The sequence below is a fragment of the Salmonella sp. A29-2 genome (genome assembly GCF_020150755.1).
GTDB lineage: Bacteria > Pseudomonadota > Gammaproteobacteria > Enterobacterales > Enterobacteriaceae > Salmonella > Salmonella enterica.
This window is the reverse complement of the sequence record NZ_CP083731.1, coordinates 2,880,172-2,937,842: the sequence shown is the minus strand read 5'-3', so window position 1 is coordinate 2,937,842 and position 57,671 is coordinate 2,880,172. Positions and strand designations below refer to the sequence as shown.

The 57,671-nt window shown below is 52.1% G+C and carries 44 protein-coding genes (2 of these 44 only partly in view); 33 read left to right on the top strand and 11 right to left on the bottom strand.

Annotated elements, in window-relative coordinates; all coding sequences use genetic code 11:
- Positions 1-232, top strand: the end of a protein-coding gene (gene sopD2, locus K8W53_RS14405) for a type III secretion system effector SopD2 (protein ID WP_001647549.1). The gene continues 722 nt to the left of window position 1, outside the view; only the last 232 of its 954 coding nucleotides appear in the window; the start codon falls outside the window, past its left edge; its stop codon occupies positions 230-232.
- Positions 233-303: 71 nt separating this feature from the next.
- Here sopD2 and pflB read toward each other — a convergent pair whose 3' ends face one another.
- The 3 genes from pflB to ycaO form a co-directional block, all read right to left on the bottom strand.
- Positions 304-2,586 carry a formate C-acetyltransferase gene (gene pflB, locus K8W53_RS14400; RefSeq protein ID WP_001292799.1) on the bottom strand — a complete coding sequence of 761 codons (2,283 nt, stop codon included), beginning with the start codon at positions 2,584-2,586 and terminating at the stop codon, positions 304-306.
- 59 nt (positions 2,587-2,645) lie between these two features.
- Entirely contained in the window at positions 2,646-3,503 is an 858-nt protein-coding gene (gene focA, locus K8W53_RS14395) for a formate transporter FocA (protein ID WP_000642539.1), read from the bottom strand.
- Positions 3,504-3,907: 404 nt separating this feature from the next.
- Positions 3,908-5,668, bottom strand: a complete 1,761-nt coding sequence (gene ycaO / locus K8W53_RS14390; protein WP_052939443.1) for a 30S ribosomal protein S12 methylthiotransferase accessory factor YcaO — start codon at positions 5,666-5,668, stop codon at positions 3,908-3,910.
- Positions 5,669-5,804: 136 nt separating this feature from the next.
- Between ycaO and K8W53_RS14385 the strand changes: the two genes are divergently transcribed.
- The 14 genes from K8W53_RS14385 (at position 5,805) to K8W53_RS14320 (ending at position 21,723) form a co-directional block, all read left to right on the top strand.
- Complete coding sequence (locus K8W53_RS14385) at positions 5,805-6,497, top strand: DUF421 domain-containing protein (protein ID WP_000642868.1); 693 nt, start codon at positions 5,805-5,807, stop codon at positions 6,495-6,497.
- Between the two features lie 185 nt (positions 6,498-6,682).
- Positions 6,683-7,771 (top strand): 3-phosphoserine/phosphohydroxythreonine transaminase, encoded by a 1,089-nt coding sequence (serC, locus tag K8W53_RS14380; RefSeq protein ID WP_000079590.1) that lies wholly within the window; start codon positions 6,683-6,685, stop codon positions 7,769-7,771.
- Between the two features lie 70 nt (positions 7,772-7,841).
- Positions 7,842-9,125 (top strand): 3-phosphoshikimate 1-carboxyvinyltransferase, encoded by a 1,284-nt coding sequence (gene aroA / locus K8W53_RS14375; RefSeq protein WP_023203924.1) that lies wholly within the window; start codon positions 7,842-7,844, stop codon positions 9,123-9,125.
- A gap of 143 nt (positions 9,126-9,268) precedes the next feature.
- Positions 9,269-10,030 (top strand): M48 family metallopeptidase, encoded by a 762-nt coding sequence (locus K8W53_RS14370; protein WP_000792301.1) that lies wholly within the window; start codon positions 9,269-9,271, stop codon positions 10,028-10,030.
- 172 nt (positions 10,031-10,202) lie between these two features.
- The gene (gene cmk, locus K8W53_RS14365; RefSeq protein ID WP_000125007.1) at positions 10,203-10,886 is read left to right on the top strand and encodes a (d)CMP kinase; all 684 of its coding nucleotides are present in this window, start codon (positions 10,203-10,205) and stop codon (positions 10,884-10,886) included.
- A gap of 113 nt (positions 10,887-10,999) precedes the next feature.
- Positions 11,000-12,673: a 30S ribosomal protein S1 gene (rpsA, locus tag K8W53_RS14360; protein WP_000140324.1), complete on the top strand. Its 1,674-nt coding sequence runs from the start codon at positions 11,000-11,002 to the stop codon at positions 12,671-12,673.
- Positions 12,674-12,828: 155 nt separating this feature from the next.
- Positions 12,829-13,113 carry an integration host factor subunit beta gene (ihfB, locus tag K8W53_RS14355; protein ID WP_000167332.1) on the top strand — a complete coding sequence of 95 codons (285 nt, stop codon included), beginning with the start codon at positions 12,829-12,831 and terminating at the stop codon, positions 13,111-13,113.
- 229 nt (positions 13,114-13,342) lie between these two features.
- A complete protein-coding gene (locus K8W53_RS14350; RefSeq protein WP_023223969.1) occupies positions 13,343-15,607 on the top strand; it encodes a ComEC family protein in 2,265 nt (754 codons plus the stop codon).
- Between the two features lie 36 nt (positions 15,608-15,643).
- Positions 15,644-17,392: a lipid A ABC transporter ATP-binding protein/permease MsbA gene (gene msbA / locus K8W53_RS14345; protein ID WP_000551246.1), complete on the top strand. Its 1,749-nt coding sequence runs from the start codon at positions 15,644-15,646 to the stop codon at positions 17,390-17,392.
- Complete coding sequence (lpxK, locus tag K8W53_RS14340; protein WP_000561681.1) at positions 17,389-18,366, top strand: tetraacyldisaccharide 4'-kinase; 978 nt, start codon at positions 17,389-17,391, stop codon at positions 18,364-18,366. Before msbA ends, lpxK begins: the two co-directional genes overlap by 4 nt.
- 43 nt (positions 18,367-18,409) lie before the next feature.
- Positions 18,410-19,642 carry a winged helix-turn-helix domain-containing protein gene (locus K8W53_RS14335; RefSeq protein WP_023223970.1) on the top strand — a complete coding sequence of 411 codons (1,233 nt, stop codon included), beginning with the start codon at positions 18,410-18,412 and terminating at the stop codon, positions 19,640-19,642.
- A 51-nt stretch (positions 19,643-19,693) separates the two neighbouring features.
- Entirely contained in the window at positions 19,694-19,876 is a 183-nt protein-coding gene (gene ycaR / locus K8W53_RS14330) for a protein YcaR (RefSeq protein WP_000350061.1), read from the top strand.
- Positions 19,873-20,619, top strand: coding sequence for a 3-deoxy-manno-octulosonate cytidylyltransferase (kdsB, locus tag K8W53_RS14325; protein ID WP_000011576.1), 747 nt, complete (start codon positions 19,873-19,875; stop codon positions 20,617-20,619). The genes ycaR and kdsB overlap by 4 nt, the downstream gene beginning before the upstream one ends.
- Before the next feature lie 210 nt (positions 20,620-20,829).
- Complete coding sequence (locus K8W53_RS14320; RefSeq protein ID WP_000436889.1) at positions 20,830-21,723, top strand: YcbJ family phosphotransferase; 894 nt, start codon at positions 20,830-20,832, stop codon at positions 21,721-21,723.
- On the opposite strand, the gene elyC is transcribed toward K8W53_RS14320, so the two are convergent.
- Positions 21,703-22,479 carry an envelope biogenesis factor ElyC gene (gene elyC / locus K8W53_RS14315; RefSeq protein ID WP_000899562.1) on the bottom strand — a complete coding sequence of 259 codons (777 nt, stop codon included), beginning with the start codon at positions 22,477-22,479 and terminating at the stop codon, positions 21,703-21,705. The two genes, K8W53_RS14320 and elyC, sit on opposite strands and share 21 nt — an antisense overlap.
- A 135-nt stretch (positions 22,480-22,614) precedes the next feature.
- On the opposite strand from elyC, the gene cmoM reads away from it, so the two are divergent.
- The 7 genes from cmoM (at position 22,615) to K8W53_RS14280 (ending at position 33,559) form a co-directional block, all read left to right on the top strand.
- Entirely contained in the window at positions 22,615-23,418 is an 804-nt protein-coding gene (gene cmoM / locus K8W53_RS14310) for a tRNA uridine 5-oxyacetic acid(34) methyltransferase CmoM (RefSeq protein ID WP_001154025.1), read from the top strand.
- Positions 23,411-24,733, top strand: a complete 1,323-nt coding sequence (gene mukF / locus K8W53_RS14305) for a chromosome partition protein MukF (RefSeq protein ID WP_001288828.1) — start codon at positions 23,411-23,413, stop codon at positions 24,731-24,733. The genes cmoM and mukF overlap by 8 nt, the downstream gene beginning before the upstream one ends.
- A complete protein-coding gene (gene mukE, locus K8W53_RS14300; protein ID WP_000060025.1) occupies positions 24,714-25,418 on the top strand; it encodes a chromosome partition protein MukE in 705 nt (234 codons plus the stop codon). Before mukF ends, mukE begins: the two co-directional genes overlap by 20 nt.
- Positions 25,418-29,884, top strand: coding sequence for a chromosome partition protein MukB (gene mukB / locus K8W53_RS14295; RefSeq protein WP_052939322.1), 4,467 nt, complete (start codon positions 25,418-25,420; stop codon positions 29,882-29,884). The genes mukE and mukB overlap by 1 nt, the downstream gene beginning before the upstream one ends.
- A 344-nt stretch (positions 29,885-30,228) precedes the next feature.
- Positions 30,229-32,076 (top strand): L,D-transpeptidase, encoded by a 1,848-nt coding sequence (ldtD, locus tag K8W53_RS14290; RefSeq protein WP_052939323.1) that lies wholly within the window; start codon positions 30,229-30,231, stop codon positions 32,074-32,076.
- A 259-nt stretch (positions 32,077-32,335) separates the two neighbouring features.
- Positions 32,336-32,884: a YcbK family protein gene (locus K8W53_RS14285; protein WP_000357052.1), complete on the top strand. Its 549-nt coding sequence runs from the start codon at positions 32,336-32,338 to the stop codon at positions 32,882-32,884.
- Positions 32,885-32,911: 27 nt separating this feature from the next.
- The gene (locus tag K8W53_RS14280; protein WP_001109471.1) at positions 32,912-33,559 is read left to right on the top strand and encodes an MBL fold metallo-hydrolase; all 648 of its coding nucleotides are present in this window, start codon (positions 32,912-32,914) and stop codon (positions 33,557-33,559) included.
- A 61-nt stretch (positions 33,560-33,620) separates the two neighbouring features.
- On the opposite strand, the gene aspC is transcribed toward K8W53_RS14280, so the two are convergent.
- From aspC to K8W53_RS14260, 4 genes are all read right to left on the bottom strand, one after another.
- Positions 33,621-34,811, bottom strand: a complete 1,191-nt coding sequence (gene aspC, locus K8W53_RS14275; protein WP_000462653.1) for an aspartate transaminase — start codon at positions 34,809-34,811, stop codon at positions 33,621-33,623.
- Positions 34,812-34,995: 184 nt separating this feature from the next.
- Positions 34,996-36,087, bottom strand: coding sequence for a porin OmpF (gene ompF / locus K8W53_RS14270; protein WP_000977709.1), 1,092 nt, complete (start codon positions 36,085-36,087; stop codon positions 34,996-34,998).
- Between the two features lie 606 nt (positions 36,088-36,693).
- Complete coding sequence (gene asnS, locus K8W53_RS14265; protein WP_000117870.1) at positions 36,694-38,094, bottom strand: asparagine--tRNA ligase; 1,401 nt, start codon at positions 38,092-38,094, stop codon at positions 36,694-36,696.
- A 200-nt stretch (positions 38,095-38,294) separates the two neighbouring features.
- A complete protein-coding gene (locus tag K8W53_RS14260) occupies positions 38,295-38,756 on the bottom strand; it encodes an Lrp/AsnC family transcriptional regulator (protein WP_000762342.1) in 462 nt (153 codons plus the stop codon).
- Positions 38,757-39,073: 317 nt separating this feature from the next.
- Here K8W53_RS14260 and dpaL point away from each other — a divergent pair, with 317 nt between their 5' ends.
- Both dpaL and K8W53_RS14250 read left to right on the top strand, forming a co-directional pair.
- Entirely contained in the window at positions 39,074-40,288 is a 1,215-nt protein-coding gene (dpaL, locus tag K8W53_RS14255) for a diaminopropionate ammonia-lyase (protein WP_000544858.1), read from the top strand.
- Positions 40,289-40,533: 245 nt separating this feature from the next.
- Positions 40,534-41,967 (top strand): alanine/glycine:cation symporter family protein, encoded by a 1,434-nt coding sequence (locus tag K8W53_RS14250; RefSeq protein ID WP_023223695.1) that lies wholly within the window; start codon positions 40,534-40,536, stop codon positions 41,965-41,967.
- A gap of 80 nt (positions 41,968-42,047) precedes the next feature.
- Here the strand turns inward: K8W53_RS14250 and pncB are convergent, their stop codons facing one another.
- Positions 42,048-43,250: a nicotinate phosphoribosyltransferase gene (pncB, locus tag K8W53_RS14245; protein ID WP_000191406.1), complete on the bottom strand. Its 1,203-nt coding sequence runs from the start codon at positions 43,248-43,250 to the stop codon at positions 42,048-42,050.
- A gap of 266 nt (positions 43,251-43,516) precedes the next feature.
- Here pncB and pepN point away from each other — a divergent pair, with 266 nt between their 5' ends.
- From pepN to zapC, 3 genes are all read left to right on the top strand, one after another.
- The gene (gene pepN / locus K8W53_RS14240; protein WP_000193775.1) at positions 43,517-46,129 is read left to right on the top strand and encodes an aminopeptidase N; all 2,613 of its coding nucleotides are present in this window, start codon (positions 43,517-43,519) and stop codon (positions 46,127-46,129) included.
- Between the two features lie 207 nt (positions 46,130-46,336).
- A complete protein-coding gene (gene pyrD, locus K8W53_RS14235) occupies positions 46,337-47,347 on the top strand; it encodes a quinone-dependent dihydroorotate dehydrogenase (RefSeq protein ID WP_000291723.1) in 1,011 nt (336 codons plus the stop codon).
- Positions 47,348-47,512: 165 nt separating this feature from the next.
- Positions 47,513-48,055, top strand: a complete 543-nt coding sequence (gene zapC, locus K8W53_RS14230; RefSeq protein ID WP_001220671.1) for a cell division protein ZapC — start codon at positions 47,513-47,515, stop codon at positions 48,053-48,055.
- Here zapC and K8W53_RS14225 read toward each other — a convergent pair.
- Positions 48,052-49,161, bottom strand: coding sequence for a YcbX family protein (locus tag K8W53_RS14225; RefSeq protein WP_023223694.1), 1,110 nt, complete (start codon positions 49,159-49,161; stop codon positions 48,052-48,054). The genes zapC and K8W53_RS14225 overlap by 4 nt on opposite strands.
- Positions 49,162-49,259: 98 nt before the next feature.
- Here K8W53_RS14225 and rlmKL point away from each other — a divergent pair, with 98 nt between their 5' ends.
- The 6 genes from rlmKL (at position 49,260) to rmf (ending at position 57,184) form a co-directional block, all read left to right on the top strand.
- A complete protein-coding gene (rlmKL, locus tag K8W53_RS14220) occupies positions 49,260-51,368 on the top strand; it encodes a bifunctional 23S rRNA (guanine(2069)-N(7))-methyltransferase RlmK/23S rRNA (guanine(2445)-N(2))-methyltransferase RlmL (RefSeq protein ID WP_052939324.1) in 2,109 nt (702 codons plus the stop codon).
- Positions 51,369-51,380: 12 nt separating this feature from the next.
- Complete coding sequence (locus tag K8W53_RS14215; RefSeq protein ID WP_052939325.1) at positions 51,381-53,288, top strand: ABC transporter ATP-binding protein; 1,908 nt, start codon at positions 51,381-51,383, stop codon at positions 53,286-53,288.
- A 14-nt stretch (positions 53,289-53,302) separates the two neighbouring features.
- The gene (gene pqiA, locus K8W53_RS14210) at positions 53,303-54,556 is read left to right on the top strand and encodes a membrane integrity-associated transporter subunit PqiA (RefSeq protein WP_000333153.1); all 1,254 of its coding nucleotides are present in this window, start codon (positions 53,303-53,305) and stop codon (positions 54,554-54,556) included.
- Positions 54,557-54,560: 4 nt separating this feature from the next.
- A complete protein-coding gene (gene pqiB / locus K8W53_RS14205; protein ID WP_000433412.1) occupies positions 54,561-56,201 on the top strand; it encodes an intermembrane transport protein PqiB in 1,641 nt (546 codons plus the stop codon).
- The gene (gene pqiC, locus K8W53_RS14200) at positions 56,198-56,761 is read left to right on the top strand and encodes a membrane integrity-associated transporter subunit PqiC (protein WP_000759136.1); all 564 of its coding nucleotides are present in this window, start codon (positions 56,198-56,200) and stop codon (positions 56,759-56,761) included. The genes pqiB and pqiC overlap by 4 nt, the downstream gene beginning before the upstream one ends.
- Positions 56,762-57,016: 255 nt before the next feature.
- The gene (gene rmf, locus K8W53_RS14195) at positions 57,017-57,184 is read left to right on the top strand and encodes a ribosome modulation factor (protein ID WP_001537784.1); all 168 of its coding nucleotides are present in this window, start codon (positions 57,017-57,019) and stop codon (positions 57,182-57,184) included.
- Positions 57,185-57,283: 99 nt separating this feature from the next.
- On the opposite strand, the gene fabA is transcribed toward rmf, so the two are convergent.
- Positions 57,284-57,671: the 3' portion of a bifunctional 3-hydroxydecanoyl-ACP dehydratase/trans-2-decenoyl-ACP isomerase gene (gene fabA, locus K8W53_RS14190; protein WP_000227928.1), read on the bottom strand. 131 nt of this gene lie beyond the right edge of the window; 388 of the gene's 519 nt are visible here — the last part of the coding sequence; its start codon lies beyond the right edge, outside the window; the stop codon is at positions 57,284-57,286.

Here is a 57,671-nt window from a genome sequence, read left to right as displayed (position 1 = left end):
CATATTTGAAATGGTTCATCCAACGCTTCTTTATCTGCTACGAGGGTATACGCCGTCATTAACCTTTACAGAAAGTAACACCGAACTGTTAACAGGAGTATTAAACAGAGATTATGACGACTATTATAATGATAAAGAAGAGATTGATTGCATTTTGGATAGAATATATAAGTCACATAATGGCACTTTATTTATAGGTAGCGGTACTATTAGCCGCAATATGCTTTTATAAAAATTAAAAAGGCCCCACTGACATGGAGCCTTTTTTGTACGCTTTTTATAGCGTAATTTCAGTCAAACCCATTACATGGTCTGCGTGAAGGTACGAGTAATAACGTCCTGCTGCTGTTCTTTCGTCAGGGAGTTAAAACGTACTGCGTAACCAGATACACGGATGGTCAGCTGCGGATATTTTTCCGGATGTTCCATCGCGTCCAGCAGCATTTCACGGTTCATGACGTTGACGTTCAGGTGCTGACCGCCTTCGATGGACGCTTCGTGGTGGAAGTAACCATCCATCAGACCTGCCAGGTTAGTCTTACGAACTTCGTCGTCTTTACCCAGTGCGTTCGGAACGATAGAGAAGGTATAAGAAATACCATCTTTCGCGTAAGCAAACGGCAGTTTAGCAACGGAGGTCAGAGAAGCGACAGCGCCTTTCTGGTCACGACCGTGCATCGGGTTAGCACCTGGTCCGAACGGCGCGCCAGCGCGACGACCATCCGGGGTGTTACCGGTTTTCTTACCATACACAACGTTAGAAGTGATGGTCAGAACAGACTGCGTCGGGATAGCGCCACGGTAGGTGGTCAGTTTCTGAATTTTCTTCATGAAACGTTCTACCAGGTCAACCGCCATGTCATCTACACGAGCGTCGTTGTTACCAAACTGCGGGTATTCGCCTTCGATTTCGAAGTCGATAGCCAGACCATCTTCGTCACGAATCGGTTTAACTTTCGCATATTTGATAGCAGACAGGGAGTCAGCCGCAACGGACAGACCAGCGATACCACACGCCATGGTGCGGATAACGTCACGGTCGTGCAGCGCCATCAGAGAGGCTTCGTAGCTGTACTTGTCGTGCATGTAGTGGATAACGTTCAGCGCGGTGACATACTGTTTAGCCAGCCAGTCCATGAAGTGATCCATGCGATCCATCACTTCGTCGAAGTTCAGAACATCGCCTTTGATCGGTTCGGATTTCGGACCAACCTGCATTTTCAGTTTTTCATCAACGCCGCCGTTGATTGCGTACAGCATGGTTTTCGCCAGGTTTGCACGCGCGCCGAAGAACTGCATTTGTTTACCAACGATCATCGGGCTTACGCAGCATGCGATAGCGTAGTCATCGTTGTTGAAGTCCGGACGCATCAGGTCATCGTTCTCGTACTGCAGAGAAGAGGTGTCGATGGAGACTTTAGCGGCGAATTTCTTGAAGTTCAGCGGCAGTTTTTCAGACCACAGAACGGTGATGTTCGGCTCCGGAGACGGCCCCATGGTGTACAGGGTGTTCAGGAAGCGGAAGCTGTTTTTGGTAACCAGAGTACGGCCATCAACGCCCATACCACCGATAGATTCGGTTGCCCAAATCGGGTCGCCGGAGAACAGTTCATCATATTCAGGAGTACGCAGGAAGCGAACCATACGCAGTTTCATGACCAGGTGGTCAATCATTTCCTGTGCGTCTTGCTCGGTGATTTTGCCTGCTTTCAGGTCACGTTCGATGTACGCATCCAGGAAGGTGGATACACGACCGAAGGACATTGCTGCGCCGTTCTGAGATTTAACCGCAGCCAGGTAACCGAAGTAAGTCCACTGGATTGCTTCCTGAGCGTTAGTCGCCGGACCAGAGATATCGCAGCCGTATTTAGCCGCCATTTCTTTGATCTGACCCAGAGCGCGGTGCTGTTCAGCGATTTCTTCACGCAGACGGATAGTCGCTTCCAGATTTACGCCGTTTTCCAGATCGGATTGCAGAGACGTAAACTGCGCGAATTTGTCTTTCATCAGGTAGTCGATACCGTACAGCGCTACGCGACGGTAGTCACCGATGATACGGCCACGGCCATACGCATCCGGCAGACCGGTCAGAACGCCGGATTTACGGCAACGCAGGATGTCCGGAGTATAAACGTCGAACACGCCCTGGTTGTGGGTCTTACGGTATTCGGTGAAGATTTTTTTGATCATTGGGTCCAGCTCGCGATTGTACGCTTTGCAGGAACCTTCAACCATTTTGATGCCGCCGAACGGGATAATCGCACGCTTCAGCGGAGCTTCAGTCTGCAGACCAACAATTTTCTCAAGCGCTTTGTTGATGTAGCCAGCGTCGTGAGAAGTGATGGTGGAAGCAACGGAGGTGTCAAAGTCAACAGGCGCGTGAGTGCGGTTTTCCTGTTTAACGCCTTCCATTACGCTGTCCCACAGCTTGGTGGTCGCGTCAGTAGCGCCAGCCAGGAAGGACTCGTCACCCTCATACGGAGTGTAGTTTTTCTGAATGAAGTCACGGACGTTTACTTCATTCTGCCAGTCACCTTTGGTAAAACCTTCCCAGGCTGTGGCTAACTTTTCATTAAGCTCGGACATGTAACACCTACCTTCTTAAGTGGATTTTTTATTTACTGCGTGTAATGGGCATCAACAGATTAATGATGCTCGTTACCACGCAGGTAAATGACCCAGTATGTCAACCCGACCAACAAACCGCCGCCGATAATATTACCGATCGTGACCGGAATCAGGTTATCAGTGATGAAGCTCATCACGGTCAGGTGAGAAAAACTTTCCGGAGACGAACCGACCGCGGTCCAAAACTCCGGTGTAGCGAAATCGCGTATTACAATACCCATAGGAATCATAAACATGTTTGCGATACTGTGCTCAAAACCGCTGGCGACAAACATGGCGACGGGCAGTACCATGATGAACGCTTTGTCCATCAGGCTACGACCTGAGTAGCTCATCCACACGGCCAGACAAACCATCAGGTTCGCCAGAATACCGAGGCAGACAGCTTCAATAAAAGTGTGGTGCATTTTGTGGTCGGCGGTTTGCAGGACGTTAAGTCCCCATTGACCGTTGGCAGTCATATACTCGCCGGAAAGCCACATCAGTAACACGAAAAGCAGAGCGCCAATCAGGTTACCAAAATAGACGTTTAACCAGTTTTTAGCCAGTTGTCCCCAGGTGATGCGACCGCTAGCTTTAGCTACAACGATCAGAACAGTAGAGGTGAAAAGATCAGCGCCGCAAATAACACAGAGAATCAGTCCCAAAGAGAAACAGATACCCCCGATAAGTTTCGCCATGCCATAAGGCATCGCGCCAGTACCGGTTGTCGCAGTAATATAAAAAACAAAGGCAATTGAAATGAATACGCCGGCGGTAATCGCCAGATAGAAAGTCTTAAGCGGATGTTTCGTTGCTTTATAGACGCCTGCTTCTTCAGCCACTTTGGCCATTGCTGCAGGGAGTAAAAGGTCAAAAGGGTTGTCAGCTTTCACACTAACTCTCTCTTTATTAAGTCGGCGACGAGATACTAACAAAGCATTATAGATGAGAATTTGATATAGATCATATCTCGCCTGGCTTATAGGCCCGTAAGTCGCATGGCTTTTATGCAATTACGGTGTAACTTTTTGATTATCCTAATAAAAATAAATTTTAAAAATTATAAATAGAGTTGAATTTTTTCCTGACTCCTCCTGCTGCACGGTTAATTAATATGGAGTAATCAACAAATAAAGTAACATCACTATGTCAATTAATTTAATATCAACAACCAATATTTAACCTTGTTATTACATTTTTCGCCGTTTAGTGAAAATAAATAAAACGGGGCCGCAAAGGCGCCCCGTAATATAACGCAGCCGAGAGGGTAAACCTACCCTAAGTCACTCATATGGACTTATTTTGACCAGTATGCCGCTTTCGCGCGCTGTAATTTATCATACGCTTTTAACAAGGACTGATGCGCCGGGAACGCTTGTAGATCGTGGTCGACAGCCGGTAGTCCGTAAAAAGCCGCTTCACCGCTAAGCGCGGCGCTGGCGGCTTCTACAGCCTCCGCGCCATACATTTTTATAAAAGCATTGAGATATTGCAGCGGCTGACGCGCATCTTCTTGCGACAGGAGCAGCAGCGTTTGCAGGCAACGGTAATAGTTTGCGCGTGCCGGACTAAAGACCGACGAATTGAACTCCATCGTCCATTCTGTCCAGATTAGCGCCTGCTCCAAATCGCCGCCCGCTAACGCTAGCATTGCTTTTAATTCGCCAACGCGCAGTGTATACCAACCATTGTCCGCTCCGGTCGCCAGACCCAACAGTTCACGCACGCGGGTGAAATCGTCAAAACCTTCTTCATCCAATTGTTCAATCAGATTGAGATAGTCTTCTTTATTCCAGGCGCTACCGGGCAGTGAAAGCAGAGTCTCACGAAGATGGCTACCCATATTGTTGTTGGCCAGCCACAGATCTTCGGCAGGATAAATATCAGACATTCCCGGTACGATAATACGACAGGCGTATACGCCGAGATGCTCGTAATCGGCAATGTAAACTTCTTTATCTTCAGCAGCAAAGATGGCCATCAGCGTGGCGAATTCTTCTTCGGTAGTGCCGGAAAAACTCCAGTCCGTGAACGGGTAATCGGTGTCCTGTTTGAACAGATCCCAGGAAATCAGGCCGCTGGAGTCGATGAAGTGGGTCTCCAGATTAGTGTGCTCCGCGACTTCTTCATCATCGAACGTTGGTGGGGTGAAGACATCAAGATCTTTCAGACTGCGTCCCTGAAGTAGCTCGGTCACTGTACGTTCCAGCGCAACGCCAAAGTCAGGATGGGCGCCAAAAGAAGCAAAGCAGGTACCGTTAGCCGGGTTGAACAGCACGACGCAGATAACCGGATACTTACCGCCCAGCGAGCCGTCATAGGCGAAAATCGGGAAACCCTCGGCTTCCAGCGTGGCGATTGACTCCATTACCGCCGGATAACGCGCCATCACCTCTGCGGGAATCTCCGGCAGACTGATACTTTCCGCAATGATGCGATTTTTCACATAACGCTCGAAGACTTCCGACAGTCCCTGAACGCGGGCTTCATTACGCGTATTGCCGGCGGACATTCCGTTAGAGACGTACAGGTTGCCGATGATATTCATCGGAATATACACGGTCTGGTTATCGGACTGACGGGTAAATGGCAGGCCGCAGACGCCGCGTGCTTCATTGCCGGACTGAAGATCAATTAACTGGCTTCCGGTGAGTTCATTTTCCGGATCGTAAAACGCGCGCAGACGGGCATCAAGCAAGCCTTCCGGTACGTCGTCATTTTCAGTCAGCGGGAACCACTTTTCATTCGGGTAATGCACGAATGGCCCATTGGCGACCGTTTCTCCAAGCCAGAAATCAGCAAAAAAGTAGTTGGTTGACAGACGCTCGAAGTACTCGCCCAGCGCCGAGGCCAGCGCCGCTTTTTTGGTCGCGCCTTTTCCGTTGGTAAAGCATAACGCGCACTCTTTATCGCGAATATGCACTGACCAGACGTTTGGCACCGGGTTCAGCCAGGAGGCCTCTTCGATGTGAAAGCCGAGGTCGAGTAACTTTTGCTGGAAGCGGGCGATGGAGTCTTCCAGCGCGGCGTCTTTGCCGGGAATAAATGTTTGCGTCATGAAAATCACTTTTGTCGTACGGAAAGCGCGCAATGATACGGGTTTTATGTGACGGGCGCTATCTCGCCGGGACATCGGCGGAAATAAAAGTATTGGCTATGCTTTTACACTGGAATTCACAGGAAGAGCATAAAAAATGAAAGCATTTGATTTGCAACGAATGGCGCTGGATAACGTGCCGGTAGCGTTTTTGGGGGAAGTGGCGCTACGTAGTTTTTACACCTTTGTGCTGGTGTTTCTTTTCTTAAAGGTGACAGGACGACGCGGCGTACGGCAAATGTCGCTTTTTGAAGTGCTGATCATTTTGACATTGGGGTCGGCGGCAGGCGACGTCGCGTTTTATGATGACGTTCCGATGCTCCCTGTTCTGGTGGTATTCATCACCCTGGCGCTGCTCTATCGCCTGGTCATGTGGCTGATGGCGCATAGTGAAAAGTTGGAAGATCTGCTGGAAGGCAAGTCGGTGGTCATTGTTGAAGACGGCGAACTGGCGTGGGAAAAACTGCAGCGCTCGAACATGACGGAGTTTGAGTTTTTTATGGAGCTTCGCTTGAATGGCGTTGAGCAACTGGGGCAGGTCAGACTGGCCATCCTGGAGACAAACGGACAAATCAGCGTCTATTTCTTTGAAAATAAAGACGTTAAGCCGGGGTTAAGCATTCTTCCTGAGCACTGTACGCCACGCTTTATCGTGGCGCCGGAGGCTGGCGACTATGCCTGCGTACGTTGCAGTGAAGTGATACGCATGAATGTCGGGGAGAAGCAATTATGTCCGCGCTGCGCAAATCCAGAATGGACGAAGGCAAGCCGGGCTAAACGCGTTGTTTAACAGCGAAAATATCGGATTTATACGGTTAATCCGGAAGATTCTGTTGTGTGACGCATGCCGCATTTTCTCCTCGCATTGTTTTACCCATTGCGGCGCGTGTCACTGAATGATAAAACCGATATTCACATGAATAACGTTTGCCTGATGTCTGTCAGGCAGGAAACAATGCAGCGTGGTGAGGGGAAATGGCTCAGGTCTTTAATTTTAGTTCAGGTCCGGCGATGCTACCGGCGGAAGTACTTAAACTGGCGCAACAGGAACTGCGTGACTGGCACGGTCTTGGTACGTCGGTAATGGAAATTAGCCATCGAGGCAAAGAGTTTATCCAGGTCGCTGAAGAGGCGGAGCAGGATTTTCGCGATCTCCTTAATATCCCCTCCAACTATAAAGTTTTATTTTGTCACGGCGGCGGTCGCGGGCAGTTTGCTGGCGTGCCGCTCAATCTGCTGGGCGATAAAACCACGGCGGATTATGTCGATGCTGGTTACTGGGCGGCGAGCGCCATCAAAGAAGCCAAAAAATACTGTGCGCCGCAGATTATCGACGCCAAAATCACCGTTGACGGCAAACGTGCCGTAAAACCGATGCGCGAGTGGCAGCTTTCCGATAACGCCGCTTATTTACACTATTGCCCGAATGAGACCATTGACGGCATCGCCATCGATGAAACGCCGGATTTTGGCCCGGAGGTGGTCGTCACGGCGGACTTTTCTTCTACCATCCTGTCTGCGCCGCTGGATGTCTCTCGCTATGGCGTAATTTATGCTGGCGCGCAGAAGAATATCGGTCCGGCAGGACTGACGCTGGTTATCGTCCGGGAGGATCTGTTAGGCAAGGCGCATGAGAGCTGCCCGTCCATCCTCGACTACACCGTCCTGAATGATAACGACTCGATGTTTAATACGCCGCCGACTTTCGCCTGGTATCTTTCCGGTCTGGTGTTCAAATGGTTGAAAGCGCAGGGCGGCGTGGCGGCGATGCACAAAATCAATCAGCAAAAAGCGGAGTTGCTGTACGGTGTGATTGATAACAGCGATTTCTACCGTAACGATGTCGCACAGGCCAACCGTTCGCGGATGAATGTTCCGTTCCAGTTAGCGGACAATGCGCTGGACAAGGTCTTTCTGGAAGAGTCTTTCGCCGCCGGTCTGCACGCCTTAAAAGGGCACCGTGTTGTTGGCGGGATGCGCGCCTCTATCTATAACGCCATGCCGATTGAAGGGGTAAAAGCGCTAACCGATTTCATGATCGATTTTGAGCGTCGCCACGGCTAATACGTTTCTTTTTTCATCCCCACGGCCAGTCTGTGGGGTTTTTATTTCTGTTTTTTGAGAGTTGAGTTTCATGGAATCCCTGACGTTACAACCCATCGCGCGGGTCGATGGCGCCATTAATTTACCTGGCTCCAAAAGTGTTTCAAACCGTGCTTTGCTCCTGGCGGCTTTAGCTTGTGGTAAAACCGTTCTGACGAATCTGCTGGATAGCGATGACGTCCGCCATATGCTCAATGCCCTGAGCGCGTTGGGGATCAATTACACCCTTTCTGCCGATCGCACCCGCTGTGATATCACGGGTAATGGCGGCCCATTACGCGCGTCAGGCGCTCTGGAACTGTTTCTCGGTAATGCCGGAACCGCGATGCGTCCGTTAGCGGCAGCGCTATGTCTAGGGCAAAATGAGATAGTGTTAACCGGCGAACCGCGTATGAAAGAGCGTCCGATAGGCCATCTGGTTGATTCGCTGCGTCAGGGCGGGGCGAATATTGATTACCTGGAGCAGGAAAACTATCCGCCCCTGCGTCTGCGCGGCGGTTTTATCGGCGGCGACATTGAGGTTGATGGTAGCGTTTCCAGCCAGTTCCTGACCGCTCTGCTGATGACGGCGCCGCTGGCGCCTGAAGACACAATTATTCGCGTTAAAGGCGAACTGGTATCAAAACCTTACATCGATATCACGCTAAATTTAATGAAAACCTTTGGCGTGGAGATAGCGAACCACCACTACCAACAATTTGTCGTGAAGGGCGGTCAACAGTATCACTCTCCGGGTCGCTATCTGGTCGAGGGTGATGCCTCGTCAGCGTCCTATTTTCTCGCCGCCGGGGCGATAAAAGGCGGCACGGTAAAAGTGACCGGAATTGGCCGCAAAAGTATGCAGGGCGATATTCGTTTTGCCGATGTGCTGGAGAAAATGGGCGCGACTATTACCTGGGGCGATGATTTTATTGCCTGCACGCGCGGCGAATTGCACGCCATAGATATGGATATGAACCATATTCCGGATGCGGCGATGACGATTGCCACCACGGCGCTGTTTGCGAAAGGAACCACGACGTTGCGCAATATTTATAACTGGCGAGTGAAAGAAACCGATCGCCTGTTCGCGATGGCGACCGAGCTACGTAAAGTAGGCGCTGAAGTCGAAGAAGGGCACGACTATATTCGTATCACGCCGCCGGCGAAGCTCCAACACGCGGATATTGGCACGTACAACGACCACCGTATGGCGATGTGTTTCTCACTGGTCGCACTGTCCGATACGCCAGTCACGATCCTGGACCCTAAATGTACCGCAAAAACGTTCCCTGATTATTTCGAACAACTGGCGCGAATGAGTACGCCTGCCTAATCCTTCTGTTGCGCCAGTCGACAGGCTGGCGCATCAAGGTCCGCATTCGCACTATTTTTACAATTATGACTAATGCTAATTTGTTGATGATTTAACACATTGATTTATGTGTTTTTTATAATAGTTATCAACGGAAGATTAGTATGAAAAATAAATCATTATTACTGGCGGTGGCGATTTCCGCTACGCTACTGGCAGGATGTAAAAATGGCGTGAATGGCAATTTAATCGCCAGTTCCGGCATGTCAGCCTACAAAGCCGCCACACTGTCCGATGCGGATGTTAAGGCATTATCTAATAATGCCTGTAAACAAATGGACAGCGAGAATCAACTGGCAGGTTCGAAAAGCAAATACACCAAACGTCTGAGCAAAATCGCTAAAGCGCTGGGTAACAACATTGACGGTACGCCGGTTAGCTATAAAGTCTATATGACCAGCGATATCAACGCATGGGCGATGGCGAACGGTTGCGTTCGCGTATACTCCGGCCTGATGGATCTGATGACCGATAATGAAATTGAAGGCGTACTGGGCCATGAACTGGGCCATGTCTCTTTAGGGCACTCCCGCAAGGCAATGCAAACCGCCTATGCCACGCTGGCGGCTCGCGATGCGATTTCCGCCACCAGCGGCGTCGCAGCGCAGCTTTCCCAGTCTCAATTGGGCGATCTGGCGGAAGGCGTCATCAATTCGGCGTTTTCTCGCAGTCAGGAGTCGGATGCGGATGACTTCTCTTACGATCTGCTGAAAAAACGCGGGATTAACACCCAGGGCTTAGTCACGGCATTCGATAAATTCGCCACAATGGACGCAGGTCATGCAAAATCATTGATGGACTCCCACCCGGCCTCAGCCGATCGCGCGCAGCATATGCGCGACAGAATTGCCGAAGATAAAAAGTAAATCATTGTCATCTTTCGGGCTGGTTTCTCGCCGGCCCGCTATAATTGCGCAATTATTCCGCATCTGATTACAGACAAAACTGGTTTTTGCACGCAACGTTAACGGTCGCGAGCGTTGGCGCGTATAATGCGCGGCGTTTACGTTAACGGTACGCCTGTTTAAGGAGATAAAGATGACGGCAATTGCCCCGGTAATAACCATTGATGGCCCAAGCGGTGCAGGTAAAGGCACCTTGTGCAAAGCAATGGCGGAAGCATTGCAATGGCATCTGCTGGATTCCGGCGCGATATACCGCGTACTGGCGCTGGCGGCATTGCATCACCATGTCGATCTCGCCTCTGAAGATGCGCTGGTGCCGCTGGCGTCCCATCTGGACGTGCGTTTCGTCTCAACGGACGGCAACCTGGAAGTTATCCTGGAAGGCGAGGACGTTAGCGGCGAAATTCGTACGCAGGAAGTCGCGAACGCGGCATCCCAGGTGGCGGCATTCCCACGCGTGCGTGAAGCGCTTCTTCGCCGCCAACGCGCATTCCGCGAAGCGCCTGGTTTAATCGCCGATGGACGCGATATGGGGACCGTGGTCTTCCCGGATGCGCCGGTAAAAATTTTCCTTGACGCCTCCTCGGAGGAACGTGCGCATCGACGTATGCTACAGTTGCAGGAGAATGGCTTTAGTGTTAACTTTGAACGCCTTTTGGCCGAGATCAAGGAACGCGACGATCGCGATCGTAATCGCGCTGTAGCGCCGTTAGTTCCTGCTGCTGATGCATTAGTTTTGGATTCTACCCGATTAAGCATTGAGCAAGTGATTGAAAAAGCGTTACAATATGCGCGCCAAAAATTGGCTCTCGCTTAAATGCGACCGAATTTGTAGTACCCCCGTTGCAAAGGATTGACAGCGGGTATGTTAAACAACCCCATCCGGCACGGAGCCAGGTGGACGTTAAATATGAAACCTGAAGATTAAACATGACTGAATCTTTTGCTCAACTCTTTGAAGAATCCTTAAAAGAAATCGAAACCCGCCCGGGTTCCATCGTTCGTGGTGTTGTTGTTGCTATCGACAAAGACGTAGTACTGGTTGACGCCGGTCTGAAATCTGAGTCTGCCATTCCGGCTGAGCAGTTCAAAAACGCCCAGGGCGAACTGGAAATCCAGGTTGGTGACGAAGTTGACGTTGCTCTGGATGCAGTAGAAGACGGCTTCGGTGAAACTCTGCTCTCTCGTGAGAAAGCTAAACGTCACGAAGCATGGATCACGCTGGAAAAAGCTTACGAAGATGCTGAAACTGTTACCGGTGTTATCAACGGCAAAGTTAAGGGTGGCTTCACTGTTGAGCTGAACGGTATTCGCGCGTTCCTGCCGGGTTCTCTGGTAGACGTTCGTCCGGTGCGTGACACTCTGCACCTGGAAGGCAAAGAGCTTGAATTCAAAGTAATCAAGCTGGACCAGAAACGTAACAACGTTGTGGTTTCTCGTCGTGCCGTTATCGAATCCGAAAACAGCGCAGAACGCGATCAGCTGCTGGAAAACCTGCAGGAAGGCATGGAAGTTAAAGGTATCGTTAAGAACCTCACTGACTACGGTGCATTCGTTGATCTGGGCGGCGTTGACGGCCTGCTGCACATCACTGATATGGCCTGGAAACGCGTTAAGCATCCGAGCGAAATCGTGAACGTTGGCGACGAAATCAACGTGAAAGTGCTGAAATTCGACCGCGAGCGTACCCGTGTATCCCTGGGCCTGAAACAGCTGGGCGAAGATCCGTGGGTTGCTATCGCTAAACGTTATCCGGAAGGTACCAAACTGACCGGTCGCGTGACCAACCTGACCGACTACGGCTGCTTCGTTGAAATCGAAGAAGGCGTTGAAGGCCTGGTTCACGTTTCCGAAATGGACTGGACCAACAAAAACATCCACCCGTCCAAAGTGGTTAACGTTGGTGACGTAGTGGAAGTGATGGTTCTGGATATCGACGAAGAACGTCGTCGTATCTCCTTAGGGTTGAAGCAGTGCAAATCTAACCCGTGGCAGCAGTTCGCAGAAACCCACAACAAGGGCGACCGCGTTGAAGGTAAAATCAAGTCTATCACTGACTTCGGTATCTTCATCGGCCTGGACGGCGGCATCGACGGCCTGGTTCACCTGTCTGACATCTCCTGGAACGTTGCAGGCGAAGAAGCAGTTCGTGAATACAAAAAAGGCGACGAAATCGCTGCAGTTGTTCTGCAGGTTGACGCAGAACGTGAACGTATCTCCTTGGGCGTTAAACAGCTCGCCGAAGATCCGTTCAACAACTGGGTTGCTCTGAACAAGAAAGGCGCTATCGTAACCGGTAAAGTCACTGCAGTTGACGCTAAAGGCGCAACCGTAGAACTGGCTGACGGCGTTGAAGGTTACCTGCGTGCTTCTGAAGCATCCCGTGACCGCGTTGAAGATGCGACTCTGGTTCTGAGCGTTGGCGACGACGTTGAAGCTAAATTCACCGGCGTTGATCGTAAAAACCGCGCAATCAGCCTGTCTGTTCGTGCGAAAGACGAAGCTGACGAGAAAGATGCCATCGCAACTGTTAACAAACAGGAAGATGCAAACTTCTCTAACAACGCAATGGCTGAAGCATTCAAAGCAGCTAAAGGCGAGTAATCCTCTGAAACTTCGGGCCTTTTAGTCCGAAGTATAACGAGATTACTTGACAGATTGCAGGTTTCGGCCTGTAATCAAGCACTAAGGGCGGCTACGGCCGCCCTTAATCAATCTCACGGCTGCAGCCAATTTGCCTTTAAGGAACCGGAGGAATCATGACCAAGTCAGAATTGATTGAAAGACTTGCAACCCAGCAATCTCACATTCCCGCTAAGGCGGTTGAAGACGCGGTAAAAGAGATGCTGGAGCATATGGCCTCGACTCTTGCGCAGGGCGAGCGTATTGAAATCCGCGGTTTCGGCAGTTTTTCTTTGCATTACCGCGCGCCTCGTACCGGACGTAACCCCAAGACCGGCGATAAAGTGGAACTGGAAGGAAAATACGTTCCTCACTTTAAACCGGGTAAAGAACTGCGCGATCGCGCCAATATTTACGGTTAAGTTTTAACGCAAAACTTGAACCCGAAAAAAGCACCGTCAGGGTGCTTTTTTCATTTATACGCCGTCAGGCGCAAACGCTATTCGACCGAAAACTGGAAAACGTTTCGCATTTTTTGCTGCGTCTTACATTTATCAGGTAAAAAACCTGGAATCCGCGCCGTATAGCACAAAATCCCCTCCAGACAATGGCGTCCTGAACCTGCACACTTTCCCGCACAGGGAGGTGTCTATGAAGATAACGACGGTCAGCGTATGCGTAGTATGCGGCATACTTCCGCTCATGATATTGCCAGTATTACCTGATACGCGGATTCTCGCGGTGCTGTTTTGTCTGGCATGTTTGCTTTGCCTCATACCCCATCACTATGCGCGCTACGCGGCATTAACCTTGCTCTTTTTCATGTGGGGGATATTTGCCGCCAGGCAGGCCATCTGGGCGGGAAACGTCCTGCCCGCCGCGACGCAGGAGGCGACAGTCGTCATTACTGCCACCGATCATATGACCACTCATTATGGGCGAATCACCCATTTGCGCGGAAAGCCGCTCTTTCCTGCTGTAGGGATTGTCCTGCATGGCCAGTACTTACCCACGGAAGTGTGTGCCGGACAACAGTGGGCGATGACGCTGAAGGTCAGAGCGGTACACGGACAGCTTAACGAAGGCGCTTTTGATAGCCAACGTTACGCGCTGGCGCAGCATCAACCGTTGACCGGGCGTTTTCTACAGGCTAAAGCGATTAACCCTGAGTGTAGCTTGCGTGCGCGCTATCTTGCTTCGCTTCGCGCTACGCTTGCGCCTTATCCGTGGCAGCAGGTTATTCTGGCGTTGGGAATGGGGGAGCGGGGAGCGGTGTCGCAGGAGGTGAAGGCCGTTATGCGCGATACGGGGACGGCCCATTTGATGGCGATTTCCGGCCTGCATATCGCTTTTGCCGCGTTATTGGCTGCCGGATTAATCCGTGGCGGACAATTCTTTTTGCCGGTCAGATGGATTCGTTGGCAGACGCCATTGCTGGGCGGCATTCTTTGCGCGATATGTTATGCCTGGCTTACCGGCTTACAACCGCCTGCGCTGCGCACGGTGGCGGCACTGAGCGTCTGGGGAGGATTAAAATTAAGCGGACGACAGTGGAGCGGCTGGCAAGTCTGGTGCTGCTGTCTGGCCGCGATTATTTTCGCCGATCCTGTGGCGGTTATATCACAAAGTCTTTGGCTGTCAGCATTTGCGGTTGCCGGCCTGTTATTCTGGTATCAGTGGTTTCCTGCGCCAAACGGAAATTTTCCACGGGGCTTACGCTGGTTGCTTAACCTGCTTCACCTACAGGCAGGCATTACACTTCTGCTTTTGCCTCTCCAGGTGGCGCTTTTTCATGGCATAAGCGTTACCGCAATGCTGGCGAATCTTTTTGCCGTACCCTGGGTCACATTTGTGACGGTTCCGCTCATCCTGGCGGGAATGATTCTGCATTTAACCGGGCCGTTTTTTCTTGAAGAGTGGGTATGGTACCTGACCGATCGCGCGTTAGCCGCGCTATTTTACCTGTTGAATGCTTTACCGCAGGGCTGGGTGAATATTGATAACCGTTGGCAGTGGCTGACGCTTTTACCCTGGCTAACGCTTATCGCGTGGCGATTAAACGTCTGGCGTACTTGGCCGGCGGTCTGTTTATGCGGGTTATTGTTGATGAGCTGGCCACTCTGGCGGCCGATAAACGCCAGCGGATGGCAGGTGCATATGCTGGATGTCGGTCAGGGGCTGGCGATAGCGATCGTCAGGGGCGATAAAGTAATACTCTACGATACCGGTCGGGCATGGCCGGAGGGCGACAGCGGGCAACAGGTTATTATTCCCTGGTTGCGCTGGCATAATCTGACGCCGGAGGGCGTTATTTTGAGTCATGAGCATCTGGATCATCGGGGCGGGCTGCGTTCGCTACAGCAGGTCTGGCCGTCAATGTGGATTCGCAGCCCGTTAGGCTGGCAGGGACATTTGCCCTGTTTTCGCGGCGAGCAGTGGCAATGGCAGGGGCTAACGTTTCAGGCGCACTGGCCGTTACGCGAAAGTGCCGATCGAGGAAATAACCGTTCTTGTGTGGTCAAAGTGGATGACGGTGTACATAGCATCCTGCTCACGGGCGATATCGAAGCGGGCGCTGAACAAAAAATGCTAAGTCGTTACTGGCGACATCTTGCGGCGACGTTTATCCAGGTGCCGCATCATGGTAGTAATACGTCGTCGTCGCTACCATTTATTCAGCGCGTACATGGTGAAGCGGCGCTGGCGTCCGCATCGCGCTATAACGCATGGCGGCTGCCGTCCCGCAAGGTAAAACAGCGCTACCGACAGCAGGCGTATCAGTGGTTTGATACACCCCACCAGGGGCAAATTTCGCTGCTGTTTTCTCCGCAGGGCTGGCGCATACAAGGCTTACGGGATCAAATTTTACCTCGCTGGTATCATCAGTGGTTTGGCGTGTCCGAGGATAACGGGTAGAATATGCGGCTATTTCAACAAATGCTGGTTTTTTGAATGCATAACGATAAAGATCTCTCTACGTGGCAGACCTTCCGCCGACTGTGGCCAACCATAGCGCCTTTTAAAGCAGGTCTGATCGTGGCGGGCATAGCGTTAATTCTCAACGCAGCCAGCGATACCTTCATGCTATCGCTCCTCAAGCCATTACTGGATGATGGTTTCGGTAAAACGGATCGCTCAGTGTTGCTGTGGATGCCGCTGGTGGTTATTGGGCTGATGATATTACGAGGCATCACTAGCTATATCTCCAGCTACTGTATTTCATGGGTGTCAGGCAAGGTGGTAATGACCATGCGCCGTCGCCTGTTTGGCCATATGATGGGAATGCCCGTCGCCTTCTTTGATAAACAGTCTACCGGTACGCTGCTGTCGCGTATTACTTACGATTCAGAACAGGTTGCCTCTTCTTCATCTGGCGCGCTGATTACCGTGGTGCGTGAAGGGGCATCGATCATCGGATTGTTTATCATGATGTTCTATTACAGCTGGCAGCTGTCAATCATCCTGGTTGTTTTAGCGCCGATTGTGTCGATTGCGATTCGCGTTGTCTCAAAGCGGTTCCGCAGCATCAGTAAAAATATGCAGAACACGATGGGACAAGTGACTACCAGCGCTGAACAAATGCTGAAAGGACACAAAGAGGTACTGATTTTTGGCGGTCAGGAAGTCGAAACTAAACGCTTTGATAAAGTCAGCAATAAGATGCGACTGCAAGGCATGAAAATGGTCTCTGCCTCGTCAATTTCCGATCCTATCATTCAGCTCATTGCCTCGCTGGCGCTGGCGTTTGTCCTCTATGCTGCGAGCTTCCCAAGCGTAATGGATAGCCTGACGGCAGGGACCATCACCGTGGTGTTCTCCTCCATGATCGCGCTGATGCGTCCATTAAAATCACTGACAAACGTTAACGCGCAGTTCCAGCGTGGGATGGCGGCTTGTCAAACGTTGTTTGCGATTCTGGATAGCGAACAGGAGAAAGATGAAGGTAAACGTGTCATTGACCGCGCGACCGGCGATCTCGAATTCCGCAATGTGACGTTTACTTACCCGGGCCGTGAAGTGCCGGCATTGCGTAACATCAATTTGAAAATTCCTGCCGGGAAAACCGTGGCGCTGGTGGGGCGTTCCGGATCGGGTAAATCAACTATCGCCAGTCTGATCACCCGTTTCTACGATATTGATGAAGGGCACATCCTGATGGATGGTCACGATCTACGCGAATACACTCTGGCCTCTCTACGTAATCAGGTGGCGCTAGTTTCGCAAAACGTGCATCTGTTTAACGACACGGTCGCCAATAACATTGCTTATGCCCGGACGGAAGAATATAGCCGCGAGCAGATTGAAGAGGCGGCGCGCATGGCCTATGCCATGGACTTTATCAATAAGATGGATAATGGCCTGGATACCATCATCGGCGAAAACGGCGTACTGCTTTCCGGCGGTCAACGCCAGCGTATCGCGATTGCCCGCGCCTTACTGCGCGACAGCCCGATTCTGATCCTTGATGAAGCTACGTCTGCGCTGGATACCGAGTCTGAACGTGCGATTCAGGCAGCGTTGGATGAGCTGCAGAAAAACCGTACCTCTCTGGTGATTGCGCACCGTCTCTCCACCATCGAACAGGCGGATGAGATCGTTGTAGTCGAAGACGGTATTATCGTTGAGCGCGGCACTCATAGCGAGCTGCTGGCGCAACACGGCGTTTACGCCCAGCTACATAAGATGCAATTTGGCCAATGATTGCGCGTATCTGGTCGGGTGAATCCCCGCTATGGCGGTTACTGTTGCCGCTCTCCTGGCTGTATGGCCTGGTGAGCGGGGCGATTCGTCTGAGCTATAAGCTTGGTTTTAAACGCGCCTGGCGAGCGCCGGTACCGGTGGTTGTGGTAGGGAATCTTACGGCTGGCGGTAACGGTAAAACCCCGGTAGTCATTTGGCTGGTGGAAAAGCTGCAACAGCGTGGCGTGCGCGTGGGGGTCGTTTCCCGCGGCTACGGCGGCAAAGCTGCCGCTTATCCGCTGCTCCTGACGCCAGAGACGACAACCGCAGAAGCGGGAGATGAACCGGTATTGATTTATCAACGGACCGGCGCGCCTGTCGCGGTGGCGCCTGAACGCGCCGCGGCGGTGAAAGCGATTCTGGCGGCGCATAATGTGCAGATTATTATCACCGACGATGGGTTGCAGCATTACCGACTCGCGCGAGATATTGAAATTGTGGTGATTGACGGGGTGCGCCGTTTTGGCAACGGCTGGTGGCTTCCTGCCGGTCCTATGCGCGAACGCGCCAGTCGCCTGAAAACCGTAGACGCCGCTATCGTGAATGGCGGCGTCGCCCGGGCGGGCGAAATCCCCATGCAGCTAGCGCCTGGACTGGCGGTGAACTTACGCACGGGAGCGCGTTGCGATGTGGCGCAACTGAGCAATATTGTAGCGATGGCGGGCATCGGTCATCCGCCGCGCTTTTTCGCCACGCTGGAAGCCTGTGGCGCGCATCCGCAAAAGTGCGTCCCGCTGGCCGATCATCAAACGCTCGCCCCTGCTGACGTTCAGGCGTTGGTCGGTGAAGGGCAGACCCTGGTAATGACGGAAAAAGACGCGGTGAAATGCCGTGCTTTTGCCGAAGATAACTGGTGGTTCTTACCGGTTGATGCGCGTTTGTCCGGTGAGCAGCCTGATAAGTTGCTTCAACATATCACCTCGCTGGTTCGCTAGCGTCCCCCAATGCAGCGGCAGTGATGAATTTATGGAGTCATGAATGTCATTGCCGTACCTTTCTCTTTCCCAGGCCCGGTGTCTTCACCTTGCTGCGCAGGGGCTATTGAAAAAGCCGCGCCGTAACGCGCTGCCTGGCGATGTTCTTGCCGCCATCTCACGCATGGCGTTGCTGCAAATTGATACCATCAATGTTGTCGCACGTAGCCCCTATCTGGTGCTGTTTAGCCGTCTCGGTTCGTACCCGCAGGCCTGGCTGGATGAGGCGCTGCGACGCGGCGAGTTAATGGAATACTGGGCGCATGAGGCCTGTTTCTTACCACGCCGCGACTTTAAACTTATCCGCCATCGTATGCTGTCGCCGGAAAAGATGGGCTGGAAATATCGCGCGGCATGGATGCATGAGCACGCGGAAGAAATAGAACAGCTAGTGCGGCATATTCAGGAGCACGGTCCGGTGCGTTCTGCCGATTTTGAACATGCGCGGAAAGGCGTCAGCGGCTGGTGGGAATGGAAACCACATAAACGCCACCTTGAGGGTTTATTTACCGCCGGAAAAGTCATGGTTGTTGAGCGGCGTAATTTTCAACGTGTATATGATTTAACGCCCCGTGTGATGCCGCACTGGGATGATGAACGCGATGGACTGTCACAGTCGCAGGCGGAAAACCTGATGCTGGATAATAGCGCGCGCAGTCTGGGGATTTTCCGTGAACAGTGGCTGGCGGATTACTACCGCCTGAAACGTCCTGACCTGAAGGGATGGCGGGAGAGCCGGGCGGAACAGCAGCAGATTATTCCGGTCGAGGTGGAAACGTTGGGGCGGATGTGGCTTCATGCCGATCTTCTTTCGCAGCTGGAACCGGCGCTGAATAACGCCTTAAAGGCGACCCATAGCGCAGTACTGTCGCCTTTCGATCCTGTGGTATGGGATCGCAAGCGGGCAGCGCAGCTTTTCGGATTTAACTATCGGCTGGAATGTTATACGCCTGCGGCGAAGCGCCAGTACGGTTATTTTGTGCTGCCGCTATTATACCAGGGCCGTTTAGTCGGGCGAATGGATGCCAAAATGCACCGTAAAACGGGGGTGCTTGAGGTTATCTCGCTGTATCTGGAGGACGATATTCGCCCTGGCGTTAGTCTGCAAAAAGGAATCTGGCAGGCGATTAGCGCGTTTGCTGCCTGGCAACGGGCATCGCGCGTGACGCTGGGACAATGTCCGCCAGGCCTGTTTAGCGCCATGCGTCATGGCTGGGAAATAGACCCTGCACCCTAACCGATTATGTTAATATTGAAGGATTCACAATCCGGTCCATCTGGAGGAACTATGGATCATCGTCTGCTTGAAATCATCGCCTGCCCGGTATGTAACGGCAAACTCTGGTATAACCAGGAACAGCAAGAATTAATTTGCAAACTGGACAATCTCGCTTTCCCGTTACGCGACGGCATTCCTGTATTGCTGGAAAATGAAGCTCGCGCCCTGACATCTGATGAGAGTAAATCATGAGTTTCGTCGTCATCATTCCGGCCCGTTTTTCATCTACCCGACTGCCAGGCAAACCATTAGTGGATATTAATGGTAAGCCCATGATTGTTCATGTCCTGGAGCGGGCGCGCGAATCTGGCGCGGAACGCATTATTGTCGCCACCGATCATGAAGACGTGGCTCGTGCGGTAGAAGCGGCTGGCGGCGAAGTGTGCATGACGCGCGCCGATCACCAGTCCGGCACCGAACGGTTGGCGGAAGTGGTAGAGAAGTGCGGATTCAGCGACGATACCGTTATTGTGAACGTTCAGGGCGATGAGCCGATGATCCCGGCGGTTATTATTCGCCAGGTCGCGGAAAATCTGGCACAGCGCCAGGTTGGCATGGCGACGCTGGCGGTGCCGATTCACAGCGCCGAAGAAGCGTTTAACCCGAATGCGGTAAAAGTCGTGCTGGATGCTGAAGGCTATGCGCTTTACTTTTCCCGGGCGACGATTCCCTGGGATCGCGACCGCTTTGCAAAAAGTCTGGAAACGGTAGGGGATACTTGCCTTCGTCACCTGGGCATTTATGGCTATCGCGCGGGGTTTATCCGCCGTTACGTGAGCTGGCAACCCAGCCCGCTTGAACATATTGAAATGCTGGAGCAACTCCGTGTGCTGTGGTACGGCGAAAAAATTCATGTCGCCGTCGCCAAAGCGGTGCCCGGTACGGGCGTAGACACCGCCGACGACCTGGAGCGCGTACGCGCTGAAATGCGTTAACATGATCCTGTTCATGATCGTCTTAGACGGTCATGAACAGCGCGGTATGGTAGCGCAAAGATGAATACTCACGTCTGCTCACTAGTGGCAGCTTTCTCGTACCGTTACGATTTTCCTCATTTTTCTTTTCTTCCCTTGATCTGATACGGGTGACATCTGTCCATACGACGCTCATTATTAAAGCAGTAGCACTAATGGGGGTAATCTGGAATGGAACAGTTGCGGGCCGAACTCAGTCATTTGTTGGGTGAAAAACTTAGCCGTATAGAGTGCGTGAATGAGAAAGCGGATTCCGCATTGTGGTCATTATATGACAGCCAGGGCATTCCGATGCCGCTGATGGCGCGAAGTTTTACCACTCCCGGCGTTGCGCAGCAACTGGCATGGAAAACCTCAATGCTGGCGCGTAGCGGTACGGTGAGGATGCCGGTAATCTATGGCGTATTGACGCATGAAGAGCATCCTGGTCCGGATGTGCTGCTACTGGAACGACTGCGCGGTGTGCCGGTCGAGGCGCCGGCGCGCACTCCGGAACGCTGGGAACAGCTAAAAGATCAGATTGTCGAAGGGCTGTTAGCCTGGCATCGGCAGGATAGCCGCGGTTGCGTTGGCGCCGTAGACCATACTCAGGAGAATATCTGGCCTTCCTGGTATCGTCAGCGGGTGGAGGTGCTGTGGACGACGCTAAATCAGTTCAGCAATACCGGTCTGACGATGCAGGACAGACGCATTCTGTTTCGTACCAGAGAATGTCTTCCTTCGTTATTTGAAGGGTTTAACGACAACTGCGTACTGGTGCATGGCAACTTCTGCCTGCGCAGTATGCTTAAAGACGCCCGTAGCGATCAGCTTCTGGCAATGGTCGGCCCCGGGCTGATGCTGTGGGCGCCGAGAGAGTTCGAACTGTTTCGCCTGATGGATAATCCATTGGCGGAGGGATTGCTTTGGCATTATCTGCAACGCGCGCCAGTGGCGGAGTCCTTCATCTGGCGGCGTTGGCTCTATGTGCTGTGGGACGAGGTTGCGCAATTGGTCAATACCGGACGTTTTAACCGTACTAATTTTGATCTGGCGGCGAAATCATTACTCCCCTGGCTTGCCTGATATGCCTTTCAGCCATTGCCAAAGTCGCCCTAATGTTTCATACCCAGCGCGATCGCTGTGCATCAGCCAGACCGGGGACGGAATTGCCCGCTCCCAGGGATTGAGCGGCGAATCGATCGCCAACTGATTCGCCGGCGCGGGAAGCGGATTCAGCCCGGCATGCTGAAAGAAAATCATCGCGCGCGGCAAATGCGAGGCGGAGGTTACCAGCAGGAAAGGCGCGTCGCCGATGGCCTGCTTAACGGCGGCGGCTTCTTCTTCCGTATCTTTTGGCTTATCCAGCGTAATAATATCGCTACGCGGTACGCCCAGCGACTGCGCCACCCGTGCACCGACTTCCGCCGTGCTTACCGTATTGGTTTTTGCTACGCCGCCGGTAAAAATCAGCTTTGCTCCCGGATTCGCGCGCCACAGCCGAATGCCTTCCGCCAGCCGCGGCAAGCTGTTGTTAATTAAATTAGAGCTCGGCGCCCACTGCGGGTTCCAGGTATAGCCGCCGCCGAGAACCACAATATATTCCACCTTTTGCGGACCCTGCCAGGTAGGGTAGCGGTTTTCTATCGGACGCAGCAAATGGTCAGAGACGGGTTGCAGGCTTAATAGCAATAGCGCCAGCCAACCTACGCTGATAAATACTTTTCCGGTTTTCTGAAAGCGGCTAAACCAGAGCAGCGCCAGGCCGACGCCAATCATCAGCAACATCAGCGGAAGCGGCAATAACATACCGCCAATCACTTTCTTTAGCGTAAAAAGCATCCTTTTTGGTTCCTTTTTTAACCATATAGCGGAGGATTAACGCTGATATTACACCAGACAGGTTCATTCTGGCCGCGGCTGTGACAAAATAGCGGTTTTATCAGATAACGCCTGAGCCAGCCTGTGGAGAGTCCGATGCAGGATCGCAATTTTGATGACATTGCTGAAAAGTTTTCCCGTAACATTTACGGCACGACCAAAGGACAACTGCGGCAAGCCATTCTGTGGCAAGACCTGGATCGCGTGCTGGAGGAGATTGGCGGGCGAAAACTGCGGGTACTGGATGCCGGCGGCGGCGAAGGGCAAACGGCGATTAAGATGGCGGAACGCGGCCATCAGGTGACGTTATGCGATCTGTCTGGCGAAATGATCGCCCGCGCGCGGCAGGCGGCCGAGGCAAAAGGTGTGAGCAAAGACATGCATTTTATACAATGCCCGGCTCAGGACGTCGCTTCGCATTTGGAAAGCCCGGTTGATCTGATATTGTTTCATGCTGTGCTGGAATGGGTAGCCGATCCTGTCGGCGTATTAGAAACGCTCTGGTCAGTATTGCGCCCTGGCGGCGCGCTGTCGTTGATGTTCTATAACGCTAACGGTTTGCTGATGCACAATATGGTGGCGGGTAATTTTGACTACGTGCAGGCGGGGATGCCTAAACGCAAGAAGCGCACGCTGTCGCCTGACTACCCGCGCGACCCCGCGCAGGTGTACCAGTGGCTGGAGGCGATTGGCTGGCAGATTACCGGTAAAACCGGCGTGCGTGTGTTTCATGATTATCTGCGTGAAAAACACCAGCAGCGTGACTGTTATGAGACCCTGGTCGAACTGGAAACGCGTTATTGCCGCCAGGAGCCGTATATTAGCCTTGGGCGCTACATTCATGTCACCGCGATTAAAAGCCCGGCGCTAGCCGCAGATGCAAGGATAACCTATGAGTGAATTTTCCCAGACAGTCCCCGAACTGGTTGCCTGGGCCAGAAAAAACGACTTTTCCATCTCGCTGCCGGTAGACAGACTTTCCTTTCTGCTGGCGGTCGCCACGTTGAACGGCGAACGCCTTGACGGCGAGATGAGTGAAGGCGAACTGGTGGATGCATTCCGCCATGTGAGTGATGCGTTTGAGCAAACCAGCGAAACCATCGGCGTGCGCGCGAACAACGCGATTAACGATATGGTGCGTCAACGTCTGCTGAACCGCTTTACCAGCGAGCAGGCGGAAGGCAATGCGATTTACCGATTAACCCCGCTCGGGATTGGCATCACCGATTACTACATTCGTCAACGCGAATTCTCTACGCTGCGTCTTTCTATGCAGTTGTCGATTGTGGCCGGCGAATTGAAGCGCGCGGCGGATGCGGCAGCGGAGGGTGGCGATGAGTTCCACTGGCATCGCAACGTTTACGCGCCATTGAAATATTCGGTGGCGGAGATTTTCGACAGTATCGATCTCACCCAGCGCATCATGGATGAACAGCAGCAGCAGGTGAAAGACGATATCGCACAACTGCTGAATAAAGACTGGCGGGCGGCGATTTCCAGCTGTGAACTGCTGCTTTCCGAAACGTCCGGTACGCTGCGCGAGTTGCAGGATACGCTGGAGGCGGCGGGCGATAAGCTGCAGGCTAACCTGCTGCGCATTCAGGATGCCACGATGACGCACGACGATCTGCATTTTGTCGACAGGCTGGTGTTTGACTTACAAAGTAAACTCGACCGCATTATCAGTTGGGGTCAGCAGTCTATTGATTTATGGATCGGCTACGATCGTCACGTGCATAAATTTATCCGTACCGCGATCGATATGGATAAAAACCGTGTCTTCGCCCAGCGGTTGCGCCAGTCCGTGCAGACTTATTTTGACGATCCGTGGGCGCTAACCTACGCGAATGCCGATCGTCTGCTGGATATGCGCGATGAAGAGATGGCGTTGCGTGACGATGAAGTCACCGGGGAGTTGCCGCCGGATCTGGAATATGAAGAGTTTAACGAGATCCGCGAGCAGTTAGCGGCCATCATTGAAGAACAGCTGGCTATCTATAAAACCAGACAAACGCCACTGGATCTTGGGCTGGTGGTGCGCGAGTATCTGGCGCAATACCCGCGCGCGCGTCATTTCGACGTGGCGCGTATTGTTATCGATCAAGCGGTACGTCTTGGCGTAGCGCAAGCAGATTTCACCGGACTGCCAGCCAAATGGCAGCCGATTAATGATTACGGAGCCAAGGTACAGGCGCATGTCATTGACAAATATTGAACAAGTGATGCCGGTTAAGCTGGCGCAGGCGCTGGCGAATCCGTTATTTCCGGCGCTGGATAGCGCATTACGTTCGGGCCGCCACATCGGGCTGGACGAACTGGATAATCATGCCTTTCTGATGGATTTTCAGGAATACCTGGAAGAGTTTTACGCGCGTTATAACGTGGAACTGATCCGCGCGCCGGAGGGATTCTTCTACCTGCGTCCGCGTTCTACCACGCTTATCCCGCGCTCGGTGTTATCCGAACTGGATATGATGGTCGGTAAAATTCTCTGCTACCTCTATCTTAGCCCGGAGCGTCTGGCCAACGAAGGGATCTTTACTCAGCAAGAGTTGTACGACGAGCTGCTTACCCTTGCGGACGAAGCCAAACTGCTAAAGCTGGTGAATAACCGCTCGACGGGATCTGACGTTGATCGTCAGAAACTGCAGGAAAAGGTGCGTTCTTCTTTAAACCGCCTGCGTCGTTTGGGCATGGTATGGTTTATGGGCCACGACAGCAGCAAATTCCGCATTACCGAATCGGTCTTCCGCTTTGGCGCGGATGTCCGCGCTGGCGACGATCCTCGCGAGGCGCAGCGTCGTCTCATCCGCGACGGGGAAGCGATGCCCATTGAAAACCATCTGCAACTTAATGATGAGACCGAAGAGAGTCAGCCGGACAGTGGAGAGGAAGAATAATGATTGAACGCGGTAAATTTCGCTCGCTAACGCTGATTAACTGGAACGGTTTTTTTGCTCGCACTTTTGACCTGGATGAACTGGTCACGACGTTATCCGGGGGCAACGGAGCCGGGAAGTCCACGACGATGGCGGCGTTCGTCACGGCGCTGATCCCGGATCTTACATTACTGCACTTCCGTAACACCACGGAAGCCGGCGCCACCAGCGGTTCGCGCGATAAAGGTCTGCACGGTAAGCTGAAGGCGGGCGTCTGTTACTCCATGCTCGACACCATTAATTCCCGCCATCAGCGGGTGGTGGTCGGCGTGCGTCTGCAGCAGGTCGCTGGGCGCGATCGCAAAGTGGACATCAAACCGTTCGCTATCCAGGGGCTGCCGATGTCGGTACAGCCGACACAACTGGTGACGGAGACATTAAACGAACGTCAGGCGCGCGTACTGTCGCTTGCTGAGCTGAAAGACAAGCTTGACGAGATGGAAGGCGTGCAGTTTAAGCAGTTTAACTCCATCACCGATTATCATTCGCTGATGTTTGACTTAGGGATTATCGCCCGTCGTCTGCGTTCCGCTTCCGATCGTAGTAAATTCTATCGTTTGATAGAGGCCTCGCTGTACGGCGGGATCTCCAGCGCCATTACCCGATCGCTACGCGATTATTTATTGCCGGAAAACAGCGGCGTGCGCAAGGCGTTCCAGGATATGGAAGCGGCGCTGCGCGAGAACCGACTCACGCTGGAAGCGATTCGTGTTACCCAATCCGATCGCGATCTGTTTAAGCATTTGATCAGCGAAGCCACCGATTATGTGGCGGCGGATTATATGCGCCACGCCAATGAGCGTCGAGTTCACCTTGATCAGGCGTTGGCGTTTCGACGCGAACTGTACACATCGCGCAAACAACTGGCGGCGGAGCAGTACAAGCACGTCGATATGGCCCGTGAGTTGGGCGAACATAACGGCGCCGAAGGTTCTCTTGAAGCGGATTACCAGGCGGCGAGCGATCACCTGAATCTGGTGCAAACCGCGCTGCGCCAGCAGGAAAAAATTGAACGCTACGAAGCGGATCTTGAAGAGCTGCAGATTCGACTCGAAGAGCAAAATGAAGTGGTGGCGGAAGCCGCCGAAATGCAGGACGAAAATGAAGCGCGTGCCGAAGCCGCCGAGCTGGAAGTCGATGAACTCAAAAGCCAGCTTGCGGATTACCAGCAGGCGCTGGATGTACAGCAAACGCGCGCGATTCAGTATAACCAGGCGATATCAGCGCTTGCCCGCGCTAAAGAACTTTGCCATCTACCGGATCTAACGCCGGAAAGCGCCGCCGAATGGCTGGATACTTTCCAGGCAAAAGAGCAGGAAGCTACGGAAAAACTGCTGTCGTTGGAACAAAAAATGAGCGTGGCGCAAACCGCGCACAGTCAGTTTGAGCAGGCTTACCAGCTGGTGGCGGCGATCAACGGCCCGCTGGCGCGTAGCGAAGCCTGGGACGTGGCGCGCGAGCTGTTACGGGACGGCGTGAACCAGCGTCATCTGGCGGAACAGGTACAGCCGCTGCGGATGCGTCTGAGCGAACTGGAACAGCGACTGCGCGAGCAGCAAGAGGCGGAACGTCTGCTGGCTGAGTTCTGTAAGCGACAGGGCAAAAATTTTGATATTGACGAACTGGAAGCGCTGCATCAGGAGCTGGAAGCCCGCATCGCGTCCTTGTCTGATAGCGTGTCGTCAGCCAGCGAACAGCGCATGGCCTTGCGTCAGGAGCAGGAGCAGCTGCAATCCCGTATTCAACATCTGATGCGGCGTGCGCCCGTCTGGCTGGCGGCGCAAAACAGTCTGAACCAGCTTAGCGAACAGTGCGGCGAGGAGTTTACGTCCAGCCAGGAAGTGACCGAATACCTGCAACAGCTACTGGAGCGTGAGCGCGAAGCCATTGTCGAACGCGACGAAGTGGGCGCGCGTAAAAATGCGGTTGATGAAGAGATCGAACGTTTAAGCCAGCCGGGCGGCGCGGAAGACCAGCGTTTGAATGCGCTGGCGGAGCGTTTTGGCGGGGTACTGCTGTCGGAAATCTACGACGATGTCAGTCTTGAAGATGCGCCGTACTTCTCCGCACTGTATGGCCCGTCGCGCCATGCGATCGTCGTACCGGATTTATCGCAAATAGCCGAACAGCTTGAAGGTCTGACCGACTGCCCGGAAGATCTGTACCTGATCGAAGGCGATCCGCAGTCTTTTGATGACAGCGTATTCAGCGTTGACGAGCTGGAAAAGGCGGTGGTCGTGAAAATTGCCGACCGTCAGTGGCGTTATTCGCGTTTCCCGTCGCTGCCTATTTTTGGCCGTGCGGCGCGCGAGAACCGTATTGAAAGTCTCCATGCTGAACGGGAAGTGCTTTCCGAGCGCTTTGCCACGCTCTCGTTTGACGTGCAGAAAACCCAGCGTTTGCACCAGGCGTTCAGCCGTTTTATCGGTAGCCACCTTTCCGTTGCCTTTGAGGACGATCCGGAAGCGGAAATTCGCCGACTGAACGGGCGTCGCGTCGAGCTGGAACGCGCGCTGGCGACGCATGAAAGCGACAACCAGCAGCAGCGCCTTCAGTTTGAGCAGGCGAAAGAGGGCGTTTCCGCGCTTAACCGTTTGCTGCCGCGGCTGAATTTATTGGCCGATGAAACGCTGGCCGATCGGGTCGATGAAATTCAGGAACGGTTGGATGAGGCGCAAGAAGCGGCGAGATTTGTGCAGCAATATGGCAACCAGTTAGCCAAACTGGAGCCGGTGGTTTCCGTTCTGCAAAGCGATCCGGAACAGTTTGAGCAGTTAAAAGAAGACTATGCAGGGTCGCAGCAAATGCAGCGCGACGCGCGCCAGCAGGCTTTTGCTCTGGCTGAAGTTGTCGAACGTCGGGCGCATTTCAGCTATTCCGACTCGGCGGAAATGCTGAGCGGCAACAGCGATCTCAACGAAAAGCTGCGCCAGCGGCTGGAGCAGGCGGAAGCCGAGCGTACCCGCGCCCGCGAAGCGCTGCGCAGCCATGCCGCGCAGTTAAGTCAGTACAGCCAGGTCCTGGCCTCGCTAAAAAGCTCTTACGACACGAAAAAAGAGCTGCTTAACGATTTGCAGCGCGAATTACAGGATATTGGCGTTCGCGCCGACAGCGGGGCGGAAGAGCGCGCCCGCCAGCGTCGCGATGAACTGCACGCTCAGTTGAGCAATAACCGTTCGCGTCGCAATCAGCTTGAGAAAGCGCTCACCTTCTGCGAAGCGGAGATGGAGAACCTGACCCGTAAGCTGCGCAAGCTGGAGCGTGATTATCATGAAATGCGCGAGCAGGTCGTGACCGCGAAAGCCGGCTGGTGCGCAGTCATGCGGATGGTGAAAGACAATGGCGTGGAACGCCGTCTGCACCGTCGTGAGCTGGCTTATCTGTCGGCGGATGAACTGCGCTCCATGTCGGATAAGGCGTTGGGCGCGCTGCGCCTGGCCGTCGCGGATAACGAACATCTGCGCGACGTATTGCGTCTGTCGGAAGATCCGAAACGCCCGGAACGTAAAATCCAGTTCTTTGTGGCCGTTTACCAGCATCTGCGCGAACGTATTCGTCAGGATATTATTCGTACCGACGATCCGGTTGAAGCCATTGAACAAATGGAGATTGAGCTGAGCCGTCTGACGGAAGAGCTGACATCGCGTGAGCAAAAGCTGGCGATCAGTTCCCGCAGCGTGGCAAACATTATCCGCAAGACTATCCAGCGTGAGCAGAACCGTATCCGTATGCTGAACCAGGGTTTGCAAAGCGTCTCATTTGGACAGGTGAATAGCGTGCGGTTAAACGTCAACGTGCGTGAAACGCATGCCACCTTGCTGGATGTGCTTTCAGAACAGCAGGAGCAGCACCAGGATTTGTTTAACAGCAATCGTCTGACCTTCTCCGAAGCGCTGGCGAAACTGTACCAGCGTCTGAATCCGCAGATCGATATGGGGCAACGCACGCCGCAGACCATCGGCGAGGAGCTGCTGGACTACCGTAACTATCTGGAAATGGAAGTTGAAGTTAACCGTGGGTCCGACGGCTGGCTGCGTGCGGAATCCGGCGCGCTATCAACGGGGGAAGCTATCGGGACCGGGATGTCAATTCTGGTGATGGTGGTGCAAAGCTGGGAAGACGAAGCGCGCAGACTGCGCGGGAAAGATATTTCGCCATGTCGCCTGCTGTTCCTCGATGAAGCGGCGCGTCTGGATGCGCGTTCTATCGCCACGCTGTTTGAACTATGTGAACGTTTGCAGATGCAGCTCATCATCGCTGCGCCGGAAAACATCAGTCCGGAGAAGGGCACGACGTATAAACTGGTGCGTAAAGTGTTTCAGAATACTGAGCATGTTCATGTTGTCGGGCTGCGTGGCTTTGCGCCGCAGCTTCCGGAAACGCTTCCCGGTACGCAGACGGAAGATACGCCTTCAGAAGCGAGTTAAACACGGCGGAAACGATGAAGTGCCCGATGGCGCCTCGCTTATCAGGCAAGGCCGGATAAGTCGGTTACGCCGCCATCCGGCACAACAAGTTCTGTTTTATCATTAGCCTGGGGCGGCGAAAGCCGCCTTTTTCTTTATCTGAAAAATCTCTCCGGGTAGTGCATTTTCTTTAAACTTCTTTACATTAGGTTAGGCAAAAACGTAACGAACTTTATATACTGGAGTTAAGCCTGACGAGTGAGCAGGCTGACTCGTCATACTAAACAAAAGCATTGGTTGCGGTTGACCCGCGCTGCGGGCAGCGCAGTCATGCGGAGTATGATAACGAAAACAGGGGGCAAGGGATGTTGCTTAATAAGATGTGTGGTCGTTGTCTGTCGGCAATCAGTTTATGCCTGGCCGTAACATTCGCTCCACTGTTCAATGCGCAGGCCGATGAGCCTGAAATGATACCTGGCGATAGCGCCGTTGCCGCGAAGGATCAGGCTGGGCCGCAGAAGCAATCCGCCGCGACGGCGATTATGGCCGGGATTCAGCCGCTGCCGGAGGGCGTTTCAGCCGAGAAAGTCCGGGCTGATTTACAGTCGCAGCTTCCTTCCGGCTATACGCCGGTCTATATGAGCCAGCTGACATTGCTGTATGCCGCGCGCGACATGAAGCCCATGTGGGATAATCGCGATGCGGTGAAAGCCTTTCAGCAACAGTTGGCGGAGGTGGCGATCGCCGGATTCCAGCCGCAGTTTACCGCCTGGGTGGCATTGTTGACCGATCCCGCCGTAAACGGTATGGCGCGCGATGTTGTGTTGTCAGACGCCATGATGGGCTATCTCCATTTCATTGCGAATATCCCCGTCAAAGGCCAGCGCTGGTTATATAGCAACAAACCTTACGCATTGGCGACGCCGCCAGTCTCGGTGATTAACCAGTGGCAAATCGCGCTGGAAGAGGGCCAGTTGCCGATGTTTGTCGCCAGCCTGGCGCCGCAGCATCCACAGTATGCGCCCATGCATGACGCGTTGCTGAAGCTGGTGGCGGACTCTCGCCCGTGGCCGCAGTTGGCCAATACCGCGACGCTGCGCCCGGGGCAATGGAGTAACGATGTGCCTGCGCTGCGCGAAATATTACAGCGTACGGGGATGCTGGATGGCGGTCCAAAGATAGCCTTACCCGGCGATAACACTGCTGATAGTGCCGTCGTCAGCCCCTCCGCCGCGGTAGTCGAAACATCGGTGGCGCAGCCGGTCGACGAACCAACGGCCCGCCGTAGTAAGTCGGCTCCGGCGGCACGCGCCTACGATCGTGAACTGGTCGAGGCGGTAAAGCGTTTTCAGGCATGGCAAGGGCTGGGGGCGGATGGCGTTATTGGCCCGGCGACGCGTAACTGGCTTAATATGACCCCCGCGCAACGCGCAGGCGTACTGGCACTGAATATCCAACGTTTACGCCTGCTGCCGGCGGAACTCTCTACCGGTATTATGGTAAACATTCCCGCTTATTCGCTGGTCTACTATCAGAATGGCAACCAGGTGCTGGCTTCGAGGGTGATCGTCGGGCGTCCCGATCGTAAAACGCCGATGATGAGCAGCGCGCTGAATAATGTGGTGGTGAACCCGCCGTGGAACGTTCCGCCCACGCTTGCGCGTAAAGACATTTTACCGAAGGTGTGGAATGACCCAGGCTATCTGGAGCGCCATGGCTACACCGTGATGCGCGGCTGGAACAGCAAAGAAGCGATCGATCCGTGGCAGGTTGACTGGGCCACCATTACGCCATCGAATCTTCCGTTCCGTTTCCAGCAGGCGCCAGGCGCGCACAATTCGCTGGGGCGTTATAAATTTAATATGCCGAGCTCAGATGCGATCTATCTGCACGATACGCCTAACCATACTCTCTTTCAGCGTGACGCCAGGGCGTTAAGTTCCGGCTGCGTGCGGGTCAATAAGGCCTCTGAACTGGCGAATATGCTCTTGCAGGATGCTGGCTGGAACGATGCGCGGATCTCAGGCGCCCTGAAGCAAGGCGACACGCGGTATGTCAATATCCGGCAGAACATTCCAGTAAATCTTTACTATCTGACCGCGTTTGTCGGCGCAGATGGACGTATGCAATATCGTACAGATATTTACAATTACGATCTCACAGCGCGATCCAGCGCACAAATTGTGCCAAAGGTTGAACAATTAATCAGGTAAATGAAGAAGTTCTGGTAAATATGTTGTCCTAATGTTTGGCTTCAACGGGGCGTTTCGCTGTAGACCCCCGTTGTGGCTGGGGGAGGGCCATCTTGACGCGGGCTTTATCGGCAGTTAAGGTGCCTTTCGTGCGCCAGAAGTGCATATACAATAACCTTTAAGTCGACCAGGCCGTTCAGAAGTCTGTGCCAGCCGGTATCATGTCTGCTTAAAGGTAGAAGTGTATTAACGATAACATTGACCTGTAGACCTGATTATCATGGACAAATTTGACGCTAATCGCCGCAAGCTGCTGGCGCTTGGTGGTGTCGCTCTCGGCGCCGCCATCCTGCCCGCGCCAGCGTTTGCCACACTCTCGACCCCACGCCCGCGCATTTTGACGTTAAACAATCTCCATACCGGAGAGTCAATCAAGGCGGAGTTTTTCGATGGAAGAGCCTACATTCAGGATGAATTAGCAAAGTTAAACCATTTTTTCCGTGACTATCGCGCGAATAAAGTCCGATCAATCGATCCCCGCCTGTTTGACCAACTTTACCGACTTCAGGGGCTGTTAGGGACGCGTAAACCTGTGCAGCTCATCTCAGGCTACCGTTCTCTTGATACCAATAATGAATTACGCGCCCGTAGCAGCGGCGTAGCGAAAAAAAGCTACCATACAAAAGGGCAGGCGATGGATTTTCATATTGAAGGCGTGGCGCTGAGCAATATTCGCAAAGCGGCGTTATCTATGCGCGCAGGTGGTGTAGGATATTACCCACGTAGTAACTTTGTGCATATTGATACCGGGCCGGCGCGGCACTGGTAATCAGCGAGGCTTAATCAAAGGAGCAGTATGAACTATCGTATTATTCCGGTCACCGCGTTCTCCCAGAACTGTTCATTAATCTGGTGCGAACAAACCCGGCTGGCGGCGCTGGTCGATCCGGGCGGCGACGCGGAAAAAATTAAACAGGAAGTGGACGCCAGCGGCGTGACGTTGATGCAAATTTTACTCACGCATGGGCATCTCGATCATGTCGGCGCGGCGAGTGAACTGGCGCAGCATTACGGCGTTCCTGTTATCGGTCCGGAAAAAGAAGATGAGTTCTGGCTGCAAGGACTGCCGGCGCAAAGCCGCATGTTTGGTCTGGATGAGTGTCAGCCGCTGACGCCTGATCGCTGGTTGAACGACGGCGATCGCGTCAGCGTAGGGAATGTGACGTTACAGGTGTTACATTGTCCGGGACACACGCCGGGACACGTGGTTTTCTTTGATGAACAGTCGCAACTGCTGATCTCCGGCGATGTGATTTTCAAAGGTGGCGTCGGGCGCAGCGATTTTCCTCGCGGCGATCACACCCAGTTGATTGACGCCATTAAGCGTAAATTATTGCCGCTTGGCGATGATGTGACCTTTATTCCTGGCCACGGCCCGCTCTCTACGCTCGGGTACGAGCGTCTGCATAATCCCTTCCTGCAAGATGAGATGCCGGTCTGGTAAGCAGAATGAAAAAGCCTGCAATGTGCAGGCTTTTTCATCGGTCACGCCAGTCGGCAGCTTTTTACAGTACCGCGACAATGGCTTCGCACAGCGGCGCCATATTATCCGGGGTCATGCCCGCCACGTTCACGCGACCAGAAGCCACGGCATAAACGCCAAACTCTTCACGCAGACGCAGCACCTGATCTTTGGTCAGACCGCTGAATGAGAACATCCCGTTCTGCTTGATAATAAAGCTGAAGTCACGGTTCGCGCCTTTTTCCTGCAAGGTATTCACGAACAGTTGACGCATACGCTGGATACGCTGGCGCATGTCCGTCAGTTCCTGTTCCCAGATAGCGCGCAGGGCGTCATTACTCAGGATAGTCGCGACGATGGACGCGCCGTGCGCTGGTGGGTTGGAGTAGTTAGCGCGAATGGCGGATTTCATCTGGCTAAAAGCGCGATCCACGGTTTCCGCATCGGCGGCAACGAGGGTGCAGGCGCCGACGCGCTCATTATATAAGCCGAAGTTTTTGGAGTAGGAGCTGGCGACAATGAGCTCTTTATGCAGCGCGGCAAAGGCGCGCAGACCTTCCGCATCTTCTTCCAGGCCGCGGGCAAAGCCCTGGTAGGCGAAATCGAATAGCGGCAGCCACCCTTTTTCAACGGAAAGCTCAGCCAGAACCTGCCACTGTTCCAGAGTAGGGTCAATGCCGGTTGGGTTATGACAGCAACCGTGGAACAGAACCACATCGCCGGCCTGTGCTTCGCTCAGGCTGGCTTGTAGCGCTTCAAAATCCAGCGTGTGATTTTCCGCATCGTAGTAAGCGTACTCCCGAACTTCCAGGCCGGCAGCGTTAAACACGCTTTTATGGTTCGGCCAGCTGGGGTTGCTCACCCACACCCGTTTTACCGGAGTATTTTTTGCCAAAAAGTCGGCGGCAATGCGTAACGCGCCGGTACCGCCCGGCGTTTGCGCCGTGCGTGCGCGCTTATCGTTAATCAGCGCGCTGCCTTTGCCGAACAGCAGTTCCTGAGTGCAGCGAGCAAATTCCGGAATCCCGTCAATGCCGAGATAGTTTTTCGTCGTTTCATTTTCCAGTAAATACTGCTCGGCTTTTTTAACGCTGGTGAGCACCGGTGTTTTGCCGGTTTCATCTTTATATACGCCAATGCCAAGGTTAATTTTCCCTGGACGGTCATCGGCGCGAAACAGATCGGCCAGGCCCAAAATCGGGTCGGCAGGAGCGGCGGTTATGTTCTCAAACATGACGAGGTTCCATTATAGTTACAGAAGGGAAATCCGCTATCAGGTTAACGGCAGATTTACAAAATGCCAACCGTTAGCGCTAAAAAGCCCGCCTGTTTTTGAAAGACGCACATTTTCTCTAAGAGAGATAAAAAAACAGGACCGAAGTCCTGTTTTTGAGGCATAAAACAAAGGGGTCTGCTGATCAGAACTGGTAAGTAATACCGACAGCCGCCTGATCGTCGGTGCCAACGTAGCTGGAGCTGTAGTCGTTTTCGTCCAGCAGGTTGAAACGGTAGTCAACCCATACGTTCATGTTTTTGTTGAAGTAGTAAGTCGCGCCCGCCTGAATATATTTCGCCAGATCAGCCGAGCCGTCGGCGCCGTTCAACTGCTTACCTTTACTCTGCACATACGAGATTGCCGGACGCAGGCCGAAGTCAAACTGGTACTGAGCGACCACTTCCAGGTTCTGCGTTTTGTTTGCCATTTCCACGGTATCGGTAACCGTATTTTCAACAATGCTCATATTGCGGGTTTCAGCATATACGGCAGCCAGGTAGACGTTGTTTGCATCATATTTCGCGCCAACGGCCCATGACTCTGCGCGATCGCCATTACCATCGCGATCCTGCTGATCGTTAGTACGCTTGCTGTTGCTGTACGCTGCGGTGACGCCAAAGCCGTCGAACTCATATGCCATGGTGTAACCTACGCCATCGCCATTCTGAGAGTTAATGCTGTGGTTGTCCTGATTTTTACCCTGATACTGGATACCGAAAGAGAGACCGTCCACCAGACCAAAGAAGTCAGAGTTACGATAGGTCAACAAACCGCCAGCACGGCTGGTCATGTAGTTATCGGTATAGGCGCCGCCCCAGGTTTCGCCGGAGAAGTAGGGGGCCATATCGGTATAGGATTCAACATCGTAAACGATACCGTAGTTACGACCATAATCGATTGAACCCACTTCCGCGTATTTCAAACCCGCGAAAGCCAGACGGACCAGATTCGAGTTCTGCTGTTCGCCTTCAGCGCGGTCTGCTTTAGTACGGTATTCCCACTGACCGAAACCGGTCAGATCGGTGTTAATCTGCGTTTCCCCTTTAAAACCAATCTGGGCATAAGTCTGGTCGGCATTTTTGCTATCGCCGGTCGTTGTCCATACGTGACGACCCACGGCTTTACCGTACAGATCCAGCTTATTACCATCTTTATTATAAATTTCTGCTGCGTTTGCGGTTGCAGCAGCCAGCAGGGCAGGGATCACCGCTGCCAGGATTTTGCGCTTCATCATTATTTATTACCCTCATTGGTTTTTTTATATGACACCTGCCACTGCCGTCAATAAATTCCGTCAATAAAACTTTACAGAAATGTTGATGAGAGTTTGGTGTCTTTATGTGTCTGACAGGCATCTTTCCATTCAAACTAACGTTTCGCTACCGTGAAAGTGCTACAAATATAAAGATTTAGTTTCAAAAGGAAAAAATATGTAAACAAATGTTATTTTCACGGAACTTTGTGAACAACGTCAAACTTCCCCTGAGTTCTCGCTTTGATTTGATCGTTTTTCTTTTATCACTATGATTTTATTGTAATTATTGGCTTGTAGAACCGTTGTGCCTGAAAAAGCAGCAGGCGAGCTATTTCATAAAAATAGCCATTTAGAAGTCTTAATGTCCGAAATTGTGGTGAAAAATTGTGCTATTAGAGCAGAAAAATCTAATCCGCAATAAAATTAAGGATTAATTTTTATGTGTAAATATTTTCGTGAAATATACAGTAACAAGATGTGGTAATTCAGAGGGTTGTAATTAAATTTATTTACTTATTGATAATAAAACTGACATTCAGGCGAAAAAAAAGGCCAGCATAGCTGGCCTTGAGTGTGACGTAAAAATCAGAAGCTGGCGTTGCGTGGGGTCCGTGGGAATGGAATAACATCACGCACGTTTTGCACACCCGTGACGTAAGCGATAAGGCGTTCAAAGCCCAGGCCAAAGCCGGAATGCGGTACAGTACCGTAGCGACGCAAGTCGCGATACCACCAGTAATCCTCTTTATTCAGCCCCATTTCGGCCATACGGGCATCCAGCACATCCAGACGCTCTTCACGCTGGGAACCACCGATGATTTCGCCGATTCCCGGCGCCAGCACATCCATGGCCGCCACGGTTTTGCCATCTTCGTTAAGGCGCATGTAAAACGCTTTAATTTCTTTCGGATAGTTTTTCACCACTACCGGCGCTTTGAAATGCTCTTCCGCCAGATAACGTTCGTGTTCGGAAGAGAGGTCGACGCCCCAGAACACCGGGTTTTCAAATGTCTTACCACAGCGTTCCAGAATGGCGACCGCATCGGTGTAATCCACCTGAGCGAAGTCGGTGGAGACAAAACGCTCCAGACGAGCGATTGCGTCTTTATCCACGCGTTCGGCAAAGAACTTCATGTCATCCGCACGCTCTTCCAGAACCGCGTTAAAGACATATTTCAGCATGGCTTCCGCCAGACGGGCGTTGTCTTCCAGATCGGCGAATGCCACTTCCGGCTCCAGCATCCAGAACTCCGCCAGGTGGCGGCTGGTGTTGGAATTTTCCGCGCGGAAGGTCGGCCCAAAAGTATAGATTTTGGACAGCGCGCAGGCATAGGTTTCACCATTGAGCTGGCCGGAGACGGTCAGGAATGATTCTTTGCCAAAAAAATCTTTGTCAAAATCTACTCTGCCCTGGTCGTTACGCGGCAGGTTTTCCAGATCCAACGTTGAGACGCGGAACATTTCGCCTGCGCCTTCGGTATCGGAAGCGGTAATCAGTGGGGTAGAGACCCAAAAGAAACCCTGCTCATCGAAGAAGCGATGCAGCGCCTGCGCCAGAGTATGGCGGACGCGCGCTACCGCGCCAATCAGGTTGGTGCGCGGGCGCAGATGCGCGACTTCACGCAGATACTCAATGCTATGGCGTTTTGCCGCCATCGGGTAGGTATCCGGATCTTCCACCCAGCCTGCGACCTCTACTTTCGTGGCCTGGATTTCGAAACTTTGCCCCTGTCCCGGCGACGCGACAACCTTACCTGTTACTACCACGGAGCAGCCTGTCGTCAGGTGTAATACTTCTTCATTATAATTGGGCAGAGAATTATTAATGACAGCCTGTACAGGATCAAAGCAGGAGCCGTCATAAACGGCGAGGAAGGAGATGCCAGCTTTTGAATCTCGGCGGGTACGCACCCATCCGCGCACGGTGACTTCTTGGTCAACGGCTACGCGGCCCTGGAGTACGTCGGCTACAGGCACAACGCTCATAATATTCTCTCTAGTTAATAGTCGGAAAAAATAAACACTTGTCCACCCGAAATGGGGGTATTCCTATGTTACCTGGCATCTGCAATCAGACAAGCAGAAATCGCATCTGGAAGCAGGTTTTCAGAAAGAAACCTGTAAAAATTTCGCATCTGCTCGCGAACCATTGAGAATTTAGGCTGGTTTTACAAGCTTTGCGCACGTTACTCGATCAGGACGCGCATCTCTTGCTTGGCGTTTTGCATCACGACAATCGTTTTAAAAGACTTAATATTGCCTGAGGAAAAGAAAAGCTCACGGGTAAGCGCTTCATATTCCGCCATGTCACGAACATTGAGCACCAGTAAAAAGTCGAAATCGCCCGTTACGTAGTAGACCTGCTGCACCTGCGGGCAACTGACAAACCGTTGACGAGCCTCTTCCAGTAAATTGAATCGCTCGTTTTCGATCACCACCTGCACCACAATCGTGACCGGGCGTCCCACTTTGCCAGCATCAATAAGGCTGACATTGCCTTTAATTATGCCCGCCTCCTCCAGTGCCGCGATACGACGATTCACTGCCGAAGGTGAAAGATTGACCTGTTCGGCGATTTCCCGCTGAGAAAGACGATTATCGCGCTGCAATAATGTCAGAATGTTTTTATCCCAGGCGTCAAGCTTCATATCGCAAATAACCTCTTTAATGTGATGACTATCACTGTGCGCAATTTTGCCGCGTCCAGGTCGTTAAAAAAAGGTGAAAATTGCACGACGATGGGCATTTTCGCGCCATTTAACAGCAATAAGCATAGTACTATCATAATCAGTGGAATAAAGAAAAGGACGTAATAGATATTGTGCGACTCTTTTATCAGTACGGTTTATTAAAGTGAGGATAACCACTACTACAGCCACAAAACGCGAGTTCTTTACTTGTTTCCACTCAATAATTGCCAAAAACATATTATTTCAATAAATAAACTTTAACAAAAGGTATCATTATGCATGAACTTATTAAATACCAGTTTAATACACGTCGGAAAAAATATGGTACAGGAGCGGCCTTAAGTTTGCTTAACGGAAATGTTGGGCGTGAGGTGTTAGCATTTCATAAAAAATTACCCAATTATGCCGTCACGCCGTTACATAATCTGGCGCATCTAAGCCGGCGGCTTGGACTAGGGTCCATCCATATTAAAGATGAATCCTGGCGTTTTGGTCTGAATGCTTTTAAAGGTCTGGGCGGCTCTTATGCTGTAGGAAAATATCTCGCTGATAAATTGCAATGTGATATTAACTCGTTAAGTTTTGCTGCCCTTAACACTCCTGAGATTAAAGAAAAAATTAAGGATTGTGTTTTTGTTACCGCGACGGATGGCAATCATGGCCGTGGTGTGGCGTGGGCGGCGGAGCAATTAGGTCTAAAAGCCGTCGTTTATATGCCTAAAGGATCATCGTTAATCCGGGCAGAGAATATTCGCCATCATGGAGCTGAATGCACCATCACCGATCTGAACTACGATGATGCAGTGCGACTGGCCCATAGAATGGCGCAAACAAAAGGCTGGGTGCTTTTGCAGGATACAGCCTGGACAGGGTATGAAGAGATCCCAACGTGGATTATGCAAGGCTATATGACACTAGCGGTTGAAGCTTATGAGCAGCTCGCAGAAACAAACAGTCCGTTGCCAACCCACCTTATTTTACAAGCGGGGGTGGGATCGTTTGCTGGCAGTGTTATGGGTTATTTTGTTGAAAAAATGCAGGAAAATATCCCTAATATTATTGTGGTTGAGCCGCATCAGGCCAACTGTCTTTATCAATCCGCAGTTATGAATGATGGTCAACCTCACTGCGTCACTGGCGATATGGCGACGATAATGGCCGGGCTTGCGTGTGGGGAGCCGAATATTATCAGTTGGCCTATTATTCGGGACAACACCAGTTGTTTTATTTCCGCTGATGACTGTCTGGCGGCTAAGGGTATGCGTATTTCTGCCGCGCCGCGTCCAGGTACGGATACGCCTTTTATTTCCGGCGAGTCCGGAGCTATTGGCGTAGGGTTACTTTATGAGTTGATGAACAATATGCATTATCAGGATCTTGCTAATCGCTTACAGCTTGATGCCAATGCTCATGTTTTGCTTATTAGCACCGAAGGCGATACGTCCCCAGATATTTATGAAGATATAGTCTGGAACGGACGCAGTGCTTAAACATTACGACTAAAAAATTAGATAATAAAGGCAGCATGTAAAAAACGCGTTTTTTATACGCATAATAAACCTAATGCAGGAAGCAAAACTTCATAACAATATACCATTAAAACGGCATTTAGTGAGTAAGGGATGCTCCTACCCGCTGACTTTCCAGTTTAGTGTTGTTGGCAAAATTCAGGATTACGCTGAACTGGAAAGATTATTTCTGAGACTGAACGAATTAATTTAAATCCGAGGTCATTATGTTAGAGCAACTTTCACAACTCTTTGAATTTCTATGGGGTGGCCCATTATTTTTGTGTGTTATCGGCATTGGTTTTTATTTTACAGTACGCCTCAAATTTTTCCAGATTATTAATTTAAAAGAAATTTACCGTAATACAATTGGTACACTTGCCGGAAAAAATAAACAAAACACTACTGGCGAGGCAGCGTCTAAAAAATCCTTAAAATCAATAGAGGTGGCTGCCACTGTGCTATCCGGCTCATTAGGCGCGGGAACGATCGCAGGTGTTGCTGCGGCTATTGCGGTTGGCGGGCCTGGGGCAATTTTCTGGATGTGGATCATTGCGGTCGTGGGTATGATGACCAAAATGGTTGAAGTGACGCTGGCGGTGAAATACCGAAGTAAAGGTGAGAATGGCGAATATTATGGCGGCCCAATGCATTATATTAAGAAAGGGCTCAATAAAAAATGGCATCCCCTGGCAGGATTATATGCGTTTGCATTAATGATTCTGGTTATTACGGATGCCTGTTTTGTGCAAACTAATACGATGGCGGCGGTCATTCACTATACGTTTGACATCCCAACAAGCGTCATTGGGGGATTTATTGTCATCGTAGGCGCGTTGGTTATTTTAAAAGGACTCGCCAGTCTTGGTAAATTCTGTACGATTGCACTTCCACCGATCACCATTGCCTATTTCATTGGTGCCGCTGGTGTAGTGGTATTGAATATCGAGGCTATCCCACAGGTTATAAAAAGTATTTTCTATTATGCCTTTGCCCCTGCGCCAGCAGCCGGTGGCTTTGTCGGGTCAACCATCATGATGGCCATCAGTAAAGGAGCCAGTCGCGGAATATTCACTAACGAAGCCGGCATGGGTACCTCGGCCACAGTACATGCTACTGCCAACGTGGATTATGCTTTCCGTCAGGGAATGTGGGGGGCAGTGGAAGTATTTTTTGTCTCAATGATTACCTGTAACTTTACCGCATTTGCTGTACTTGCTTCTGGTATGTGGACAGACGCCAGCTATCAAGGTATTCAGATTATCTTTGCCGCCTTAAAAGAAACATGGCATCCGATTATTGTTCAGGTTCTCTGTCTCGGTGTGGCGTTGATTCTGTTTACTTCTTATCTTGGTTCATATATTAAATTTCGCACTTCGATAAACTATATTTTTGGCGATAAGCTAGAACGCATTATTAAATGGCTATATTTTTTGCCGCCACTGATTGCCGTTAATATGGAAATCCCGGTAATCTGGTTAATGGCTGATATTGCTGTCGGTTTTCTGGTTATCCCCAACGTAATTGCTCTGTTCTTGCTGCGTAAAGAATTTATTAGCGAATTCAATATATTCAGAACGCGTACACAGCGGGACACTAATTCTGAAAAAACAACGCAAATTACGCACGTAAATATATCGAAGAGTGAAGGGGAAGAATAGTCACCATCGCGGGCAGAACAGGTAAGATGGTCAGAAGAGTAACAAAGCGCCCACTTTCCGGGCGCTTCGCACAGGCATGGTTAACTTGCTTTACGCACCTGCGGGAGATCGAACGCTTTACGCAGCGCGCGCACAAACGCTTTATCATGACAGATCGTTTTACCGGGGCTGTCGGAAAGTTTAGCCACCGGCTTTCCGTTACATTCCACGAGCTTAATCACGATATTGAGCGGTTTTACCTGAGGGATATCGCAGGTCAGGCGGGTACCGATGCCGAAGCTTAACTGCACGCGAGAGGCGAAATGGCGATAGAGCTCGACCGCCTTTTGCAGATCAAGGTTATCTGAAAAGACCAGCGTTTTTGTCAGCGGATCAATCCCCAGCTTTTCATAATGGGCAATCGCCTTTTCGCCCCATGCGACAGGGTCTCCTGAGTCGTGGCGTAACCCCTGATAACGGCTGGCGAATTCAATGCCGAAATCGCGTAAAAACGCATCCATTGTAATGCAATCTGTCAATGCGATACCAAGCTGGTCCGGATATTCGTTAAGCCAGGCGGCCAACGCGGCACGCTGGCTGGTCGCCAGGTCCGGACTGATTTGTTGATGCGCCTGGAACCATTCGTGCGCCTGAGTGCCCATCGGCGTCAGCGCCAGGCGACGCGCGAGATCATAGTTGCTGGTGCCGACGAACCATGACTCCTGCTGGAGACGTTTAACTATCGCCTGCTGCACTTCACGAGAGAAACGGCGGCGGGTGCCGAAGTCCATCAGGTGGAAGCGGGACATATCGAGATTGGCGGTTAACGCAGTGAAATCAACCAGCTTACTTTCCAGCGCGTCGAGCGCCTGATCAACGCCCGCGTTTGGCGAGCGGTAGTGATGAACCAGCTCACTGATCACGGCCAGCAGCGGCACTTCCCACATAATGACTTCACGCCACGGGCCGGTTAAGCGAATATTCAGCTTGCCGTTATCGTTGGTGACACAGACTTGAGCCGGGTTATAGCGAAACTCGCGTAACCAGTTCAGATAATCCGGTTTAAAAAAGGGCAGGCCGGAGAGCCACTGGAACTCGTCCTCCTGGAGGCGCAGGTGCTGCATCGCGTCCACCTGCTCGCGAATAGCATCGGCATAAATACCCAGCAGGTCGTCGCCACGGCAACGAAACTCAGCCGCTACCTGCACATCATAGTAGTGGTGAAAAACGGCTTGCTGCATATGCAACTTATAAGCATCTGTATCCAGCAACGAGTGCAGAACAGGAGAAGCGAATTGTGTCATAGGTGCGCTGTTGCGTCCTCTCACGGGAGCGTTTAGTACAATAAACAACTAAGAAAACCGCTGGAGTATACCTTGTTTAGCGATTTATTGAACCCCGATCACACCATAAGCTGTCTTTAGGGTCGAGCGCATTTCGTGCCCCATGTTATAAAAATGTAGCAAAGAGGCCGTTTGTGCCTGAAAAGATGAACATTCTGCGTAGCGCGATTTGCGCAACAGGAATAGACTGGAGTCGACACTCTACACAAAGATGCGAAAGGTTTTTTATGACACAACAGCCACAAGCCAAATACCGCCATGACTATCGCGCGCCGGATTACCAGATTACTGATATTGACTTGACCTTTGACCTCGATGCCGAAAAAACCGTGGTCACCGCAATAAGCCAGGCTGTTCGTCATGGCGCGCCTGATGCGCCTCTTCGCCTTGATGGGGAAGATTTAACGCTGGTATCTATCCACGTCAACGATGCGCCGTGGACAGCATATAAGGAAGAAGAGGGCGCGCTTATCATCAGCGACCTGCCAGAGCGTTTTACGTTACGCATTGTCAACGAGATAAGTCCGGCGGCGAATACGGCGCTGGAAGGATTGTACCAGTCCGGCGATGCGCTCTGTACCCAGTGTGAAGCGGAGGGCTTCCGCCATATTACCTGGTATCTTGACCGCCCGGACGTACTGGCGCGATTTACCACCAAAATTATTGCCGATAAAAGCAAATATCCGTTCCTGCTTTCCAATGGCAACCGTGTTGCGCAGGGTGAACTGGAGAATGGCCGTCACTGGGTTCAGTGGCAAGATCCGTTCCCGAAACCGTGTTATCTGTTTGCGCTGGTGGCCGGTGATTTTGACGTGCTGCGCGATACCTTTACCACCCGCTCCGGGCGTGAAGTCGCATTAGAACTGTACGTTGACCGCGGCAATCTGGATCGCGCGCCGTGGGCAATGACTTCGCTGAAAAATTCCATGAAATGGGATGAAACGCGTTTTGGGCTCGAATATGACCTCGACATCTATATGATTGTCGCGGTGGATTTCTTTAATATGGGCGCGATGGAGAATAAAGGTCTCAATATCTTTAACTCCAAATACGTGCTGGCGCGAACCGATACCGCGACGGATAAAGATTATCTCGATATTGAGCGCGTGATAGGTCATGAGTATTTCCACAACTGGACCGGCAACCGCGTCACCTGCCGCGACTGGTTCCAGTTGAGCCTGAAAGAGGGGCTAACCGTGTTCCGCGATCAGGAGTTTAGCTCTGATTTGGGGTCACGCGCGGTGAACCGCATCAGTAACGTGCGTACCATGCGCGGTTTACAATTCGCGGAAGACGCCAGCCCGATGGCGCATCCTATCCGCCCGGATAAAGTAATCGAAATGAATAACTTCTACACCCTCACCGTTTATGAAAAGGGCGCGGAAGTCATTCGCATGATCCACACGTTGCTGGGTGAGGAAAATTTCCAGAAGGGGATGCAGCTTTATTTTGAGCGCCATGACGGCAGCGCCGCGACGTGTGATGACTTCGTACAGGCGATGGAAGATGCTTCTAATGTCGATTTGTCCCATTTCCGCCGCTGGTACAGTCAGTCCGGCACGCCGATTGTAACGGTAAAAGATGATTATAATCCGGAAACCGAGCAGTACACGTTGACCATCAGCCAGCGCACTCCGGCGACGGCGGATCAGGCGGAGAAGCAGCCGCTGCATATTCCATTCGCCATCGAACTGTACGATAACGAAGGCAACGTCATTCCGTTGCAAAAAGGTGGTCACCCGGTCAACGCCGTGCTGAACGTCACGCAGGCGGAGCAGACATTTACCTTCGATAATGTTTACTTCCAGCCTGTTCCGGCCTTGCTGTGCGAGTTTTCAGCGCCGGTGAAACTGGAATATAAATGGAGCGATCAGCAGTTGACGTTCCTGATGCGCCATGCGCGCAATGATTTCTCCCGTTGGGATGCGGCACAAAGCCTGCTGGCCACATACATTAAACTGAATGTGGCGCGTCATCAGCAGGGGCAACCGCTATCGCTTCCGGTGCATGTCGCTGATGCGTTCCGCGCAGTACTGTTGGATGAGAAAATCGATCCGGCGTTGGCCGCAGAAATTTTAACGCTGCCTTCGGCCAATGAAATTGCGGAGCTGTTTGAGGTCATTGACCCGATCGCCATTGCGCAAGTTCGTGAAGCGCTAACGCGTACGCTGGCGGCAGAACTGGCGGATGAGTTCCTGGCTATCTATAACGCCAATCATCTGGATGAGTATCGTGTTGATCACGGCGATATCGGTAAGCGCACGCTGCGCAATGCTTGCCTGCGCTTCCTGGCGTTTGGCGAGACGGAGCTGGCTAATACGCTGGTCAGCAAACAGTATCGCGACGCCAATAATATGACCGATGCGCTGGCGGCCCTGTCTGCTGCGGTGGCGGCGCAGTTGCCGTGCCGCGATACGCTGATGCAGGAGTATGACGATAAGTGGCATCAGGACGGCCTGGTGATGGATAAATGGTTTATCCTGCAATCCACAAGCCCGGCGGAAAATGTACTGGAAACCGTACGCGGCTTGCTCAAACACCGTTCTTTCAGTATGAGCAACCCGAACCGCATCCGTTCATTAATTGGCGCGTTTGCTGGCAGCAACCCGGCGGCGTTCCATGCGCAAGACGGTAGCGGATACCAGTTCCTGGTCGAGATGCTGACCGATCTGAATAGCCGTAACCCGCAGGTAGCATCTCGCCTCATTGAACCGCTGATTCGTCTGAAACGTTATGATGATAAGCGTCAGGAGAAAATGCGTGCGGCGCTGGAGCAGTTAAAAGGACTGGAGAATCTTTCCGGCGATCTGTACGAGAAGATAACTAAAGCGTTAGCCTGACAGTATCCGTTATAAAGAGGTAAGACATGCCCGGTAAGCGTTAGCGCTGCCGGGCATTTTTTTGCCGGACGATGACGCTTCCTGGCGAAACGTGAAGTGAGAATGAAGGAAAACGATTGCTATTTATTGCCGTAGGTCAATTCCCTTTTGCCTTGTTATCGCCCATAATACGCCCCCGGTTTGCACACCGGGAATCCAGGAGAGTTCATGTACTATCCCTTCGTTCGTAAAGCCCTTTTCCAGCTCGATCCAGAGCGCGCTCATGAATTTACATTTCAACAATTACGCCGCATTACAGGTACGCCGCTGGAAGCGCTGGTGCGCCAGAAAGTACCGACAAAGCCGGTTACCTGTATGGGACTTACCTTTAAAAATCCACTGGGGTTGGCTGCCGGTCTGGATAAAGACGGGGAGTGCATCGACGCGTTAGGCGCGATGGGGTTTGGCTCCCTGGAAATCGGCACCGTGACGCCGCGCCCACAGCCGGGTAACGATAAGCCGCGTCTTTTTCGTCTGGTGGATGCTGAAGGTCTGATCAATCGGATGGGCTTTAATAATCTGGGCGTCGATAACCTGGTCGAGAATGTTAAAAAAGCCCATTTTGATGGTATTCTGGGAATTAACATCGGTAAAAATAAAGATACGCCTGTCGAAAATGGCAAAGATGACTACCTGATTTGTATGGAAAAAGTCTATGCTTATGCGGGTTATATCGCCATTAATATTTCTTCGCCGAATACGCCAGGGCTACGTACGCTCCAGTATGGCGATGCGCTGGACGATCTGTTAACTGCCATTAAAAATAAGCAAAACGATCTTCAGGCGATCCACCATAAATATGTGCCGGTGGCAGTAAAGATCGCGCCGGATCTTTGTGAAGAAGAATTGATCCAGGTTGCCGATAGCCTGCTTCGTCATAATATTGATGGGGTGATTGCGACAAATACCACCCTCGATCGTTCTCTGGTACAAGGAATGAAAAATTGCCAGCAAACGGGGGGATTAAGTGGCCGGCCATTACAATTAAAAAGCACAGAAATTATTCGCCGTTTATCCCAGGAGTTAAAGGGACAATTGCCTATTATCGGCGTCGGCGGCATTGACTCAGTTATCGCCGCGCGCGAGAAGATAGCGGCAGGAGCTACGCTGGTACAAATTTATTCCGGCTTTATTTTTAAAGGCCCGCCATTGATTAAAGAAATCGTAACGCACATCTAAACTTTAGCCTTTATCAGACAACCAGGGCTTTATTTCCGGCGCTGGTTGTTTTATATTTCTCCACTGTTGCTTATTTAGACATTTTAGGCTTTTATTATTGGGGTAATAAACGAAGCGGCAAAAGGACAATGCTGTTACGAGTTGCTTAAAAGCGGGAGAGAGGTAATGCGAATTAAACCTGACGATAACTGGCGCTGGTATTATGATGAAGAGCACGATCGTATGATGCTCGATCTCGCCAATGGTATGCTTTTTCGCTCGCGCTTCTCTCGTAAAATGCTTACGCCGGACGCGTTTTGCCCGACCGGTTTTTGTGTGGATGATGCCGCGCTCTATTTTTCCTTTGAAGAAAAATGCCGGGATTTCGAATTAACCAAAGAGCAACGCGCGGAGCTGGTGTTGAATGCGCTGGTGGCGATTCGCTATCTCAAACCGCAGATGCCAAAAAGCTGGCATTTTGTAGCGCATGGCGAAATGTGGACCCCGGGAACGGGCGATGCCGCAAGCGTCTGGTTAAGCGATACGGCGGAACAGGTTAATTTGCTGGTCGTTGAGCCGGGAGAAAATGCCGCGTTGTGTCTGCTGGCACAGCCGGGCGTGGTGATAGCAGGCCGAACCATGCAGCTTGGCGATGCGATTAAAATTATGAACGACAGGCTGAAACCGCAGGTTCACTGTCACAGTTTCAGCCTTGAACAAGCGGTTTAATTCTCCAGTCGTAACGCGGTCTTAGGCACGCAGCTACAGCTCAGAATCGTACCATCGTCACCCATAGCCGATTTTTTCAGCGGACTTACTTCGCCTTCCAGCAAACGTATCCGGCAGCAACCACAGATACCAGCCCGGCAAGAATACGGAATACGAATCCCCTGATTCTCCAACTGTTCCAGTAGTACCTGTTGATTATTCCCGCAGAAGGTTTGCCCCTGCCAGTCGATGGTTACACTCGCGTCCGGGTGTTTATCTGGCGTAACGCTGTCGTCGACCGTTGTGGCGCCATAAGCTTTTGCCGGAGCTGTCGCCAGAATCTCCACTTCATCGCCGACGCGAACGACGCCGCTATTGCGGGCAATCAGATTCTGACCGAAATCCACATCGCCATTGTCCTGGGCGGTACGAAAAGCTTGCAGTGTCGCCAGCGGTTCTCCGGAAGGATGTTTTTGCCCCTTTTCAGGGCTGACGGTCGTAAAAATACAGCGGCTACAGGGCTTCACGACGTCAAAAATCACATCGCCAATGCGAAGCACTTTCCAGCTATCTTCCTCCCAGGCCGCTACGCCGGAAACCACTAAGTTTGGGCGAAATTGTTCCATTTGTACGCCTGCCGGACAACGCTGTTGCAGATCGCGCAGCGAGGCTTCGTTGGCCAATAAATACGGGTAGCCATCGGCAAATCCCAGCGGCACCGCGTTATGTCGTTTAACCCGGCGCGTCAACTGCGGCCCAACCCAGCGCAACTGGACATCGCGGGAGAAAAAGCCGCTCAACCATTGATTAATCGCCGTCGGGGCGACGCGAGCGGTAAAATGGTTTCCCCAGACCTCGGTCGGCGCATCCTGCGGGGTGAAATCCGTAAAGCGAACCAGCGCGCTACTGCCGTCTGGCGCGGTCAAATGGAGGCCGTCGTGTAAGGGAGAAGGGGTAAAACGTACCATTTGTGGAAACTGGCGGGCGGTAATAAATGTGCCGTCAGGCTCGGTTATCATGAAGATGCGATCAAAAGCCAGACCGCTGATATCTGCCAGCGCATGAGTCAGGCCAATGCCGCGCATGGATTTGACCGGATGAATAAAGAGCCGTGATAACGTCGCCACCGTACAGTCCCTCAAATGAAAATAAGCCTTCAACTTTATGACATGGGCGTGAGATTAGCTATAATGCGCAACAATTTTCTTAGCGTAAAAGTGACAATATGAATTCTCTGTTTGCCAGTACGGCCCGCGGGCTGGAAGAGCTGTTAAAAACTGAACTGGAAAAACTGGGCGCCATAGGGTGTCAGGTTGTTCAGGGTGGGGTCCATTTTCAGGGCGACACGCGGCTTATTTACCAGAGCCTGATGTGGAGCCGCCTGGCCTCGCGTATTATCCTGCCGATGGGTGAGTGCAAGGTCTACAGCGATCTCGATCTTTACCTCGGCGTTCAGGCGATAAACTGGACAGAGATTTTTAATCCTGGCGCGACGTTTGCGGTGCATTTCAGCGGCCTGAACGACACCATCCGTAATAGTCAGTATGGCGCGATGAAAGTTAAAGACGCGATTGTCGATGCATTTACGCGGAAAAATCTTCCGCGTCCAAATGTGGACCGCGAATCACCGGACCTCCGTATTAACGTCTGGCTGAATAAAGAAACTGCCAGCATTGCGCTGGATCTCAGTGGTGATGGCCTGCACCTGCGCGGTTATCGCGATCGCACCGGGCTGGCGCCAATTAAAGAGACGCTGGCGGCAGCGATTGTTATGCGTTCTGGCTGGCAACCAGGTACGCCACTGCTCGACCCTATGTGTGGTTCGGGGACACTGTTGATTGAGGCCGCGATGTGGGCGACCGATCGCGCGCCGGGACTGCACCGTGGTCACTGGGGATTTAGCGGCTGGGCGCAGCATGACGAAACTATCTGGCAGGAAGTGAAAGCCGAAGCGCAGACCCGGGCGCGTAAGGGACTGGCGGAGTATTCCTCTCATTTCTACGGTTCCGACAGCGATGCGCGCGTCATTGAGCGGGCGCGCAGCAACGCCCGTCGCGCCGGTATCGGGGAGCTTATCACCTTTGAAGTGAAAGATGTGGCGCAACTGAGTAATCCATTGCCGAAAGGCCCGTATGGTACGGTGATCAGTAACCCGCCTTACGGCGAACGTCTGGACAGCGAACCGGCGCTGATTGCGTTGCACAGCCTGCTGGGCCGTACCATGAAAAATCAGTTTGGCGGCTGGAACCTGTCGCTGTTCAGCGCTTCGCCCGATTTGCTGGGCAGCCTGCAATTGCGTGCCGACAAACAGTTTAAAGCCAAGAATGGCCCGCTGGACTGTGTGCAGAAAAACTATCATATTGCGGAAACCACGGCGGACAGTAAGCCGGCGACGGTGGCGGAAGATTACGCTAATCGCCTGCGTAAAAATCTTAAAAAGCTGGAGAAATGGGCGCGCCAGGAAGGGATTGAATGCTATCGCTTGTATGATGCCGACCTGCCGGAATATAACGTGGCGGTAGACCGTTACGGCGACTGGGCAGTGATTCAGGAATATGCGCCGCCGAAAACGGTGGATGCGCAAAAAGCGCGGCAGCGTCTGTTCGATATTATTGCGGCAACCTTGTCAGTGCTCGGTATTCCGCCGAATAAACTGGTGTTAAAAACCCGTGAACGGCAAAAAGGAAAAAACCAGTATCAGAAAATGAGCGAGAAGGGCGAGTTCCTTGAGGTCAGCGAATATAATGCGCGCTTATGGGTAAATCTGACGGATTATCTCGACACCGGTCTGTTCCTCGATCACCGTATTGCCCGCAGAATGCTGGGAGAAATGAGCAAAGGCAAAGATTTCCTGAATCTCTTTTCTTATACCGGCAGCGCCAGCGTACATGCGGGTCTGGGCGGCGCGCGCAGCACCACAACGGTGGATATGTCCCGTACCTATCTGGAGTGGGCCGAACGTAATTTGCGTCTGAACGGACTGAGCGGCCGCGCGCATCGCCTGATTCAGGCCGACTGCCTGGGTTGGCTGCGCGAGGCGAATGAACAGTTCGATTTGATCTTTATCGATCCGCCGACGTTCTCTAACTCAAAACGTATGGAAGAGTCGTTTGATGTTCAGCGCGATCATGTCGCGTTAATGAAAGATTTAAAACGCCTGCTGCGTAAAGGCGGCACCATCATGTTCTCAAATAATAAGCGCGGATTCCGTATGGATCTGGAAGGGCTGGCTGAGCTGGGGCTTACCGCACAAGAAATTACGCAAAAAACGCTTTCCCCGGATTTTGCCCGTAACCGTCAGATTCATAACTGCTGGCTGATCCGCGCCGCCTGAAAGGAAAAGTAAATGTCATTAATCAGTATGCATGGCGCATGGCTGTCGTTCAGCGACGCGCCGCTTCTCGATAACGCAGAGTTGCATATCGAAGATAACGAACGCGTCTGTCTGGTGGGGCGTAACGGCGCCGGGAAATCCACCTTGATGAAGATCCTCAACCGCGAACAGGGTCTGGACGATGGGCGTATTATTTATGAGCAGGATCTGATCGTCGCGCGTCTGCAACAGGACCCGCCCCGTAATATTGCGGGCAGCGTCTATGACTTTGTCGCCGAAGGTATCGAAGAACAAGCGGAATACCTCAAGCGCTATCATGAGATTTCCCGTCTGGTGATGACCGATCCCAGCGAGAAAAACCTCAATGAAATGGCGCGCGTACAGGAACAGCTCGATCATCATAATCTGTGGCAGCTGGAAAACCGTATTAATGAAGTGCTGGCGCAGCTTGGACTCGATCCTAACGCCGCGCTGTCGTCGCTCTCCGGCGGCTGGCTGCGTAAAGCCGCGCTGGGTCGGGCGCTGGTCAGCAATCCGCGCGTATTGTTACTGGATGAACCGACTAACCATCTGGATATCGAAACTATCGACTGGCTGGAAGGGTTTCTGAAAACCTTTAACGGAACGATTATTTTTATCTCTCACGATCGTTCGTTTATTCGCAATATGGCAACCCGCATTGTCGATCTCGATCGTGGCAAACTGGTCACCTATCCGGGAAATTACGATCAATACCTGCTGGAGAAAGAAGAAGCGCTGCGCGTAGAAGAATTACAAAACGCGGAATTTGATCGCAAACTGGCGCAGGAAGAAGTCTGGATTCGCCAGGGTATCAAGGCGCGCCGCACCCGTAATGAAGGGCGCGTGCGGGCGTTAAAAGCGATGCGTCGTGAACGCAGCGAGCGCCGGGAAGTGATGGGCACGGCGAAGATGCAGGTCGAAGAGGCGACGCGCTCCGGTAAAATCGTTTTTGAGATGGAAAACGTCGATTACCAGGTAGAAGGAAAACAACTGGTAAAAGATTTCTCCGCTCAGGTACAGCGCGGCGACAAGATTGCGTTAATTGGCCCGAACGGCTGCGGTAAAACCACGCTACTGAAACTGATGCTGGGACAGCTTCAGGCTGACAGCGGGCGCATCCACGTAGGAACGAAGCTGGAAGTCGCCTACTTCGATCAGCATCGCGCCGAACTGGATCCGGAAAAAACCGTGATGGATAACCTTGCGGAAGGCAAGCAAGAGGTGATGGTAAACGGTAAGCCGCGCCATGTACTGGGCTATTTGCAGGACTTCCTGTTTCACCCCAAACGGGCGATGACACCCGTCCGCGCGCTTTCCGGCGGCGAACGTAACCGTCTGCTGCTGGCACGACTGTTCCTCAAGCCGAGCAATCTTTTAATTCTCGATGAACCAACGAACGATCTTGACGTCGAAACGCTGGAACTATTAGAAGAATTAATTGATGGCTATCAGGGCACGGTACTACTGGTCAGCCACGATCGGCAATTTGTCGATAATACCGTGACGGAATGCTGGATTTTCGAGGGCGGCGGCAAAATCGGACGTTATATCGGCGGCTACCATGATGCGCGTGCGCAGCAAGAGCAGCATCTGGCGACGAAACAGCCGATGGCGAAAAAAAATGAGGAAGTTATTGCCCCTAAAGCAGAAATTGTAAAACGTGGCAGTAGCAAACTAAGCTATAAACTGCAGCGCGAGCTGGAGCAGTTACCCGGTCAGCTTGAAGACCTGGAAGCGAAGCTGGAAGCGCTACAGGCGCAGGTTGCGGATGCGGCCTTTTTTAGCCAACCCCATGAGCAAACGCAAAAAGTTCTGGCCGATTTAAGTCAGACGGAGCAAGAACTTGAGCAAGCCTTCGAACGTTGGGAGTATCTTGAAGGCCTGAAAAACGGGGCATAACGAAAGGAGCGCCTATGTGTGAACATCACCATGCTGCGAAGCACATATTGTGCCCGCAATGCGACATGCTGGTGGCTTTACCCCGCCTCTCGCATGGGCAAAAAGCAGCATGTCCACGATGCGGCGCAACGTTAACGACCGAGTGGGACGCGCCCCGGCAGCGTCCTACCGCCTATGCGTTAGCGGCACTATTTATGTTGCTGCTTTCTAACCTTTTTCCCTTCGTGAATATGAATGTCGCGGGCGTCACCAGCGAAGTCACGCTTCTGGAAATCCCCGGCGTCATGTTTTCTGAAGATTACGCCAGCCTCGGCACGTTCTTTTTGTTATTTGTCCAACTGGTGCCGGCATTTTGCCTGGTGACCATTCTATTACTTGTCAACCGCGCCAGTCTGCCGTTGTCGGTAAAAAAAACGCTGGCAAGGATCTTTTTCCTCCTCAAATCGTGGGGAATGGCGGAAATATTTCTCGCCGGGGTGTTGGTCAGTTTTGTTAAGCTGATGGCCTACGGCGATATCGGCATCGGCAGCAGTTTTATTCCCTGGTGCTTATTTTGTCTCGTTCAACTGCGGGCGTTCCAGTGTGTCGATCGCCGCTGGTTGTGGGATGATATCGCCCCGCAGCCTGTACTGGCGCAGCCGTTAACGCCGGGGATTACCGGTATCCGGCAGTCTTTGCGTTCTTGCGCCTGCTGTACGGCGATCCTGCCTGCGGAGAGTCTCGTCTGTCCGCGTTGCCATACGAAAGGCTATGTCCGGCGTAAAAACAGTTTGCAGTGGACGCTGGCGTTATTATTTACCTCGATCATGCTTTATCTGCCCGCCAATATTTTGCCGATTATGATTACCGACTTACTGGGCTCGAAAATGCCGTCGACCATTCTGGCTGGCGTGATTTTGCTGTGGAGCGAGGGGTCTTATCCGGTGGCGGCGGTTATCTTTCTCGCCAGTATTATGGTGCCGACACTAAAAATGATCGCCATTGCCTGGCTTTGTTGGGATGCGAAAGGCCACGGTAAGCGCGACAGTGAACGGATGCATTTTATTTATGAAGTAGTGGAGTTTGTGGGGCGCTGGTCAATGATTGATGTCTTTGTCATTGCCGTACTCTCTGCGCTGGTGCGTATGGGAGGGTTAATGAATATTTATCCTGCGATGGGTGCGTTGATGTTTGCTTTAGTCGTCATAATGACAATGTTTTCTGCGATGACCTTTGATCCGCGTCTGTCGTGGGATCGTGAATACGAACCAGGCCATGAGGAGTCCTGATAGCATGGAACCTAAAAAAGGGGAAGCCAAAGTACAAAAGGTGAAAAATTGGTCGCCTGTCTGGATATTCCCGATTGTTACTGCGCTTATCGGAGCCTGGATTCTGTTTTATCACTACAGCCACCAGGGACCAGAAGTTACCTTAATTACCACCAATGCGGAAGGTATTGAAGGCGGAAAAACGACGATCAAAAGTCGCAGCGTGGATGTCGGCGTGGTTGAAAGCGCGACGCTGACTGACGATCTGACCCATGTACAAATCAAAGCGCGGCTTCATTCCGGTATGGAGAAGTTGCTGCATAAAGACTCGGTATTTTGGGTCGTAAAACCGCAGGTGGGGCGTGAAGGCATCAGCGGGCTTGGGACGCTGCTATCAGGCGCGTATATTGAACTACAACCAGGAAGTAAGGGCAGTCAGCCGGAAAGCTATCAGCTTCTTGACTCACCGCCGTTGGCGCCGCCCGATGCCAAAGGTATTCGTGTGATTCTGGACAGCAAAAAGGCCGGTCAGCTCAGTCCTGGCGATCCCGTTCTGTTCCGGGGCTATCGGGTAGGATCCGTTGAAACCAGCTCTTTCGATCCGCAAAAACGGACAATGAGTTATCAGTTGTTCATTAAGGCGCCAAACGATCGATTGGTCACCAGTAATGTCCGATTCTGGAAAGATAGCGGTATCGCTGTGGATCTGACATCGGCGGGAATGCGCGTGGAAATGGGATCGTTGACGACGTTGTTTGGCGGCGGCGTGAGTTTTGATGTGCCGGAAGGACTTGAGCAGGGGCAACCCGTCGCCGAAAAAACGGCGTTTAATCTCTACGACGATCAAAAAAGTATTCAGGATTCGCTGTACACCGATCATATCGATTACCTGATGTTCTTTAAAGATTCGGTGCGCGGATTACAACCTGGCGCGCCGCTGGAGTTCCGCGGTATTCGTCTGGGGACGGTAAGCAAAGTGCCTTTCTTTGCGTCTAAAATGCGCCAGGTATTTAACGATGATTACCGTATTCCTGTGCTGGTGCGCATTGAACCGGAGCGTCTGAAAGCGCAACTGGGAGAAAATGCGGATGTTGCCGCGCATTTGGCGGAGCTGCTTAAGCGCGGTCTGCGTGCATCGCTCAAAACCGGTAATCTGGTGACCGGAGCGCTGTATGTCGATCTGGACTTTTATCCTAAGGAACCGCCGATTACCGGGCTACGCGAATTTGATGGTTATGAAATTATTCCCACCGTCAGCAGCGGCCTGGCGCAAATTCAACAGCGACTGGTGGAAACGTTGGATAAGATCAACAACCTGCCGTTGAATCCGATGATAGAACAAGCGACCAATACGCTGTCTGAAAGCCAGCGTACTATGCGTCGGCTGCAAACCACGCTGGATAATATGAACAAGATTACCTCCAGTCAGTCGATGCAGCAGCTTCCGGCAGATATGCAAACGACGTTACGCGAACTTAACCGCAGTATGCAAGGCTTCCAGCCTGGATCGGCGGCGTATAACAAAATGGTGGCGGATATGCAGCGTCTCGATCAGGTGCTTCGTGAGTTACAACCGGTGTTGAAAACTCTGAACGAGAAGAGCAACGCGCTGGTATTTGAAGCGAAGGATAAAAAAGATCCTGAGCCTAAGAGGGCGAAACAATGAAAAAATGGCTAGTCGTGATAATGGCGTTCTGGCTGGCGTCATGTAGCTCCGGCGGAGAGAATAAAAGCTATTATCAGCTCCCGATAGCGCAAAGCGGTGTGCAAAGCACCGCAAGCCAGGGCAACCGTCTCTTATGGGTAGAGCAGGTTTCCGTACCTGACTATCTGGCAGGTAACGGCGTGGTGTATCAAACCAGTGATGTCCAGTATGTGATTGCCAATAACAATCTGTGGGCCAGCCCGCTGGATCAGCAATTGCGTAACACGCTGGTGGCGAATCTTAGCGCCCGGCTTCCTGGCTGGGTCGTCGCTTCCCAGCCGTTGGGAACCACCCAGGATACGTTGAACGTTACCGTAACCGGATTCCATGGACGTTACGATGGTAAGGTTATCGTCAGCGGGGAGTGGTTATTAAACCACAACGGACAACTGATTAAGCGGCCTTTCCATATCGAAGCCAGCCAGCAGAAAGATGGCTATGATGAAATGGTCAAAGTACTGGCAAGCGCATGGAGTCAGGAAGCAGCCGCTATCGCAGATGAGATAAAGCGCCTTCCCTGAGATAAAAGTAATGTAAATTTAACCGCTTCAGGTCGTGCGCCTGAGGCGGTTTTTTTATTTTTGACGCCGGAAAAATAGTTGTTATGGCTAACATTTTTTGTACAAATGATTTACCGTATAGCTCACAAATATGACATTGGTGTGAATTTTGCGCATTGACGGGCGATCCATTTAGAGGTATTCGTGTAGTGTGATTGCACATTTTGTAATCACTGTTTTCTTTTCCACCAGATACAAATATGAGGGAAACGAGGCATGAAGAGACAAAAACGAGATCGCCTGGAACGGGCACATCAACGTGGATATCAGGCCGGCATCGCCGGACGATCAAAAGAAATGTGTCCCTATCAGACGCTGAATCAACGGTCATACTGGTTGGGAGGTTGGCGACAAGCCATGGAGGACAGGGCGGTAATGGCCTGATTCTGTCTCTTTAGAAAAAGAAACCTCCGCAGTGCGGAGGTTTCGCCTTTATTGGCTTTGCAAGCATGATACCGATAGCGCGGAATATCAATTCAACACTTAGAACGCGGAAGTATCCTGGAACAAACCGACTTTCAAATCGTGAGCGGTATAGATCAGACGACCATCCACCAGAACCTCACCGTCCGCCAGACCCATGATCAGGCGACGGTTTACGATACGTTTGAAATGAATGCGATAGGTGACTTTCCTGGCTGTCGGCAGAACCTGGCCGGTAAATTTCACTTCGCCCACGCCCAGAGCGCGGCCTTTGCCTTCGCCGCCCAACCAGCCCAGGTAGAATCCCACCAATTGCCACATAGCATCCAGACCCAGGCAACCGGGCATCACCGGATCGCCGATAAAGTGGCATCCGAAGAACCATAGGTCCGGATTGATATCCAGCTCGGCTTCGACATAGCCTTTGTCGAAATTGCCGCCCGTTTCG

What these genes read in the sequence shown, in the direction of transcription:
- pflB (WP_001292799.1), bottom strand. Translation starts at nt 2,586, where the DNA reads ATGTCCGAGCTTAATGAAAAGTTAGCCACAGCCTGGGAAGGTTTTACC.
- ycaO (WP_052939443.1), bottom strand. Translation starts at nt 5,668, where the DNA reads ATGACGCAAACATTTATTCCCGGCAAAGACGCCGCGCTGGAAGACTCC.
- K8W53_RS14385 (WP_000642868.1), top strand. Translation starts at nt 5,805, where the DNA reads ATGAAAGCATTTGATTTGCAACGAATGGCGCTGGATAACGTGCCGGTA.
- serC (WP_000079590.1), top strand. Translation starts at nt 6,683, where the DNA reads ATGGCTCAGGTCTTTAATTTTAGTTCAGGTCCGGCGATGCTACCGGCG.
- aroA (WP_023203924.1), top strand. Translation starts at nt 7,842, where the DNA reads ATGGAATCCCTGACGTTACAACCCATCGCGCGGGTCGATGGCGCCATT.
- K8W53_RS14370 (WP_000792301.1), top strand. Translation starts at nt 9,269, where the DNA reads ATGAAAAATAAATCATTATTACTGGCGGTGGCGATTTCCGCTACGCTA.
- cmk (WP_000125007.1), top strand. Translation starts at nt 10,203, where the DNA reads ATGACGGCAATTGCCCCGGTAATAACCATTGATGGCCCAAGCGGTGCA.
- rpsA (WP_000140324.1), top strand. Translation starts at nt 11,000, where the DNA reads ATGACTGAATCTTTTGCTCAACTCTTTGAAGAATCCTTAAAAGAAATC.
- ihfB (WP_000167332.1), top strand. Translation starts at nt 12,829, where the DNA reads ATGACCAAGTCAGAATTGATTGAAAGACTTGCAACCCAGCAATCTCAC.
- K8W53_RS14350 (WP_023223969.1), top strand. Translation starts at nt 13,343, where the DNA reads ATGAAGATAACGACGGTCAGCGTATGCGTAGTATGCGGCATACTTCCG.
- msbA (WP_000551246.1), top strand. Translation starts at nt 15,644, where the DNA reads ATGCATAACGATAAAGATCTCTCTACGTGGCAGACCTTCCGCCGACTG.
- lpxK (WP_000561681.1), top strand. Translation starts at nt 17,389, where the DNA reads ATGATTGCGCGTATCTGGTCGGGTGAATCCCCGCTATGGCGGTTACTG.
- K8W53_RS14335 (WP_023223970.1), top strand. Translation starts at nt 18,410, where the DNA reads ATGTCATTGCCGTACCTTTCTCTTTCCCAGGCCCGGTGTCTTCACCTT.
- ycaR (WP_000350061.1), top strand. Translation starts at nt 19,694, where the DNA reads ATGGATCATCGTCTGCTTGAAATCATCGCCTGCCCGGTATGTAACGGC.
- kdsB (WP_000011576.1), top strand. Translation starts at nt 19,873, where the DNA reads ATGAGTTTCGTCGTCATCATTCCGGCCCGTTTTTCATCTACCCGACTG.
- K8W53_RS14320 (WP_000436889.1), top strand. Translation starts at nt 20,830, where the DNA reads ATGGAACAGTTGCGGGCCGAACTCAGTCATTTGTTGGGTGAAAAACTT.
- elyC (WP_000899562.1), bottom strand. Translation starts at nt 22,479, where the DNA reads ATGCTTTTTACGCTAAAGAAAGTGATTGGCGGTATGTTATTGCCGCTT.
- cmoM (WP_001154025.1), top strand. Translation starts at nt 22,615, where the DNA reads ATGCAGGATCGCAATTTTGATGACATTGCTGAAAAGTTTTCCCGTAAC.
- mukF (WP_001288828.1), top strand. Translation starts at nt 23,411, where the DNA reads ATGAGTGAATTTTCCCAGACAGTCCCCGAACTGGTTGCCTGGGCCAGA.
- mukE (WP_000060025.1), top strand. Translation starts at nt 24,714, where the DNA reads ATGTCATTGACAAATATTGAACAAGTGATGCCGGTTAAGCTGGCGCAG.
- mukB (WP_052939322.1), top strand. Translation starts at nt 25,418, where the DNA reads ATGATTGAACGCGGTAAATTTCGCTCGCTAACGCTGATTAACTGGAAC.
- ldtD (WP_052939323.1), top strand. Translation starts at nt 30,229, where the DNA reads ATGTTGCTTAATAAGATGTGTGGTCGTTGTCTGTCGGCAATCAGTTTA.
- K8W53_RS14285 (WP_000357052.1), top strand. Translation starts at nt 32,336, where the DNA reads ATGGACAAATTTGACGCTAATCGCCGCAAGCTGCTGGCGCTTGGTGGT.
- K8W53_RS14280 (WP_001109471.1), top strand. Translation starts at nt 32,912, where the DNA reads ATGAACTATCGTATTATTCCGGTCACCGCGTTCTCCCAGAACTGTTCA.
- aspC (WP_000462653.1), bottom strand. Translation starts at nt 34,811, where the DNA reads ATGTTTGAGAACATAACCGCCGCTCCTGCCGACCCGATTTTGGGCCTG.
- ompF (WP_000977709.1), bottom strand. Translation starts at nt 36,087, where the DNA reads ATGATGAAGCGCAAAATCCTGGCAGCGGTGATCCCTGCCCTGCTGGCT.
- asnS (WP_000117870.1), bottom strand. Translation starts at nt 38,094, where the DNA reads ATGAGCGTTGTGCCTGTAGCCGACGTACTCCAGGGCCGCGTAGCCGTT.
- K8W53_RS14260 (WP_000762342.1), bottom strand. Translation starts at nt 38,756, where the DNA reads ATGAAGCTTGACGCCTGGGATAAAAACATTCTGACATTATTGCAGCGC.
- dpaL (WP_000544858.1), top strand. Translation starts at nt 39,074, where the DNA reads ATGCATGAACTTATTAAATACCAGTTTAATACACGTCGGAAAAAATAT.
- K8W53_RS14250 (WP_023223695.1), top strand. Translation starts at nt 40,534, where the DNA reads ATGTTAGAGCAACTTTCACAACTCTTTGAATTTCTATGGGGTGGCCCA.
- pncB (WP_000191406.1), bottom strand. Translation starts at nt 43,250, where the DNA reads ATGACACAATTCGCTTCTCCTGTTCTGCACTCGTTGCTGGATACAGAT.
- pepN (WP_000193775.1), top strand. Translation starts at nt 43,517, where the DNA reads ATGACACAACAGCCACAAGCCAAATACCGCCATGACTATCGCGCGCCG.
- pyrD (WP_000291723.1), top strand. Translation starts at nt 46,337, where the DNA reads ATGTACTATCCCTTCGTTCGTAAAGCCCTTTTCCAGCTCGATCCAGAG.
- zapC (WP_001220671.1), top strand. Translation starts at nt 47,513, where the DNA reads ATGCGAATTAAACCTGACGATAACTGGCGCTGGTATTATGATGAAGAG.
- rlmKL (WP_052939324.1), top strand. Translation starts at nt 49,260, where the DNA reads ATGAATTCTCTGTTTGCCAGTACGGCCCGCGGGCTGGAAGAGCTGTTA.
- K8W53_RS14215 (WP_052939325.1), top strand. Translation starts at nt 51,381, where the DNA reads ATGTCATTAATCAGTATGCATGGCGCATGGCTGTCGTTCAGCGACGCG.
- pqiA (WP_000333153.1), top strand. Translation starts at nt 53,303, where the DNA reads ATGTGTGAACATCACCATGCTGCGAAGCACATATTGTGCCCGCAATGC.
- pqiB (WP_000433412.1), top strand. Translation starts at nt 54,561, where the DNA reads ATGGAACCTAAAAAAGGGGAAGCCAAAGTACAAAAGGTGAAAAATTGG.
- pqiC (WP_000759136.1), top strand. Translation starts at nt 56,198, where the DNA reads ATGAAAAAATGGCTAGTCGTGATAATGGCGTTCTGGCTGGCGTCATGT.
- rmf (WP_001537784.1), top strand. Translation starts at nt 57,017, where the DNA reads ATGAAGAGACAAAAACGAGATCGCCTGGAACGGGCACATCAACGTGGA.